This window comes from Kriegella aquimaris (genome assembly GCF_900103215.1).
GTDB classification, from domain to species: Bacteria; Bacteroidota; Bacteroidia; order Flavobacteriales; family Flavobacteriaceae; genus Kriegella; species Kriegella aquimaris.
Genome location: NZ_FNGV01000007.1, coordinates 1 through 57671, shown reverse-complemented (window position 1 = coordinate 57671; position 57671 = coordinate 1). Strand labels below are relative to the sequence as shown.

Genomic DNA, 57671 nt, shown 5'->3' with positions numbered 1-57671 from the left:
GCTCGTCGTCACCGATTAATCTTCGTTCGGGGTCGGCCGACAGCGTCGTCTTTCCTGTTCCCGATAGCCCAAAGAAAATAGCGGTATCTCCTTCTTCCCCCACATTGGCAGAACAATGCATCGGAAGCACATTGTTTTCTGTTGGCAAAATTAGGTTCAAGGCAGAAAAAATACCCTTTTTTATCTCACCGGTATAGGCCGATCCCGCTACCAATGCTATTTTCTTTGTAAAATTGATAATGGAAAAATTACCGCTTCCGATACCGAAAGATTTGGGTTCCTTAGCCTCATAGCCCGGTGCACAAAGCACTAGCCAATCCTCCTCGAAATTTTCAAGTTCATCATCTTTCAACCGAAGAAACATGTTTTTTACAAAATAATTTGACCATGGATATTCGGTAATCGTACGCACGTTCATACGGTATTTGGGATCGGCACATACATACGCATCACGTATATAAACTTCCTTTCCCGATAGATATTTTGCGACTTCATTGTAGAGCTTGTCGAAATTTTCGGGTGCTATCGGCTTATTTACACGGCCCCACCAAACTTTATCACTGGTGTAATCGTCTTTTACCAAAAAACGGTCTTTGGGTGACCTTCCTGTAAATTTACCTGTATTTACGCAGAGTGTACCATTCACTGTTTCTGTACCCATGCCTTTTGCAACGGTCAATTCCTGAAGTGTCTCTCCATCAAGGTTCCAATGGGCATTGACCTTTTCCAATCCGTATTTCTGAAGATTCTTGTTTGAGGTTTTCGATAGTGTTTCGTCCATAATTTTTAGTTTGAAAGGTTTATAAAATTTTAATCTATGGCCAGCAAGGGCACTTGTGAATGCACAGTCAACAATTGTGTAAGTTGACCTTCAGAAGGTTCGCTTCGCTTGCTGTGATTTCTTGGCAATATGGTTATAAGATCAAGTTCTTTTTTGGTGGCATAATCCAATATACCTTCGACAACATCTTTATTCTTTATAAAAACACGCTCGGCATAAAAACTTTCTAGATAATATTCTACCGCATTCTCGTTCTTTTCCTCTTCTTTTGAGTAGCCGTAGTTACCAGGTTTATTTTCAACAGTTACTACATGCACTTGGGCATTGAACCTTCGGGCCACCTGTAATAGTCTACCCAAAACGTGGGTGTCTTCTATCTCTTCATTACCCAAGACCAAGGCAATTCGCTTTAATTTAAATTCTTTATAGCCGTTCGGCACTACCAAAACGGGGCAATCGGCTTCTAACACAAACTTCGAAGTATTGGTCATTTCAGCGTCACCTTCTTTCTGGGTACCCGAAGTGCCCATAATGACCATATCGACCTGTCTTGTTTTTTGTATGGACAATAAGGCATCTGTCAAAGAGCCACTTTGTGTCACCCATTCCAATTTATTCTTAAGTTTTGAATTGTACTTTTCTTCGATTTTTTTTAAGTTTTCAGGAAGAATACTAAAGTTGCTATTCCCTGAAATATGTGCAAGCACAATTTTTATATCATCATTGCGTCCCACAAAGGCCGCGGTGTACTCCAATGCACTTTTAGCAATATTTGAAAAGTCAAAGGGTACGAGTATTGTAGAAATTCTGTCCATTGCACTATGGTTTTTTAAGTGATTCACTACAAAACTACCCATCGATTATCGGGCAAAAAATGACAATAGTCATGCGCCGACAAAAATTAAGTGGCTACTATTGAAATTCAGAAGTATACTTTATAAATTAGCACGATGGATTTAGTAGCTGGAATTGATATCGGTGGTACCAAAACAAAAATTGGATTGGTAGCCAAAAATGGTGACTGCCTTCAACAGTCATTTTTCAGAACACAGGAATTTGAAAATTTCGATGACTTTTTAATTCGGATAAAAACAGAAATCGAAGCACTCGAAGCTAAGCTGGATTTCCCTGTAAATCTTATCGGTTGTGGCATCGGTGCGCCCAATGCTTCTAGCCGAAATGGTACTATTGAAAATGCCGCAAATTTAAAATGGAAAGGTTCCGTACCTGTTCTCGAAAAATTTAAACAACACCTCGATGTACCCATGCGCATTATGAACGATGCCAGTGCCGCTGCATTGGGAGAGATGCTTTTTGGCAACGCAAAGAATATGAACGACTTTATTGTCATTACTTTGGGTACGGGCTTAGGTGCGGGCATCGTCGCCAACGGAAAATTGATAGAGGGCTACGACGGATTTGCAGGTGAACTCGGTCATATTGACATGACTTTGGGGGATGGGCGTTTGACCGGTCTTAACGTTCGCGGCGGACTGGAAGCCTACGTTTCGGCTACCGGGCTTAAACGTACCGTATTATATATGTTGTGCAAATATATGGATGAAAGTCGTTTTCGAGACGTAGCCTATAACGACCTGCATGGTGAAGACATTACCAAAGCAGCGGAAGAAGGTGACCCTATAGCCCTTAAAGCCTTTGATTATACCGCAAAAATTATGGGATTGGCACTCGCCAATTTTACGGCATTCACACAACCAAGAGCTTTCTTCTTGATGGGAGGCTTGGTAAATAGCGGCAAATGGATCTTAGACCCGCTACAAACGTATTTTGAAGATTATTTACTGGAAGTCTATAAAGGAAAAGTAAAAATACTTACTTCGGGAATGGAGGGTAAAACAGCTGCTATCTGTGGAGCTGCGGCACTAATTTGGGAAGAGCAAAACTAGAGCTCGCCAAATAATTTATTAATAGCCGACTTCAACCTTGGGTAGAAGCTGAAATAAAAATCGTGTCAAAAGTTCCGTTTCAAAACAGATAATTGTTGATTTATACCTCGCTTCTGTAAGGAAAATCTTTCCTGCCTGCACTCTTAAATAAAAATCTAGCTTTTCAGATATGACAATGGTCATTTTATGCCCCATTTTACCCTTGTAACTTTGGGATATAATATAAAATATCCTGAACGATGCAGATATTGATTCCGACCGACTTTTCAGAAAATTCATGGAACGCTCTTAAATATGGGCTTGAATTTTTCAAAAAAACGAAATGTACATTCCATATAATGCACATAAATCCCCTACCACCTTATTCTGGTGCAGGAAGTTCAATTCGCGTTTCTGGCGATAATTTCAAGGATATCATTTTAAAGGAAAGCAAGGCCGACCTTAAAAAGTTGTTCAAAAGAATTGAAACCGAACTCCCCCTTAATACGAAGCACACCTTTGTGCCTTTGGCTTTTTATGACTATTTGGTAGATGCTATAAAGCGAGAAGCCGAAGTCAAAAAAATCGAACTTATCATCATGGGTACCAAGGGAGCTTCTGGCCTAAAAAAAGCAACCATTGGCAGCAACACCGGTGACGTGATCACAAAGGTAAAATGTCCGTTATTGGCCGTACCTGAGAATGCGACCTATATAAACCTTAACGAAATTGCTTTTCCGACTGATTTTCATATTGGTTATGACATAAAAGTATTGGATACCTTGATTCAAATGACCACCATGAACAAGGCCATGTTGCGTATTCTACACATTTCTAAAAAGGGAGAAAAATTGAGCGAGGAACAGCAAAAAAACAAGGACTTTTTACATGACTATCTTATTGATGTAGATCATACCTTTCATTCCTTGACAGGTACAGAACTTGAGACCGCGGTACAATGTTTTACTGAAAGTAGGGATATAGACATGATTGCAATGGTAGCCAAAAACCTAAACTTCTTTCAACGCATATTGTTCCGTCCGAAAGTAGAGAAAATCAGTTACCATACAGACGTACCATTTTTGGTACTGCACGAATAGTATGCACAACAAATAAATATGCGGACCTTTATCTATAATAGACAAGGATTGCATATTTATTTTGTTAGAATGTCTTTAAGTGAAGGATTTAATTGTCGCTACAATATCATTTTTTTGAAGTACGCCAGACTGTCGCCAAACTTGTTTTCCGTTTTTAAACAATAACATTGTAGGTACTCCACGTACTTGATATTGATTCGCCAAAGGCTGATTTCTGTCTACATCGATTTTTACGATTTTTACGTTGTCCCCCAATTCGTCCTTGACCTGTTTTAATATGGGTGCCAACATTTTACACGGTCCGCACCAATCGGCGAAAAAGTCAACTAAAACTGGAGTTTTAGAATCTATAATGTTTTGAAAACTACTTTTCATCTTATCAAGATTTTTATTGGGCAAGATAGCTAAATAGATAAAAAAAGAAACTGACCAATATCATGGTTTTTAGCTTACATCCACATTATATTTAACTCAAACTTAATTACTATGGAAAAAATATTGGTACCTACCGATTTTTCGAGCAATGCTTACAATGCTCTTTTTCATGCCGTACAATTGGTAAAGAACAAACCTTGTACCTTTTTTATACTCAACGTACATGACGAATTTACCCCGTTACTGAGTAAGAGTACCGGTAAAGATTTGATACAACAACTCAAAGATGAATCGCAAGAAGGTCTAAAGGCGGTTAAACATCGTATCAAACGAGATGACCCCGATTCAAAACATGTTTTCAAGACCATTTCGGAATATGGCGAATTGACACATATTGTTGCCGACATTGTTGACAAAAAGGAAATCGATCTAGTAGTTATGGGGAATACAGGGTGCTCTGAAATTGAAGCCATTTTTTTGGGAAGCAATGTCTTAGGTACCATAAGCACTGTTAAAAAATGTCCGGTTTTAACCATTCCTAAAGAAATAGATTTTGTTCCACCTAAACAAATCGCTTTTGTAACCGACTACCATCGCCCTTATGATGCCGGGCTTCTTCATCCGCTACTTTTCTTGGCCAAACAATATGGATCTAAAATTTGTGTGATGCATATCAACGAAGAAGAGGTTTTGGATAAATACCAGACCATGAACAAAAGCATTTTGCTAGATTACTTGTTACCTTTTGAAAATTCATTTCATTGGATGCCACTTTTCAAGAACAAAGCGAACTCTATTACCACCTTTTTAAAGGAATTGGAAATCGACTTCCTTGCCATGGTGAATTACGAACATAGTATTTTAGAACGGGTGACACGTGAACCTGTTATTAAAAGAGTGGCCTTTAATCTAGATATCCCTTTTTTGGTAATTCCTGATTCAGACTGACATTTGTCATAGCGTACGGTAACTTTAAACCCTATTTTTATACTTTAACTTTTAAAAATGCACTATGGAAAAGCGAATATTGTTGCCGACCGATTTCTCAAAAAATGCGTTGAACGCCATTCGGTATGCGTTGGCCCTTTATGCAGATCAACAATGCGATTTCTATTTTTTAAATGTTTACCAGGTCGATGGTTATAATCTCGATAATGCGATGATGGTGCCCGAACCGGGTGAGAGCGCTTTTGAAGCTGCAAAATCAAAATCGGAACATCGTTTTAAAGAGTTGATGGAGATTTTAAACTTAAATCCTAAAAATCCAAAGCATACCTATCATACTATATCTACCTTTAGTTTTTTATTCGAAGCCGTTGAAAATACCATTGCAAGACATGACATCGACATCATCGTCATGGGCACCAAGGGCCGTACGGGTTCACATACCGTAATCTACGGCACGAACACGATCAACTTAATGGAAGAAGTGACCGAGTGTCCGGTTCTTGCCATACCTGAAGATGTTCGTTTTGCCCCGCCCAAAGAAATCGTTTTCCCTACCGATTATAAAACACCTTTCAAGCGTAGGGAACTCAATTACCTCATCGAAATCGGAAAAATGTACGGCACCGCTATACGCATTCTGCATGTTAAGGAAAAAGAAAAACTCTCGCAGGCCCAAGAAAACAATAAGGAGCTACTAGAAGATATTCTGAAAAATACCAGTCATAGTTTCCATAGCCTAGAGGGTGTAAAAGTACATACAGGGATCAATGCATTTATCGAAAGCCGTAACAGTGATATGGTGGCTTTTCTTAACAAAAAGCACCGCTTTTTTGGCAGCATGTGGTCTAATCCTTTGGTGAAGGAATTAGGATACCACTCCCGTGTTCCCGTATTCACATTGAACGACCACTCTTAAATCGATTATTGTGGCAGTGCCCCAAAAAATTGGATTTTTGGATAGGGCCACACGTTCATGCGCTGTGGGAGCTTGAGGGGAATTAACGTATTTTTTAACGCCTAAACGGACCCAAATCATTGCTTTTCATTAGTTTATGATTTAACTTCATGGAGAAATCACAATGCTACGGGGACTATGAACAGAAACTTTCTTACAAAATCGAACCAGGCAAAGAAAACAGAAACCTTCTACTATGACTGCCAAAATTGGAGGTCTAAACTGTGGTTCATGGAAGATGAGATTCTCTTTATAAATCGGCTGCTGACTTCCTATGTTTTTGAGCCTGACACACCTGACCTGTTTGAACGCCTGCAAGATTATTTAGGGCGATTAGAGAAGTCGAAAAAAGCAAAAAGCCGAGTTCTCGAACGTATCATTACTCATGAAAAAAACCTTGGTGGCATTTTTGAATGTAAAGATGAAAGCTGTGACCTGGGTTTTGATCGAAAACATAAAGCTATTGAGGCTCAAGTTGTCGATTGTATCCAAGATTTTCAAACCCTAAAGACTGAAATATTTAATTATGCCGGAGCTATATTAAAAAAAAGAAAACCGCATTAACGGTCTTCTAAAAAGGTCATTATCAATTAGCACGCGTAGTTAAGCATTTTTTCAAGTTCCTCGCTCTTGCCTCGACTTATGGGAATCTCCCTTCCTCCAATCTCAAGCATAGTTGTACAAAATTGGTCTATCTTGGTTACGTTTACACAATAAGATCTATGAATTCTTATGAATTTATCTTTAGGTAACTTTTTCAGAAATGATTTCAAGGTAGTAAGTACCAGAAGGTTTCCATCGTCGGTTACCAACCGAATATAATCTCCAATAGTTTCAATAAAATTGATGTGGTCAATTATTACTTTCTTTTTTTGCAAATTGCATTTGACATCAATGCAATCCTTTTCGGTAATCCGGTTACTCATTCTGTGCTTTGCAAGCGCTCGGCGTATGGCATTATCAAAACGACGTTTGTCCAAAGGTTTCTTCAGATAGTCCGTAATGGCATAATCAAAGGCTTTTAGGGCATAATCGGCTTTATCACAAACGAGAATCACCTGCGGCCGTTGTTCCAAGGCTTCTAAAAACTGGAATCCGTTCATACGCGGCATTTCAACATCGAGAAATATAAGGTCGATATTTTCATGCGCCTTATTATTTAAAGCCTCTATGGCATTTCGATATGTAGTCACCAAGACCAAATCAGAATGATTGTTTATCATTGTGGCAATGGCGTGTCTTGATACCGTAGAATCATCAATTACGATACATTTTAATACATCTTTATTCATCTCTTTTAGATTAGGTTTAATTTTTCAATCTATAGATCGAACTCATTATTTGGTTCATGAATACCAATCAAAGCTAACTTGAAAGCACTCCTTAAACAATGATAAAAGTCAGGTTAAGCCATTTTTTAAGTGCTTTCTGCCGGCACTATTTTTTTTAAAACAAAAACCAAAGAACTGATATTTGTCATTTCATTGCTGCTTCTTTCCGATTATCTTAGTGGGACTTATTAAGCAATTAGTAATCTTAAAACCCAATAATTATGTCATTAGTTAAATTTAACAGCAACCGATGGCCTTGGAATTATGGCCTTACTGATTTCATTGAAAACAATAATGCTTTCAATGACAATTTCTTTAATCTTGAAAAATCATTACCGGCGATGAATGTTAAGGAACACGATAATGATTTCGAAATTGAGCTGGCGTCACCAGGTTTCGAAAAAAAAGATTTTGAAATTACCCTAAAAGATGACATCTTGGAAGTTGCCGCTGAAAAAAAGGCGGACCTCGAAGAAAAAGATGGTGATTATACCCGAAAGGAGTTCAACTATCGCTCTTTCAGGCGCGCGTTACAGCTACCCAAAACAGTTGACGATTCAAAAGAAGTGAAAGCAACTTATGAGAATGGAATTCTAAAATTACATTTGTTGAAAAAAGAAGAGGCCAAAAAAATGGCAAAAAGAAAAATTGATATTTTATGATTTTATAAAATGGCATGCGACTCAATGGATCGCATGCCATTTTTTTTTAGAAACTTTATTTAAAATTCATTTCATCAAACCATTTTAAAACAAAGTGTAATGGAAGCAACTGGAAAAAATTACGGTTATATCGAGTGGCTAAGTGCCGAAGAAATGCATGAGGCGAGCTTGCAATGGATGTCAGAATTGAAATTCATTCGCGATGAACAGCGTTTTCTGAACGATTTGGTGGCCTCCTACACCCCACAATTGGCAGACCAAAAAGTTTTCAAGGAAAGCCAAGAAATAATCGGAGCGATTTCAAAATCAGAAAAAGAAGTCATAGAATTCATGAAAAGGGTGAAATCCCATCTAAATCTTCTGGAAATCATGGTCAATGACGTAGACGAGCTCAAGATGGAAAAGGCCTATATTGAAACCCATTGGGAGTTGTCATCTGAAATTAAAAAGTATAGCAATGAATATCGCGAACTGAAGACTGCATTATTCCATCTCGTGGCCAGGGTCAAAAAAATGAATAAGCGTCTTTTGAATTGAAGTAACAGGTATGTTGAGCGGTGAATTCTAAAAAACCTATTTTTGTAGGGGCATTCTATACTGGAATGTAAAACTCAGATTATGAAAAAACTACTTGTTTTTGCAATACTTATTTTAGGCGGGTGTTCTAATGCCTCGTTGGTCGAAAACTGGAAGAACCCAGATAACGTCATTTTTACAGCCTATAAAGTATTGATAGTAGGCATGACCTATAACGAAGATGCCCGCGCCGACTTCGAAACTAAATTAAAAAAAGAATTCGAGAAAAGAAACGTTGAAGCCATGCGCAGTATCGATTTATTCGATGTTTCGTTTACCGATTCGAGAAAATCGGAGGAAGAACTCGACGATGTAGAAAGACAGCTTCTGGATAAAGATTTTGATGCTATTCTTTTTACAAAAATTGTAGGCTCGGAAGACCGAAAAACTTTTTTAAAAAGTATTGCGGAATGGAGCAAATACAAAGGTGATTTTAGTGATGACTATATGTCTAATCAAGATATCTACTATAATTCGAACTACTATGAACCATTCACCGTATACCACGCCGAAACTTCTTTGTATTGCATCTGTGAAGGCAAAGAAAGGTCGTTGGTATGGCGGGGAAGTATAGACATTACCGACCCTGAAGATATTGAGAAAACAATCGATAAATATGTGAAATTGGTAGTCGTGGCCATGGAAGAACAAGATCTGATATTCCGAAAAAATAGTGATGGTAAAGGGTCGGACCTATAAACTACATTCCGAAATCTACCCCTTTTTATACTTTCAAGCAAAGGGGTTATTATTTTCTAAAGCCTCTTTTGTCGCTTTATAGCCCAATTCAAAAATGGCATCTATACCGTACATATTAAACGTAGCATACTTTGCCAGCCCCCTTGGTTCTATCAGCAAATCAAATTCCGGAAATTTTTGAACCGATTCAGATGCCGACTTGATTTTATAGGCACGTTCCATGACGTTATATGAATGTTTTAAATCTGAAATCTTCAAGGTTTCCAGAGGATTGACATAAACTCCAATAATTGAATCGCAAAGCGGTTTTAAAGGTTCAATGGGAAAATTGTTCAAAACCCCACCGTCTACATAATACGATTTACCGATTTGAACCGGGGTAAAAACACCAGGGAAGGAGGCCGACGCTAAAACGGGATGTATTAAGGGTCCGGAATGAAAAATTCGCAACGTTCCCTTTTCAACATTCGTCGCTGTGACGAATAAATGTTTTTTTAGAACGCTAAAATCATCCTCTGGAATTAACTTCTTAAAATCGATATAGAATTTTTCGGTATCAATGAATCCCGGCTTTCCTAAAGCGTATTTATTAGCTTGAAACAAGGGTATGTTTTTAAAGAAATCTAATATCACCGACCATTCGACACCTGCGGCGTACAAGGCCCCAACAATGGCACCTGCGCTCGTTCCCGAAATGTGGGTCGGGAAAATACCGTGTTCTTCCAATGCTTTGATAGCTCCAATATGGGCCACTCCCCGCACTCCCCCTCCAGAAAGTACTAATCCTATAGTCATGTTGTATTGATTTTAATTACTCGGAAATCAGAACTAATCATCCTTCTTACTTATTTGGCAATTAATTGAAAATTAGCCAGTCCTCCATCGATTGTGGCTTTTTCCAATGCGCCGTCTTTATAATAATAAATGTTCTCCTTTCCCTTCGAATTGATTTTTTTGTAACTATGATTTCCCAAAGGGATAATCGTATTAAATGTTCCTTCTTGCTCCGAAAAGCAACTACTAATATTTACCGGTTCTTCAAAATACAATAAAATTGTGGTGTAGTCGATGCTCCTTTTAAATACTTCTTTCTCTTTCCCATTCTTAACCATTTGGTATTCATTATTGCGCCATTCAGTAGAAGTTTCGGCATGTGGCCTGTCGTTTATGGTTATTTTGACATCAGACTTTTTCAATAAATCATTTGCAAAAGAGACTTCATAATTATAGTTTACCGTAATGTTTCTAATAATTTTAGTTTTCACCGTGGTGGAACTGTGGAAATATTGCCGGGAATTTTTGTTGGTTTCTGTAGCTTTTAGGTTTCCAATTGTTTTCTCGTTCATAACGATATCAAAATATAATGCCGTATTGTCAATTCGCTTGGCATCATAGGGGAAAACTATAAAATTGACAATCAATAACGGTAAGATTAAATTATACGGACTTATCAACAACTTTTAAGATTTTTGAAATGGTTAAATAGCATGGTACGAAACCTACTCGTTTGTTTGCAAAGTATTATATTTAACAGGTAAAAAACGATGACATAAGTCATATAAAGCTATTTCTTTCAAACTATTCTTTTGGACACTTAGAGCAAAATGAAATTTGAAAACTGACCAATGTCATGTATTTTAGATTCAACAAGCTTTAGTTTTGAAAACGATTTAAAAAGGGCATCATGAGAAGAAATTTAGAGGAAAAAGAGGGAATTGAACTATTAAAAAACAATTATGTCGGGTACTTGGCCTATGTCTTAGGCTCCACGCCGTATATTGTGCCCATCACCTACTATTACGATAGTGATACCCATACCATTACCAGTTATTCCTCGATTGGTCATAAGTTGGATGCCATGCGTAAAAACCCTTCGGTGGTCTTGGGCGTCAATAAAATTGACTCGGTATCCAATTGGCAATCTATTCAAGTACACGGTACCTTCGAAGAGCTTGAAGGCATTGATGCAAAGCACATGCTACATGAGTTTTCAGAAGGTGTAAAAAGCATCTTAAGCCGCACCAAAGGGAATGATGCCAAATTTATCAGTGAATTTTCCGCCAAAATTGAATCGGAAGCGCCACCCGTTGTATTTCGTATCAAAATAGGAGATATCGTGGGAAAATTACGCGAACATTAGAAAAACTACCAAGAGTTCCATTCTATCAAAATGTGTGCGATGGTCGAACCAACGCTTTTCTTGAAAATCGACAAAAGATTTGCTACCAATTATTTCTTACTGACAAACAGGAGGCCAATGCTTCCTGTTTCTGTTTTTCTAGGGTCTCGCTAAAACTGCACAAAAACCTATAAATTTATATCACGGAAACATTTTCTTATGAGCAAAGCCATATATATTGCCACCACTGAGCCCAACAGTGGTAAATCGATCATTTCATTGGGAATGATGCAACTCTTATTAGGAAAAACCGCAAAAGTGGGCTATTTCAGACCTATAGTCGACGATTTTGAAAACGGTACTATCGACAACCATATCAACACGGTATTGACCCATTTTGAGGTCGACCTTAGCTTTGAAGAGGCTTACGCCTATACCCGAAGCCAAGTGGTTCAACTAAAAAATATGGATAAGGATGATGAAATACTGAGCCATATTATTCATACCTACAAGGCCATCGAAGATCGGTTCGATTTTGTATTGGTGGAAGGAACCGATTTTTCTGGTGAAGGCGCCATCATTGAATGGGATATCAATGTGCTTATCGCAAAAAATTTGGGTATTCCGGCCGTGATAATAGCCAGCGGAACCGGCAAAACGTTGAACGAGTTGGTCGGAAATCTTTATATGGCCTATGATTCTTTTAAGGAAAAAGGGGTCGAAGTCTTGATGACCGTTGCCAATAAAGTGCAACCTGAAAATGTAGACCTTGTTATTTCTGGACTTCGAAAGAAACTACCTACCAAAATATTGATCGGTGCCATTCCCTTAAATCCTCTGTTGGGAAGCCCGACCGTCAAAGAGATTGCCAAAGAGCTCGATGCCGAAATATTGTTCGGTAGCGAATTCTTGAACAACCAAGTCGGGGCCTTTAGTGTGGGTGCCATGCAACTGCGTAATTATATTACCCATTTAAAAAAAGAATGTTTGGTCATCACCCCCGGGGACCGTGCCGATATTATTTTAGGTGCCCTACAAGCGAATACTTCCACCAACTACCCCAGCCTATCCGGCATCGTTCTTACCGGCGGGCTTATGCCCGAAGATTCGATTATAAAACTGATCGAAGGCCTTACCGATATCATTCCTATACTTTCGGTCAAGGGCGGTACTTTTTCCGTCACCAACCGCATGGGTACCATTCGCCCCAGAATGTATGCCGAAAACAGGGAGAAAATTAATATTTCGATCCAGGAGTTTGAAAGACATGTGCCTACCAACGAACTGGCCCAACGGCTCATAACGTTTAAAGCGGAAGGCATTACCCCAAGAATGTTCCAATACAACTTGCTAAAAAGGGCGAAAGCGGCCAAAAAACATATCGTATTGCCAGAAGGTACCGACGAACGCATTCTTATCGCTACCAAAAAACTAATGGATAGTGAAGCGGTCACCCTGACTTTATTAGGAGACCCTGAACAAATACGGGCAAAAATTGCAGAATTGGATTTGGGACTCGACCTTAATTCGATTACTATTATCGACCCGACCAAGTCTCCCGATTTCTTGGATTATGCCACTACGCTGTTCGAGCTACGGAAACACAAAAACGTGAATCTGGCCATGGCCAAAGATTTAATGGAAGATGTCTCCTATTTCGGAACCATGATGGTCTACAAAGGCCATGCCGATGGTATGGTCTCAGGAGCTGTACACACCACGCAACATACGATACGCCCCGCACTTCAATTTATCAAAACGAGGCCTGAGGTTTCTATTGTTTCCTCCGTATTTTTTATGTGCCTCCCCAACCGAGTCACGATCTTTGGTGATTGTGCCATCAATCCGAACCCAACGGCTGAACAACTTTCTGAAATTGCCATATCATCGGCCGCCACGAGCGCTGCTTTCGGCATCGAACCTAAAATCGCCATGCTTTCCTATTCGTCGGGAGCTTCGGGCGTAGGTGAAGATGTCGATCGTGTACGCCAGGCCACGGAAATCATCAAAACAAAACGCCCCGATCTTAAAGTAGAAGGTCCAATCCAGTACGATGCTGCCGTAGATAGTGGGGTGGGTAAAAGTAAATTGCCCGATTCAGAAGTCGCCGGACAGGCCAGTGTTTTTATTTTCCCTGACCTCAATACCGGTAACAACACCTATAAAGCCGTACAGCGGGAAACAGGGGCTCTCGCCATCGGACCCATGTTGCAAGGTTTGAACAAACCCGTTAACGATTTAAGTCGTGGTTGTACCGTAGAAGATATTTTCAATACCGTAATCATAACCGCCATTCAAGCCCAAGGTTTATAATTTCTTAGCACTAAAAAGAAGCATGAATATACTCATCATAAATGCCGGTAGTTCTTCCATAAAATATCAATTGATGGCCATGCCCTCGGAGCTGGTTATCTGTACCGGTATGGTCGAACGTATCGGTGAAACCGATACCATACTTCGGTATCAGACCGACACTGTAACGATTAATAAGGTAGCCGCCATACCTGACCATAAAGAGGGATTTAAAACAATAGCCGAACTGTTATTGGACCCTCGGCAAGGAGTCATCAAAAATACCGATGATATCGCCCTTATGGGCCACCGGGTCGTACATGGCGGAAACTCCTTTTCAAAAACAACGGCCGTTACCCAAGCGGTAAAAGATAAGATCCATGAACTTTCGGTGTTGGCACCTTTGCACAACCCCCATAATTTGGAAGGTATTACTATTGCTGAGGAAATTTTCGAAAGTGCCAAACAGTTCGCCGTTTTTGATACCGCCTTTCACCACACCATTCCCGTAATGGCCAAAAAATATGCGATACCCAACGAACTGTTTAAAAAACACCGCATTCAAGTCTATGGTTTTCATGGAACCAGCCATAAATATGTCGCCGAGCAGACTATCGCCCATCTACAATTGAAACAATCAAAATTGATTACCATACATTTGGGCAACGGCTGTAGTATGACTGCAATTAAAAATGGAAAAAGTATCGATCACAGCATGGGCTTTGCCCCGGCAAACGGACTTATAATGGGCTCTCGAAGTGGGGATATCGACCATTCGCTGATTTTTCATATGGTGCATACATTAGATTATTCGTTGGCCGAAGTCAACAAAATACTTACTAAACATAGCGGTATGCTTGCTTTGACCGGGTTTACCGACTTGCGCGATATTCAAAAAGATGCAGAAAACGGGAATACCGCATGTCAATTGGCCTTGGAAATGAATGCCTACCGTATTAAAAAATATATTGGCGCTTATACTGCCGTTCTCAATGGCCTAGATGCCATCGTTTTTACCGCAGGTATCGGGGAAAATTCAAGTGTCATTCGAAAATTAGTATGTACCGACATGAATTATCTCGGTATCACGCTGGATGACAAAAAAAATACCACGAAATCCAAAAAACTGCGAGAAATCAATACAGCTGATTCAAAAGTAAAAGTCTTGGTCGTACCGACTGATGAAGAGTTGGAAATCGCACGACAGGTATACAGTATCAGTTCTGACCAGTAAAACTGCCCACGTTTTGAACTTCAATAAATTGCTATTATTTGTGACTCTGAAATTTAAAAAAATACTATCGCTTTGTAAACATTTATCCTAATGAATATAACGCTAACGACTAATTCCAATTGTTGGCAAACCATAAAGTACATCATGACACCATGCTAGAAATCAGATCCCTTAATAAACTATCAATTCACTTAGATCACTTGGTAAAAGGTCGCCTATGGCTCAAAGTAATCATCGGACTGATTTTAGGAGCTGGCTTGGGAGTTCTTCTCAACCCGACTACAGGATTGGTTTCTGAAGTATTGAGTTTAGAACTAGCCAATTGGCTTGACCTGCCTGGCCAAATTTTTATGAGATTGGTTCAAATGATTATGATCCCATTGATATTTGCCTCAATAATATCGGGAATTGTAGGAAACACAACAGATAACTTGAAAACCTTTGGCTTGAGACTGCTATTGTATTTTGTTTTCACAACGGCTATTTCCATTATCATCGGTTTGCTAATCACCCTTGTTTTGAAACCGGGGGAATATATTTATAAATTGGGTGGTTTTCCTAATAGCAGTGCAGAACAATCGGTATCTACTGAGGCGCCAAATCTCATAGAAAACATCCCAGCTACTATTTCAAACCTCATCCCAAATAATCCGCTAGAATCAATTTTGACGGGAGAAATGTTGGGCGTTGTTATTTTTACCATCATAATTGGTGTCGCAATTACCCAGCTGGAGAATGAAAAGGCGAGACCTATTATTAATTTTACTGAAGCCATTCAGAAAATTTGCATGATTGTGGTATCATGGGCAATGCTTCTCGTGCCATATGCCGTATTTGGCCTAATGGCAGCTTTGCTATCCAGAACCGGTATTGACATATTCCTTGGTTTGGGGTACTATATGGTAGTGGTGATAACGGGCCTAATACTCTTAATGATATTCTACCTAGTGCTGGTCTTACTGGTCGTTAAGAAAAATCCTTTCAAATTTTTACGAGCGATACGCGAACCACAACTTTTGGCATTTTCTACCGCCAGTTCAGCTGCAGTTATGCCTATTTCGATGAAAACAGCCGATGAAAAGTTAGGTGTATCCTCCAATATCAGCGATTTTGTTATTCCGGTTGGAGCTACAATAAATATGGATGGTACTGCATTATTTCAATGCGTCACAACCATATTTATGGCACAGGCCTATGGTATTGAACTGTCTTTAATGAACCTCATATTAATCACCTTTACGGTGGTAGCTGCTTCAATAGGAACACCTGCCATTCCCGGCGGTGGAGTTATTATTCTGGCGTCCGTATTGCAGAGTTCAGGTATCCCAATTGACGGTCTAATCGTCATAATTGGAATAGACCGTATTTTGGGGATGTTTAGAACAGCAGTGAACGTAACTGGAGATTTAACGGCATGCATGATTTTCAACAAGTTTTATGGTACCCTATCAAATACTACAACCATTACAACTAAACCTAAAATTCAAAATGCAGTTTAGCCAAACCGTAATCTATCAAACAAATAATGAAAAAAGAATTTACACCTAAACTATTCTCTCTCTTAAAACAAGGGATATCTAAGGAAACCCTCACAAAAGACATTCTTTCAGGATTGATTGTAGGCATAGTGGCATTACCATTAGCAATCGCTTTTGCCATAGCATCCGGGGTTTCTCCAGAAAAAGGAATCATAACGGCCATAATCGCAGGGATTATCATCTCGACTTTCGGTGGTAGCAGAGTTCAAATTGGAGGTCCGACAGGCGCATTTATTGTAATAGTCTATGGCGTAATTCAATTGCATGGAATAGATGGGTTGATTATAGCTACATTCTTAGCGGGGTTTTTAATGATAGGAATGGGACTTTTGCGTCTTGGTAATTTGCTGAAATTTATTCCGTATTCCCTAATTGTCGGTTTTACCAGTGGCATCGCCTTAATTATCTTTTCATCACAGATCAATGATTTTTTCGGACTTCAAATCGCTAAGGTTCCTGCTGATTTTATAGATAAGTGGATTATGTATTTTGAGAATTTCAGTCACATAAATTGGTATGCCGTTTCAATTGCCATTGGTACTATTCTCATAACCATATATTTTCAGAAATTGGTGAAAAAAATTCCGGGATCGATCGTTGCTATTCTATTATCCACTATTGTCGTAAATGTATTTAATATTCCGGTCGACACCATAGAAAGTAATTTTGGGGAAATCCCCAACCATTTTGATTTACCGCATATACCGAATGTAAACTTTGACACCATTCAGGCATTGATACAACCCGCCTTTGCAATCGCTATATTGGGTAGTATTGAATCGCTGCTTTCGGCAGTAGTCTCAGATTCGATGATCGGGGGAAAACATCGTTCGAATATGGAGCTCATAGCTATGGGAGGCGCCAATATTGTATCCGCATTATTTGGAGGGATCCCAGCCACGGGAGCTATTGCAAGAACAGCTACCAACGTCAAAAATGGCGGACGCACTCCGATAGCCGGCATTGTACACAGTTTGGTTTTATTGGCGATAATGCTATTATTTGCTCCTTACGCCAAATTAATACCGCTTTCTTGTCTTGCGGGAATATTGGTGGTTATTGCCTATCATATGAGTGAAATTGGTCAATTCAAATCCATTTTAAAAGGAAATAGAATGGACATTATTATTTTACTGACCACTTTCTTTTTAACCGTAATTTTTGATTTGGTCATTGCAATAGAAATCGGAATGGTGCTAGCAAGCTTTATGTTTATGAAACGAATGAGTGAATCTGTTCATATTCAGAATATAACGGCTGAAACAAAAGACGAAGAAAATCTGTTTGATGAAGAATTAATAGATGTACCCAAAAATGTGCTTTTGTATGAAATAAACGGACCCCTATTTTTTGGAGCCGCAAGACAATTTCAAGAAACGGTCACCAATACACATTTACAACCTAAAGTCATTATTTTAAGAATGCGCTACGTTCCGCTAATTGATGCCACAGGTTATCAGAGTGTGAAAGAAATCGTTAAAACATTTAAAGCAAGAGGAATAAAAGTAATTATTTCGGGTATTAATGAAGATTTAAAAAAGGACTTTAAGAAGAATGATATGTTCTCCATTTTAGAAAAGGAATATGTGGTGAAAGACATTAAAAAAGCACTTAAAAAGGTAAGTGAAATGGAATAAACCTTGCCTGCCGAATGTATGCCATAAAAGAGATAGCTTAGTTTTACAAAGCTATTAGCCATATTTCAATTACCCCAAAATGATGTTTCGGGTTTCCCCATTTGAAATCTAACCTTATCATTTTAGGATAGACCACAATCTTCAAAACCCCACTGATCCAAACTTTGTAAAATTGGTCCCAACGATTTTCCTCGAGCACTTAATCGATATTCCACTTTGGGTGGTACGACAGGAAAAACTTTTCGAGAAATGAGTCCGTATGTCTCCAATTCCCGTACAGTTTGGGTAAACATCTTATTCGAAATTTCAGGCACTTTTTTCTGCAATACACCAGACCGCAACGGTCCTTCCAACAAATGAAATAAGACCAAGGGCTTCCATTTTGTTCCGATCAAACTCATGGTATAATTTAGAGGACACTTATTTTTGGTCATTTACCACCTATAACTAATTGATAATGTATATTTTACTCTTTTAGGCAACTATAGTACTTTTAAGTAAGTTATTGCCTAATGGGCAAATATAGGTTAATTTCGTCCTCTGAAATATACACTATGAAAAAGAGTAAAGCGTATCCGAAGTCATTTTCACATATTGGCATTACCGTACCGAATATTACAGCTGCCGTAAAATTCTATTCAGAGGTAATGGGATGGTACGTCATCATGGAGCCATCGAAAGTTAAAAAAGAAAAAGAGACGGCCATCGGGCAAATGTGTATCGACGTTTTTGGTGAAGATTGGGAGACGTTCGAAATTGCGCATTTGGCAACCTCCGACGGAATTGGCATAGAATTATTTTCATTTCCTCACGGCGTAAAAGAAGCCCCAGAATTTAACCCGTTCAACACCGGGCTTTTTCATTTCTGCATTCAGGACCCCAATATTGAGGATCTTATTGCCCAAATCGTGTCTTATGGCGGTAAACAACGCATGCCGATTCGAGAATACTACCCCAATGACAAGCCTTATAAAATGTGTTATGTAGAAGATCCTTTCGGTATTGTATTCGAAATCTATACGCATAGCTATGAATTGACGTATTCTTCGGGCGCCTATACGAAATAAAACATTGTACCATTTTGTACAACAAATTTAGCGATTGGTTTCTAATCTGAAACCAATCGCTTTTTTGATATGCCGCTATGTATTTTTAGCTTTTAAAACGTACATTTAAAATCATAAATTATAGGAATATTCAATAAAAATCAATGATTTCCAAGCACCTTTGCCGCCTTATTTTACTTGTATGCTTCACTGCTTTTAAAACCTCCTATTCCCAAGAAGTTATCGATATCGGTTTACAACGGGAATTGTTTGTCGACCACCATCTTGTCGACAGCATCAATGGTTTGGCCTTTAAATTGAATAAGCCCCAAGAAGTACAAAGTACGAACATACCCAACGGCTATTACCAAACCATCATCAAAACTGATAGTCTTTACAGAATCTATTTTCGGGATATCCTAGCTTTTTATAAAGGCGAAGGGTACGATGGCAACCTAGGGGAAATAACTAAAAGTGCCATCAGTAACGACGGATATAATTGGCAAGAAGAACCTACCGGCCTCAATGACAGTATTACAAACTACATATCTTACGACCCTCCTTTTAATCATAATTTCACGCCTTTTAAAGATACAAACCCGAATGCGACTCACCAATACAAAGCGCTTTCTGGCACCAGGGCATCGGGTGGACTCTATTATTTTTATTCAGACGATGGTATCACGTTTGAAAAATATCAAGAGGCGCCCATCATAAAAAATAATCCTGAATATTATGCATTCGATTCTCAGAACGTCGCATTTTGGTCTGAATTCGAAAACCAATATGTTTGTTATTTCAGAAGGTCGATTAACGGTCTGAGGTCTTTTGCCCGAACAACCTCCCCAGATTTTATCCATTGGAGTGAACCGGTAAACATCTTTCCCAACCTTCCCGGAGAGCATTTATATACTTCCGGTACGCAACCCTATTTTAGGGCACCTCACTTGTATATCGCTTTGGCCACGCGCTTTTTCCCCGACCGCAGCAATTCTACCGACATCGTTTTTATGAATTCGAGGAATGGCCTGACGTTTAACCGAACATTCAAAGAAGCTTTTATTCGGCCCGGACTTATGCCGGAAAGATGGGGCAACCGGTCCAACAATGTTACGTTGAACGTCGTACCTCTAGACACAATGTATATGGGCATTTTCGCCCGGAATAGTTTGTACAAAATTCGTATGGATGGGTTTGCATCCGTTAGTTCAAACTTCGAGGAAGGTTTTTTTATCACCAAGCCTTTGCGATTGAAAGGCAACAATCTCGAAATCAACTATTCTACCACTGCCGGTGGTTATGTTTTTATCGAAATACTAGATGCTGCCAACAATCCGATACCAAATGTGACGGATGCTATTTCCGAAAAACTAATCGGTGACGAGATTTCAAGAACGGTAACATGGAAGAACCTTGCCGACCTTTCTTCGCTCAAAGGCAGAACCATTAAACTAAAAATAACCTTGAAAGAAGCCGATTTGTATGCGCTGAAATTCAATGAGTGATGAAATAAATGCTGTTTAACCTGGCCGATATCACCACACATCATTTTTTTTTACACCTCCGATATCTTATCTTTAATCTCGGATTTCTTAAGGGGTCTTGTTTCTTAAAATAAGTAGCGATGAACATTATTTCATGGAATGTTAACGGCATACGTGCAGCCGTAAAAAAGGATTTTTTTGAAAAAATCGAGGAGATGTCCCCCGATATTCTCTGTCTACAGGAGACCAAGGCGCAAGACGATCAAGTCGCCACTACCCTTTCCCCTTTAAAAAAATATCAAATCGCCTATAATTCGGCCGATAGAAAAGGATATTCGGGAACGGCTTTGTTGAGCAAAATAAAACCCCTCGACCTTGTACATGACATAGGTATTGCCGATCATGATTTGGAAGGGCGTGTGCAATGCGCCGAATATGAAGATTTCTATCTTGTGAACGTTTATGTGCCCAATTCGGGACAAAAACTAGAACGTTTGGAATATCGAAAACAATGGGATGCCGATTTTTTGAACTACTTGAAGAACCTCGAAAAGACCAAGCCCGTTATTGCCTGTGGTGATTTTAATGTTGCGCACAGGGCAATCGATTTAAAGAACGATAAATCAAACTATAACAAAACCGCTGGGTATACCCAAATTGAAATCGACGGTATGGATAATTTTATCAATTCCGGCTTTGTTGATTCTTTTCGGCATTTGTATCCCGATACGGTAGCCTATACCTACTGGAGCTATCGTTTCAAAGCGCGGGAACGCAATACCGGCTGGCGTATCGATTATTTCCTGGTAAGTGAAATTTTGGTCGAAAAGATAAAAGATGTAACGATTTTGTCCGATGTTTACGGCTCCGACCATTGCCCTATCAGTCTTGAAATCGATATTTAAAAACAAAAAATCGCGCAGTATCCTAAAGGCATCCCTATCAATTTGAAAATCTAAATACAATCAATCGGAAGGAGCTAGCTACTTGAAAATGATAAAAATCAGTTCGTACCATTTTTTTTGAACCTACTTTTATCCTAAATAACACCAATATGTCCGTAGATAATTTTGGAATCAAGGGGTTGACCGATTCTGAGGTAACCCAATCAAGAGAAACCTACGGAACAAATACCCTTACCGGCAAAAAAGAGAACAAAATTTTAGAGGCTATCAAGGGCATTCTTAAAGAACCGATGGTCATTTTACTATTGGTGACTTCCGGTATTTATTTCATTAGCGGCAATTTTGGCGATGGTATTTTTATGGTTACTGCGATACTATTGGTTGGCTCCATATCGCTCTATCAAGATTCTAGAAGTCAAAAGGCGCTTGAAAAGCTTAAAAGCCTTACCCAACCAAACTGTACTGCTATCCGAAATGGCGAAGTTGTAGAGATACCCAACGAAGAACTCGTCATCGGCGACAGCCTAATGGTAGCTGAAGGCGAAACCATACCGGCCGATGGCCCCATTGTATATTCAAACGATTTTTCGGTCAATGAATCCATTCTAACCGGAGAAGCCCTTTCGGTATCCAAAGATGCAGGCAAGTCTGATAATCTTATCCATCGCGGCACTTCAGTAGCAAGCGGAATGGCGATTATTACCGTCACCGCTATCGGCGATAAAACACAACTGGGTAAAATTGGAAAAAGCCTCGAATCGATTCAAACGGAGAAAACGCCACTCGAGCGACAGATATCAGACTTTGTAAAGAAAATGGCCATTGCCGGAGTTCTTACCTTCCTCTTGGTCTGGGGCATTAATTATTTTAGGTCGTACGATTTTTTAGACAGCCTACTCAAGGCCCTTACCTTGGCGATGAGTATTCTCCCCGAAGAAATTCCTGTTGCCTTTACCACTTTTATGGCTTTGGGGTCTTGGCGACTCATGAAAATGGGTATCGTGGTCAAACAAATGAAGACTGTGGAAACATTGGGAAGTGCAACCGTTATTTGCACGGACAAGACGGGTACCCTTACCCAAAATAAGATGAGTTTAGTCAAGGTTTATACGCTGGACTTAAAAAAAATTAGCTCGACCAAAGAGGAATTGGCTTCCGAAGAAAAAGAGTTGATAACTTCTGCGATGTGGGCAAGCGAACCCATTCCCTTCGACCCAATGGAAATAGCCTTACATGAAGCCTATTCAAAATTGGCTCCCATTGATGAACGACCGAACTATACCATGGTTCATGAATACCCCTTAGGCGGTAAACCACCAATGATGACGCATCTTTTTGAAGATGCAAACGGTCATCGCATTATCGCGGCCAAGGGAGCACCGGAAGCTTTTCTAGCTATTTCGAACCTAACCGTAGAAGGCAAAGAACTGATTTTAGAAAACGTAAGAATTTTAGGCAAAGAAGGGTACCGTCTACTAGGTGTAGGAACGAGTCATTTTGAGGGCACGGATTTTCCCAAAAAGCAACAAGACTTTCATTTTGAATTTAAGGGGATCGTTGCATTTTATGACCCACCGAAAGAAAACATACGAACCGTACTCAAAGATTTTGACAAGGCCGGAATCGATGTCAAACTGGTAACCGGCGACAATGCGGCAACGGCAGCTGCTATAGCCAAGGAAATCGATTTTAAATATTATGAAAAGGGCATTTCAGGCGATGAACTGATGCAATTGACTGACGCTGAACTGCAACAAACGGTCAAAAATACCTACGTGTTCACGAGAATGTTTCCCGAGGCTAAATTGCGTATCATCAATGCTATAAAAGCAAATAACGAAATTGTGGCCATGACGGGTGATGGTGTAAACGACGGACCCGCACTTAAGGCTGCACATATTGGCATTGCGATGGGTAAAAAAGGAACGGAAATCGCGAAACAGGCCGCTTCATTGAACTTGGTAGACGATGACCTCTCTAAAATAGCGGATGCTATTGCCATGGGTCGAAAAATCTATGCCAACCTTAAAAAGGCAATTCAGTATATCATCTCGATTCACATACCCATCATTTTAACGGTGTTTATTCCCCTGGCTTTGGCATGGGTCTACCCCACCATATTTTCACCTTCCCATGTTATTTTATTGGAATTGATTATGGGGCCTACCTGTTCTATAGCTTATGAGAACGAACCGATGGAAAAAAACACCATGGTGCAAAAACCAAGGCCATTTACGAATACGTTTTTTAAGTTTAAGGAGCTGGTAACCAGCATAGTTCAGGGGCTAGCTATTACTATGGGAGCGCTATCGGTATATCAATATGCCGTGCTACAGAATTTTGATGAATCTATTACGAGAACCATGGTTTTTATGGTCTTGATCTGGGCAAATATCTTTTTGACCTTGGTCAATCGTTCCTTTTATTTTTCGATAATCACCACGCTTAAATATAAAAACAAACTGGTTCCTATAATCATCGGAATCACGATTGTCATGGCCGCCTTGTTACTTTTTGTGCCACCCTTGACCCAGTTCTTTGAGTTCACAACTTTAAATGCAAATCAATTGCTGGTCTCTTTATTTGCTGGGGGTGTTTCCGTACTTTGGTACGAATTCGTAAAAATGTACCGAAGATTAAAAAAGCGGTAAGCCATAATCAGATTATAGTTTTTCCCCGAACGCCAAATCTCCCGCGTCGCCTATTCCTGGTAGAATATACCCTCTACTGTCTAATTCTGGATCAATGGCGGCAATCCATAAGTGTGTGGTTTCAGGAAAAACGTTTATGAGGTGCTCAATTCCTTCAGTAGCACCAATTACCGAAATGATGTGTATTTGTTTTGGTTTGCCATGGTTTTTAAATGCACTCAGTACATTTTCCAAGGTGCGACCCGTTGCCAGCATCGGATCACAGAGTATTAATGTTTTATCGGCTAAAGAAGGGGAAGCTAAATATTTCACAATAACCTCAAAGGCATCTTCTCCATCATGATGATCACGATAGGCAGAAATAAATGCATTCTCGGCATCATCAAAATAATTTAGCACTCCCTGATGTAACGGCAGACCCGCTCGTAAAATGGAACAGAGTACCAGTTTATCATTGGGTAATAACATTGCTTTCCTTCCCAAGGGCGTTTCGACAATTTCATCGTCATAACTTAGCGTCTTGCTCAATTCGTAGCTCAATACCTCGCCAATGCGCTCAATATTCCTTCGAAACCGCATCTTGTCTTTTTGAATTTCCTTATCCCTTATTTCCTTTACAAATTGAGCTAATCGCGAATTTGCAGTTCCTAAATCATGAATAATCATTTGGTATCGAATTTATTTAAAGATACTGATTTCAATAAAGTTACAGGCTACCATTACAGATTTCATTATTGTAGCAGTGTCATTTCAATAACATGTAAAATATGGTCCATTAGGGTGAGGCAATATGATGATAATACGTTTAAAAACTTTAAATTTGAGATATGCAGGTTTTCGAAAAAAACAATAACATATTCAATCTCCTTTCCGAGGGTGTGTCTGAAGGCATCATCGTTGTCAACACCGAACAGTTTATAACAGCGACCAATTCTTCTGCAGAGCAAATGTTCGGCTACGATAAAAATGAACTTATCGGCAAGCATTTAGATACGCTTATTCCCAAAAGGTATCTGAAGAACCACGGCCACCATGTCGACAGTTTTGTCAAAAAGAGTGAAAAACGTCAAATGGGACATGGGCGTGATTTATACGGTATTCGTAAGAATGGTGAGGAGTTTGCACTAGAGGCCGGTTTAAACCCATTTGAACTTTTTGGTTCGACTTACATAATGGCCCTTATCATTGATATCACCGAGCGCAAGGCAAGGGAAAGGGAACTTAGCCATTGGGCCCGTATTTTTGATGAATCGCTGAACGAAATTTATGTTTTTGACGCCGAATCGTTACTTTTTACCAATGTCAACAAAGAAGCACAGCGCAACATAGGCTATAGTATAGAGGAGCTGATGACAATGGCTCCTTTTGACATCAAACCTGAGTTCGAAAGATCGGAATTCCTAAATCTCATCGCACCCCTTCAGGAAGGCAAGGAGGACAAATTAAAATTCGAGACGTTACATGGCAGAAAAGATGGCTCTACTTATCCTGTAGAAGTTCATCTTCAGCCCTCTGCAGTGGGCGATAGAAACGCTTTTGTGGCTATTATTCTCGATATTACCGAACGAACGAACTACACCCAAAAACTAGAGAAAACCGTCGAAGAGCGTACCAAACAATTAAGGGATGCCTTAATCAAAGAAAAAGAACTGAACGAATTAAAGACCCGGTTCCTATCTTTAGTATCCCATGAATTCAAAACACCGCTCAGTGCTATATTGACATCGGTTACGCTACTTGGCAAATATACCACGGCCGACCAACAAGAAAAGCGCGACAAGCACGTAGCTACCATTCAGAACAAGGTTAAATATTTAGATACCATCTTAAATGATTTTCTATCGGTAGAGCGCTTGGCGTCAGGTAAAATCAATTATAAAATCGAAACTTTTCCGTTGAGTAAAATTGTCAATGAAGTGATTTATAATGCCAATATGCTTCTCAAGAACGGACAACGAATACGATATCCTGAAGATATTGATGATATTCTCATAGCCTTCGATGAAAAGACTTTGGAGCTCGTACTTTCTAATTTAATTCACAACGCCATTAAGTACTCCCCCGAAGATTCCACAATAGATATTTTGGTGGAAAAAGATATTGACAAATTATCGTTAAAGATTGTCGATACGGGTATGGGTATACCAAAAAGTGACCAAAAACATATATTCAACCGCTATTTTAGAGCGGAAAATGCATTATTGACCCAAGGCACGGGTATAGGGCTGAACATTGCCAAGCAACATCTGGAGAATTTAGGGGCTACCCTTGATTTTTTTAGTGAAGAAAACAAAGGCTCGACCTTTATTGTTAATATCCCAAAAAAACTTAATACCAACTAGTGTATGAAAACAGTTTTATTGATTGAGGACGACAGGGCGTTACGGGAAAATACAGAAGAACTTTTGGAGCTTTCTGGCTATTCCGTTTTAACGGCCCCAAATGGAAAAATTGGGATAGAAACGGCGAAGCAGAAACTTCCTGATATTATTATTTGCGATATCATGATGCCCGAAGTAGATGGTTACGGCGTACTAGAAAACCTTTCGAATGCTCCAGAAACCCAACACATTCCCTTTATTTTTCTTTCCGCAAAAACGGAACATAAAGAAATTAGGAGAGGAATGGATCTTGGCGCAGACGATTACCTAACAAAACCTTTCGACGAAGAAGACCTTATCAGCGCTATTGAGAGTCGATTGGCAAAGACACAACTGTTAAATCGCATGTCTGGAGAAATGACGAAAACCCCTGAGTTTTCAGAAGATGAAATGCGCACATTGCACGAACTGAAGAACTTTTTTGATGATAATGGGGAAATTGTAAACTTCGAACAGGGAGAAATGGTGTATCAAGAAGGCATGCACTCACATAAAATATTTTTAATATTAAAAGGGGTCGTCAAATGCCATTGTATGGATGCTGATGGTAAGGAGCTTACCACATCACTATATAGAGCCGATGATTTCTTAGGGTTTACATCGGTAATGAAAAATATACCGCATCAAGAATCGGCTACGGCCCTTGAGACGGTAGAACTTGCCGCCATTGCCAAGGAAGACCTAAAGACCATCCTCGAAAAAAACCATAATATTTCTTTGGAACTCATGGAATTGCTAGCCAACGACCTAAGCGAAGCCAAAGCTCAACTGTTACAAATGGCGTATAGTTCGGTTCGAAAGAAGACTGCCAAGACCCTTTTACAATTTGCCGAAATCATGAATAACCAAAAAGAAGGTGATATCAAAATCTCTCGAAACGATTTGGCCAGTGTAGCAGGTATCGCCACCGAGAGTCTTATTCGTACCCTATCGGGATTCAAAAAAGAAGGGCTCATAGATATTGAAGGAAGAAATATACGTATCAAGAAACTTAAAGCTTTGGAACTTATGAGTTAGTGAAACCTTTATACTTTTCCTATGATTTGATCGATGGAATTATTGAACAAGCGTTTTGGTACTGCCGCTTGGACCTTTATAAAAGCGAATTTATAATCATGGAGATAACAATCTCTTCAAACTGACCAATATCATAGTTTCTAAGTTTCTCACACCTTAGTTTTAGGTCTATTTAAATCTAAAATCATGATACGAATTCTATGTCCTACCGATTTTTCCGATAATGCCTTCGAAGCCATTAAATATGCACTTCTTGCCTATAAAAATGAAGAATGCACTTTTTATTTGCTAAATACCTACTCTCCTGCGGTTTATCAATCGGAATACCTTATTGGGAGTCCCGGTCAGATTGGGTTGGGCGATGTGCTAAAAACTTCTTCCACCACCCAATTGGAAAATCTCAAAAATAGATTGATAGATGAATTCAAAAACCCCAACCACAGCTTCATCGTACATTCAGCCTTTAATACCCTTCTGGGGGAGATTTCGGAGACCGTAACGAATGAAAAAATCGATTTGGTTGTTATGGGAACCAAGGGAGCCACCGGAGCCCAGGAAATTTTATTTGGCACCAATACGGTACATGTCATCAAACGGGCTAAATGCCCTGTAATCGCCGTTCCACCAAATTTCGAATTTGAAGCTCCTAAAGAAATTTTGTTTCCCACCGATTATGAAATCGAGTACGCCAAAAAACTAATTGAGCCGGTTCTCGTAATTGCAAAAAACCACCAATCTAGAATAAACGTAATGCATGTTCATACAGGGCTAGATTTGGATACGGAACAGCAAAAACACAAAGTGTTACTTGAAAAATTATTGGGCACCACGGCGCTTTTCCATGAAGTTCCCAATAACGAAATCATCAGTGCAGTAAATGCCTTTCAAGCGAGTAGTAAAATAAATCTTTTGGTGATGGTACAAAACAAGCATACCTTTTTAGAACGACTTTTTATCGAACCCGTCATAAAAAAAATAGGATTTCATGTAACCGTACCTTTTATGGTTCTTCCTCAAGTCTAGACAAACTAGGAAAGGTATAACCCAAGGGACTAAAAACCGCGTTGAAACAAATGATAATACGCCTCGTTGGCGTTGATTTTGTCCTTGAACTCACGAACTGAAGTACGGGCGTCGATCACCAATAATTCGAGGCCAGCCATTTCGGCAAAATCTTCCATATATTCGGTTGTCAGCGCTTGGCTATATACCGTATGGTGGGCTCCTCCGGCAAGAATCCAAGAAGTGGCGGCAGTTTCTAAATCGGGTTTGGCATCCCATAACACCCTTGCTACGGGTAGTTTTGGAAGTGCACCCATGGGTTTTACCGCTTCTACCTCGTTGACAATAAGCCGGAACCTATTGCCCATATCTATCAAAGACACATTGATTGCGCTTCCTGCAGGCGAATTAAAAACCAATCGAACGGGGTCTTCCTTGCCACCGATACCCAGCGGATGTATCTCACAGGATACTTGTTCATCGGCAACTGATGGACAGATTTCCAGCATGTGAGATCCCATCACATAGGCTTTTTCAGGGGTAAAATGATAGGTATAGTCTTCCATAAAGGATGTTCCCCCTTCCAGACCGACGTTCATTACTTTCATGGCGCGCAGCAACGCTGCCGTTTTCCAATCGCCTTCAGCGCCAAAGCCATACCCGTCAGCCATTAAGCGCTGTACAGCTATACCCGGTAATTGTTTCAGTTGCCCTAAGTTCTCGAAGGTATCGGTAAAAGCCATAAAGCCGCCTTCCTCTAAAAAAGCCCTAAGGCCCAGTTCTATTTTTGCCGCATCGACCAGAGATTCTCTTTTTTCCCCTCCCACCTGTAGCGCCGGGGTCAGATCATAGCATTTTTCATATTCTTGCAACAATCCATTTAAGTCATTTTCGGAGATTTTTTCAATATATCGAACCACATCGGAGGCATCATAACCGTTTACCGAAAAACCAAATCGTATCTGCGCTTCTACCTTATCGCCATCGGTCACAGCGACTTCTCGCATACTGTCTCCTAATCTAGCCACTTTAAGGTGCTGAAATTCGTCCCACCCTAATGCAACCCTTGACCAAACACCCAATTTGCGTTGTATACGTTCATTTTTCCAGTGCCCTGCAATAACTTTCCTGTTTTTTCGCATTCTGGACATCATAAAACCGAATTCTCGATCCCCATGTGCCGATTGGTTCAAGTTCATAAAATCCATGTTAATTGAATTCCATGGTATTTCAGCATTGAATTGGGTGTGCAAATGGCAAAGTGGCTTGGTTAATACGCTTAACCCTTTAATCCACATTTTTGCCGGGGAAAAGGTATGCATCCAAGTAATAACACCAATACAATTTTTGGATGAACTAGCCCTAAGGCAGATATCCGTTATTTCTTCTGGCGTCTTGACAGTAGGATGAAAAACGATTTTTACTGGAATGTGGTTGGATGCATCCAACCCTTTTACAATTTCCTTAGAATTCGAAGTAACCTGCCTTAAGGTTTCGGCCCCGTACAAATGCTGGCTTCCCGTAACAAACCAAATTTCCTTTCCTGATATATCAATCCCCATACGTTCGAATTATTTGTACTAATTAAGTTATTGTCCGTAATACGCATCTTTACCATGTTTGCGATCATGGTGCTTTTTTATAAGCGAATCTTTTAATCGCAACGCTTGCGGATTTATTTGAAGTGTCAAATAGGCCATTTGGGCAACGGCTTCCAATATTGTACTGTTATAAACGGCCTTGGCCGCATTTTCTCCCCAAGTGAAAGGACCATGGTTTCCTAACAAAACCATTTCGACTTCGGTATGGGAGATCTCTTTTTTCTTAAAACACTCTAGTATTTGAATCCCCGTATTATGTTCATAATTACCCGCAATAAGCTCGTCGCTCATTGGTGGGGCACAAGGAATATCGGTTGTTAAATGGTCGGCATGGGTAGTTCCAAAAATGGGAATATCCTGCTGCGCCTGTGCCCAAGCCACGGAATAAGTCGCATGTGTATGGGCAATGCCTCCGATATCATCCCAATTCTTATATAAAAAAGCGTGGGTCTTGGTATCTGATGACGGCCTTAAATTTCCATCAACGGTATTGGCATCATAATCGACCACAACGATATCTTCGGCATTTAGTTCTTCATAAGGAACCCCACTGGGCTTTATTGCAAAAGCACCCGTTGCCCTATCGACGGCACTAACATTCCCAAAAGTATGGATAACCAGACCTAGGGCGTTGAGTTGCATATTCGCCTCGTAACATTCTCTTTTCAGTTCTTTATATTTAGAACCCATTTAACTGTATTTAGTACTATTTTCTTCTATAAAGTTCCCCAAATCTTCATAAGATTTTATGAGCGCTTCATAAATAACGACCGCTTCGGGTTGTGGTTGATATTCCGCCTCAAAATCACTTCCCATGTTTTTAGCGGCATCTATAACATTATCATATATACCGGCCGCTACTGCCGCATATATTGCTGCACCCAGAGCTGGTGCCTGGTCAGATTCGGCCACTTTTATGGGCATGTTCATCACATTGGCCAAAGTTTGCATAATAAAAGGCGATTTTCGGGCCACCCCCCCAATGCCAATAACACTGCTGATGGCAACACCTTCTTCTTGAAAACGTTCCGCAATTTTTTTAGATCCAAAACAAATGGCATTCACCAAAGCTTTAAAAATATGAGGGGCACTACTGCCCAAGGATAAATTGGAAATAGCACTTTTTAGGTTCTGATTGGCATCGGGAGTTCTTCTTCCGTTGACCCAATCAAGTGCAGTAGGAACACTTTCCGACAACGGAATTGCCTCTGCCTGTTCGGATAGTTTCTTTATAAATTCCGATTCTATCTCCTCCTTCAATTTTTGCTTTTGTTCATCTGTAAGCACTTTTGAGGTCAGTACTAGATTTTCAATCGGCCACGAAAGCACATCTTTAAACCAGGCCAAGACATCGCCAAAAGCAGATTGGCCAGCTTCCAAACCAATCAACCCTGGTATTACAGATCCATCTACCTGTCCGCATATGCCCCGTACCGTTTTAGTGCCTATGGCCTGCTCTGGCGCAACGATTATATCACAGGTCGAGGTACCCATTACCCGCACCAGTGCACCTTCCTCTATTTTTGCACCAACAGCACCTGAATGTGCATCAAAAGTTCCTACAGCAACCACGGTCTCCGTCGTCAGGCCCAATTTTTGTGCCCAGGCTTCGCTTAAATGGCCCGCCACCTCATCGGAGGTATAGGTTTCATTATATAATTTACTTCTGAGCTTCGCCAAGTAGGGATCAAGGCGCCCTAAAAAATCTTCGGAAGGTAAACCGTTCCAATCGGCATGCCACATCGCCTTATGCCCAGCGGCACATCTACTTCTTTTAAATGACTTTAAATCAGAGTGATCGCTTATCATAAAGGTCATCAGGTCGCAATGTTCCATCCAGGAGTTCGCAGCTTCCTTTACCGTTTTATCTTCTCTTGCTACATGTAAAATTTTTGCCCAGAACCATTCCGAAGAATAAATTCCGCCTTCATATCGTGTGTAATTGATACCTCCCCAATTGGCAGCCAATTCATTGATCTCTTCGGCTTCTTTGATAGCAGTATGGTCTTTCCAAAGTACCATCATCGCATTCGGATTCTCTTCAAAGCCCTTCACCAAGGCCAAGGCAGTGCCGTTTTCGGTTACGGGAACCGGTGAAGACCCCGTCGTATCGATGCAAATTCCCTTTATTGATTCCGGGGCGACTTCTGTATTTGAAACTACTGTTTTTATAGTATGTTCCAATCCTTTAATGTGATCTAGCGGATGTTGTCGAAACTGATTAATAGATGCATTGCAGTATGCTCCGCTCTTCCATCGTTCATACCAATATACTTCAGATGACAATTCATTACCATTCGCGGAATCAATCAAAACGGCGCGTACGGAATCTGTGCCATAATCTAGGCCAATTACATATTCTTTCATATTAGAAAACTAAGACTCTGCGCAAGATAGTGCAAATATTTTGTAAGTGTTTATTACACACTATTGTATTTAAAAGGTCTAAATAACATTTTATGCATTTGTTTAAAGCGACTAAGACGCCTGCCAACCCGCCTAAAACATCATAAAAAAAGTGTAGCTCTATGAACAATAACTATCTATCAAACAACAATATGGAGTTCCGACCCGAACGTGATCAACCGAAATAAAACTTGGTATAAAGTAATATTTTGAGTATTTTAATTGCCAATACTTTCGGTTTACACCTTCTGAAGCCTTTTTCAGCTATTACTGTATAATTAAACTTACGACATAGGTCAAAGCCTGTGGCGAATTAATGACAGATTTAATCAATTATAAATTGTTATTTCAACGATTACTATGGTACTTAACAAGTATGTGAGTGAAGACAAGGTTCTTTTAGCGGTAGATTGTATCATCTTCGGTTTTGATGAAGAAGACTTGAAAATCCTATTGGTCAAAAGAAATTTCGAACCCGAAATGGGCAAATGGTCGTTGATAGGAGGATTTCTTAGAGAGGAAGAAAATCTAGATCAAGCTGCCATTCGAATACTCCATCACCTTACTGGATTACACGGTATTTATATGGAGCAATTTTATGTCTTCAGCAAAGTTGATAGAGACCCTGCGGAACGTACCATTTCTGTCGCATATTATGCATTGATCGATATCGCGGCACATGACAAAAAGATTACACATATTGATAAAGCCCAATGGTTCAGTTTAAAGGATGTACCAAAATTAATTTTTGACCACGATACTATGGTGGAGCGGGCCATGGCAAGGTTGCAACAGAGGGCCAAAGACAAACCAATCGGTTTCGAGCTTCTTCCTGAAAAATTCACCATGCGCCAGTTACAGAAACTTTATGAATCTATTTTGGATAAAAACCTCGACAAGCGTAATTTCATTAGTAAAGTAAATTCACTGGATATTCTACAAAAACTCGATGAAAAAGATATGACGATGTCAAAAAAGGGAGCTTTCCTCTATCAGTTCGATCAAGAAAAATATAACAGGAAAGTGGATGAGGGTTTTAATTTCAAGCTTTAAGCCTCACTATAACGACGATTTTCGAATTTTTAGTTTTGGTGCGATCACTACATTCTTTTCAATGGGTACACTAGTATTCTTAACCTGTTCAAGAAATACTTTGGCTGCCATCATTCCCATTTCCATTGGTGATTGATCAACCGTTGTTATCGGCACCTCCATAAATTTGGTAAAGGGTTCATTACTAAAGCCGACTACTTTTACATCTTCAGGAACACGCATTCCCATCTCTTTTAGTTGCTGAATAGCACCTAACGCCGCAAAATCACTCGCCGAAAAAATGGCATCGGGCAAAGGGTCAAGTTTCATCAATTTTTTTACGGCTTTCTTGCCCGCACCTATATCGCTCTGCCCTTTTACAACATACCCCTCGGGGCAGTCAATATTATGGTCTACCAAAGCCTGTTTATAGCCAGCCATTCTTCTTTGATATATATCGAGCGCCCAATCTCCCGAAAGATGGGCAATTCGTTTGGCACCATTTACTATCAAATGCTTGGTAGCCTCATAGCCTGCCTTGTAATCATCTAAGGTAACAGTACTTACACCTTTCATATCGACTTTTCGGTCGAAAAAAATAACGGGTACCTTCTTTTTGAGCACATGGTCAAAATGGTCAAAATTTTTGGTGTTCTTTGAAACCGAGACCATTAGCCCATCTATCTGTGCATTTAAAAGGGCATTGAAATTTTTTAGTTCTTTTTGTTCGTCTTCTTGGGATTGGCAAATAATCACGTGATAACCCTTCGGATATAATTCTTCCTCGATTCCTCTAATGATGGAAGAGAAAAAGTTCCGGTCGATAAAAGGTACTACTACACCTACTGTATTACTTTTTCCACTTTTAAGTGCCAGAGCAAGTTTGTTTTGCTCATAATGCATCTCGTCTGCCATTGCCAACACCTTCTTTCGCGTACTTTCACTGATTTTCGGGTTGTTGTTCAAAGCACGCGACACCGTAGCTGCAGTGATGTTCAGTTTTTTGGCTATGTCGTAAATTGTAATCTTATCCTTCATAATATGTACTCAAAAGAAGCACCCCGACCTAATTCAAAAATCCTGTTCATTAATTATTCAGAATTTTGTGTTGCATAACACTAGGTAAAATATAGCGGTTTAACCCGAGGTCAAGCTTTGCGATATCTTGCAATGCCAAACTGGCCACCAATTTAGCGCCTTTTCTCGACAAGTGGGTATCATCATGTTTTCCTTTGATAAAATAGTCAATTTCATTAGGTTCAAAATGCAAGTGAAGTTCTTTTGATTTTTCAGCACCATAGGCAGTCTCCAAACGTTCGGTCAAATACTGCAGGTCGACAAAGGGGGCCTCCATAGCATCGGCGACCATCCTTACGACTAACGGATAAGCCCCATGGGTATCTTCCAACGTGCCACTTTCATTAAACCTGCGGCGAACTATGGAAGTTAGTAGAATCGGGGTGGCACCTTTAGCCCTACTCTCGGTAACAAAACGTTCAAGATTGTAACGGTATTGGGTATATGGATTCGTGTACCGTGAGGCATCTTTAATCTTTTGGTCGTTATGCCCGAACTGAATCAAGACATAATCTCCAGCTTTCAATTTATCCAAGACTACTTGCCATTTTCCCTCATCAATAAAACTACGACTGCTTCGACCATTTACTGCATGGTTTTCTATTCGAATTTCATTGGTCATTAATTCAGGTAACAATTGCCCCCAGCCATGCTCGGGGTTATTATCAGGATCCTGCTTATCCGCCATGGTCGAATCTCCGATGGTATATACTGTTTTTTCTTGTGCCGTGCCGATTGTTGCCAACATCATAAAAAATAGAAAGAAGCTGTAAAAAAAGTGAGTCCGCATTTATTTTGTTTATTTATCCAACTCTAAACTAGCAAATATAAAGGGTCCGGTACCTTTTGGATCGTTGGAACGTATTTTCTCATTCACATAATATTCATAAGACCCATCACGATAAGGGTCTCCGCCTAACCCCGCCACGGCACAAACTTGATTAAGGTTTACCATGCCGTTGTCTTCCACCGAAATAAGATTATCTAGAATACCTTGATATGCTATTTCGGCACTTGCCAAATATGTTTCGGGCAAATATCCTTTATGCGCTCCTTTAGCAAATACATAACTGAACATTGATGAACCAGAAGCTTCCAAATAATTCCCTTCTTTATCACCCATATCCAATACCTGATACCAAAGTCCGGTCTCATCTTGATATTTGGTAAGCGCCTCGGCATACTGATTAAGGTACCCAATTATTCTTTTTCTTCCTGGGTGATTCGCAGGAAGATAATCAAGTACATCGACCATGGCCATACCATACCACCCCATGGCCCTGGACCAAAAATGAGGAGATGTTCCGGTCTCCTTATTTGCCCAACGTTGTTCTTTACTAGAATCCCAGCCATGATATAACAAGCCCGTTTCAGCATCGAGACTATGTTCTTGAATCAAATCGAATTGATGTACAATATCGTCGTAAGCCTTTTGTGCAGACGACCCTTTATCATATTCTAGGGTATAATGCGCATAAAAAGGATGCGCCATGTACAATCCGTCAAGCCACATTTGATAGGGATATCTTTTCTTATGCCAAAATCCGCCATCGGGGGTGCGCGGCTGTGTATCTATTTGGCTACGTAAGGTTTGAGCAGCTCTTAAAAAACGTTCTTCCTTGGTTTTGGGATACAAATACAAAAGCACATCGCCTGATTTAACCATATCAAGATTTTGACTTTCAAGCGAATACGTCTTGATAGTACCATCTTCGCCCACCAATTCATCTGCATACGCATAAATATAATCGTAATATTTCTGCTCATTACTTCTTTGGTATACTTCTGCACAGGCCATCAATACCAAACCATTGGTATAACTCCATCTTGGTTTGTCAACAAAATCGAGTTTAGATGCCTTCGGAAAACGTTCAATTTCCGATAACATCATTCTTTCCGACCACTTTAAATTTTCTGGTACAATAGTTTTGGTGACGGCAGGTTCCGCTTCCTTCTTTTCTTTAGATTCTTCCTTACATCCCATGATGCTCAATGCCGAAAATACAATCAATAAGTGTTTCACCGTATTGTGTGATTTTTTCATAAAATTCGAGTTTAGCGAGTTCGTTCTTGTTCGATTTTTAAACCTATTTGCGTTCATCATTCTCATCGGTTTATTAATAGGCCTTCCCATTAATTGTCGAGTTTGTAAATAAGATAGGCTCTGAATTTTCAACGGATAAAGGAGTTTCAGCCCCCTTAATATGAACGTTCGTCAAGGTCACATTTTTTACGGGGCTCTCTTCCCGACCTTTGATAAGGATTCCATATTTACCACCATTGGCCACCTGAATATCCGATAAATGGATGTTTTTTATTGTGGGAATAAAATCCCCTTCTTGATTGGCATAGATACCATAATATGTATTGATGCGCAAAACGGCCTCTTTAACTTGACCCACCTGAATATTCTTTACAAAAATATTTTCCACGAAACCGCCCCTCAGCGTATTGGTCTTGATTCGAATAGCACGTTCCAATTCAGGACTGTCCATTTTACAATTCCGTACAAAGACGTTTCTAACGCCTGCCGATATTTCGCTGCCCATAACCACACCACCATGGCCATCTTTCATAATACAATTTTCGACCACTATATTCTCGCTTGGTATATTTTCTCTACGCCCGTCATCATTTCTACCCGATTTTATAGCAATACAATCATCACCCGTGTCGAAGGTACAGTTCGTAATATGAACGTTCTTGGCATATTCAGGATTGCATCCGTCATTGTTAGGACCATGACTGCTGACCGTAACACCGTCGACGGTAACATTATTCGATTTTATAGGATGAATGACCCAAAACGGAGCATTCGTAAAAGTAACGCCTTGGATCAATACGTTTTCACATTCAAAAGGCTCGAGAAAAGTAGGCCGTAACTCATGGCCTTCACCAAAAATACGTTCGGAAACCGGGGTACCCTTCTCATTCATAATACGTAAGCGAGGCAAGTTATGCGCGTCTTTCTGTTCCGGTGTATTCTCTTTATGCCCATACTTGCTATTGCCGCACCAGGGCCACCAGTTTTCATTGTCCGCCTGACCATTAAAAGTACCTTTGCCCGTGACCGCAATGTTCTTTTGCCTATAAGCATAAATAAGAGGTGAGTAATTCATAAGCTGTACACCCTCATAAGAAGTATGCACCAAGGGTAAATATGCACTTTTATCTGTGGTGAACACTACCGTTGCGCCTTCTTCCAAATGAAGATTGACATTACTTTTCAAGTGAATGGGGCCTGTTAAAAATTTTCCAGCAGGTACAAGAACCTTTCCGCCACCTGCATTGTGGCAGTTTTCGATCGCATCTTTGAACGCTTTTGAATTGTCGGTTTGACCATCCATTACCGCACCAAAATCCGTGATATTAAAAATTTGATCCGGAAATTCAGGTACCACGATACGCTTGATAATTTCATCTGCCGCATCAAAAGCGTCGACCTCGACATTGATTGCTTCTGTCGCCTTCTGCTTTCCTTGTTTACAGGAAGAGATAGCACTCAAAAAAATAAATAAGCAAAGTAAGCGTACAATTGGGTAAAACCGGTTAAGCAACATAGATTTCATGTAATCGATTACACTAATATAGAAAAGCTAATTTTATTTACATAAAATACTTTGATAAATTTTTATTTTGTATCTGATTTACGATAGTTGTCCGGCAACTTTATCATCATGGTTAGTACCACTTAAAAGCAAAATAAGAGCATGGTTCACCGGTCGGATTTCGAACCCCATGTGTAGAACCCGAATTTATAAAATAGAAATCTCCTGCACCACCACTATACTCCTTATCATCAATAGTCATTTCCGTTTGACCAGATAACATCAGAATAATCTCTGTTTCAATGTGCTTGTGTGGTGCATGGCTCGGTCCCTTTTTATTTAGTTGAGTCGTGTGCATTTCAATTCGTTCGCACATTGCGGAAGGCCTATCGAAATAAGGTCGGCCACCCCCACGCTCACTTGGCTTAAATACCAAATCATCAGGATTCAATCGCAGCGAACCTCCATTTGAAAGTCCTCTTTCAATTTGCATGGGTTTCTTTGACCGGTAACGCATGACATAATAGGTCAGGTTTCCATCTCCAACATTTTCGAGAGAATGCAGCTGCTGGGGCAATAGCAAAATCACGCCCCCTGCCTTTAATATTTTACTTTGGTCATCAAAAGTGACCTTGGCCTCGCCTTCTTTGATTATAATCAGTTCTTCGATATCTTCATTGGCATGTAGCGTGCTTGGTTTCGCACCTTTCAGCTGGGTAGAGGCATGAATTCCAAGATATTCAAAATGGGGGGAAGTTCCTGCAAGAATAATCCTCGACTCTCGATTCTCAGAAAATTTTACCGGGTGGTCGGCCCAGCGATATATACCTTCTTTTACTTTCTTCGTTTGGGAAAAAATGACCACCGTAAAGAGAAATAAGACTACTGTCGATATAGGTTTCATAATAGCACGTTTTGAATGATGATGAACGGAACCGTAAGGTACAAAATGGACTTCACTAAATTAAGCACTTATTATAGTATCAATGCCTTTTGGGATAAGGGCGCCCGTTTATTACTACAAAAACGCCATGTATCGTTTTATCGATTCCTGATTGTTTCATTACAAGATGCAACCAGTCCAACGAAATATACGGCATCCCTTTTAACCTAAACTTGCATAGTTCACCCTCTTTTTAGTAATTTCTAAGCATCGATGTTCCGCGCTTGCATAACTGAACGGAGAGCCCCCAAGGGTCTCGTAGCATGACAAGTTGGGTACCATCTTCGAACGTATCGTCAGAAACGAAACTGGCTCCGGCCGCTTCCAAACGCTTTCTATCGGAATCAGGAGCTTCAGATACAAATGCCAAGTGCACAATTAATGGACTCATATTTCTATAATCAGGTACTTGATCAATCGGGTTTTTATAAATTTCAATCATCGTATTTCCACTCTCATCGGCTAAAAAAGTCATAAAAGGATGTTCTTTGATTTGCTTGGCTATGGATAGACCCATGTGTTTCACATACCAATCTGCCATTTCTAGTGGGGCTTCTACGTTAATTGCAAAGTGTTCCAATTTCATAATTCTTCAGTCTAAAAGGTTCTATAATTTGTGCTTATAATTTCGCTAGTGCGCCCATTTCCGGTCCAATATCGTAATTGGTCTTATGGTGAGGCAATATATTCAAATAAACGATCATTTCATTTTTTGAATCGTGCGTATTCACTTTTACCCTTTCGCGGCATGCCGCTTTCGATATTTCATGGGGGACTGTTCGTGTAACCCGTTAAATTTTTTGTAGAAGAATGGCAGGGATTCATAACCGCAATCAAAGGCTATTTGCGATACCGAAGCATCAGTATCCAATAACATTCTTACTGCTATATTGATACGATATTCATTTAAAAAAGTAAAAAATGGGCGGCCCATCATTTTGGTAAAAAATCGGGAAAACGATTGTTCTGTCATGTTGACCAGTTCGGCGACCTCTTTTAAATAAACTTTCCGTTTAAAATTTTCTGCTACAAAATCATGTATTCTAGCCATGCGATTACCATATTCGGAAGGAATATCGTTTATAAAGCTTACTTCAGATAGCGTTTTATATGAGCATTTTGAAAGTTCGACAAGGGCAGTTAGTAACTGAATATATAAATCGTGCCCCTGCAGCTGTGAAAAGGACTTTAATAATGGTACTACATGTGCTGTTTCAGTTTTATCAAAAATAAGTCCTTTAGATGCCGTTCTAAGCATATTAAAAACATCGGACAATTCGGGAACTTTTGGAAATACCTCCATATTCCATTGCACCACCATCGACTTTGATTGTCCGCTTTGCTGCGTATTATTTTTCCAACAATGCGGGAGATTCGAGCGTAATAGCACTAACTCTCCCGGTTCATATGAGCCAACATAGTTACCGATGAATTTCGTACCGACGCTTTCTTCAATATAAGTCAGTTCATGTTGTGGGTGAAAATGCCATGGCGTTTCAAAGTTCTTTTTGTCATGATAGAAAGCCGTGATGGTCTTCTGCGCTCCTAAATGAATGGGTTCTAAAATCGGGTCCATGGCTCGTTCGAATAAAAATAATAGGATACCTTATCTAACATTCAAAAGATAGACTTGCTCCTTTTAATAATTTATTTTATCCTAAAATAGTAAAAATGTATCTAAAAACGACAGAATAGTTTATTTATTGGTCAAAAAAGGCTACTTCTAAATACAATTTTATACCCATTTTTGTAAACCACATCGAATCAACACATTAAGACAACAACCATGAAAAAAAGTGAACTTCCGGATCCGTTTGAAAAAGCCCGATCAGCTAAAGGCTATGGCGAGATGAACGATCAAAATGATCCGGTAACCATGCTTTTACGACATAAAGATGTCCGCAAAAGTGCCCATAACTGGAAAACATTTACCTCGGCGGCCATACCTGGCCGTATTGTTGTTCCATCGGAAGTCAATATTCGCGACACCCGTCAAATTCCTTTTGAGGTAGACCCCCCGGTTCATGGTGCCTATCGCGCCATTGTCGAACCGTGGTTCAAGCGTCCGTTGCAACCCGATTATCAAAAAAAATTAGCTTCGCAAATTTCCGCCATTATCGATGAAACATTGGAAAAAGGTGTTGTAGAAGTTGTCAACGATTTCGCTCTTCCTCTGCAATCAAGGGCGTTAACACTTTTATTAAATACACCTTTTCACGAATCTAAAACTTGGATTTCATGGGGTACGCATGTTTTCAGAAGTGAAGGGGAAGCATTGGATGGCGACAAAGCCAACATTCTTTATGATTATATAGATGCCCAGATCGATCGTGCCATTAAAAACCCTGGGGAAGACATGTATTCGGTGTTATTATCCTCTGAATTCGAAGGAAGAAAACTCACTAAAGAAGAAGTCAAGGGTGTAATGGTTCTGACCTTTGCCGGCGGTCGTGATACCGTAATCAATGCGGTCACAAACGCAATCGCCTATTTGGCCGAACATCCTGAATCACTTGAACGTTTGCGCAATGAACCTGAAATTACAGGTAAGACCGTAGAAGAGATGATCCGTTATTTTTCCCCTTTGACACATATGGGTCGTGTTGTAACCGAAGACACCCATGTTTGCGAACATGCGGTAAAGGTCGATAGTCGTATTTCTTTATGCTGGGCTTCTGCCAATAGGGATGCCTCCGTTTTCGAAAACCCTAATGAAATTGTTCTAGATCGTAAAATAAATCCGCATGTAGGTTTTGGTTTTAGTCATCATAATTGTTTGGGTGCATCGCATGCCCGGCAGTTAATGAAAATTCTGTTGAACACCTTAGCGGGAAAAGTAGCCTCTTTCGAGATTCAAGATTATCAGGAAAATATAGAAGACCTCAACGAGTTTCAACGAAAAGTTGGCTATAACCACATCAACGTAAAATTTAATCCATTAAACAAATAATCCATGGCGAAAATCACATTTATTACCAGCGCAAACGAAACAATAACTTTAGAAGGTACCGAAGGCTCGGTCATGGCACTTGCCGTTGAAAACGGAGTCAGAGGCATAGACGGAGATTGTGGAGGTGTTTGTTCTTGCGCTACCTGTCACGTTCATGTAGCACCCGATGATATGGATAAGACGGGCGTAGCCAGTGAAATTGAGAGCGATATGTTGGAGCTGGACGATAACGCAGATGAATACAGCCGTTTATGTTGCCAATTGGAAATTAGTGATGCTCTTGATGGAGTAGTATTAACGGTTGCCAAATAACCTAATAAATAGATGTCGGATAATCTAACGAACCCAAAAATCTGTGTCGTAATCGGTGCGAGTCACGCGGGCGTAAACTTTGCCTTTGCATTACGAAGGGAAGGCTGGCAAGGCGAGATTATCTTATTTGACTCCGATCTCGAACTTCCATACCATCGCCCTCCCCTATCGAAAACTTATTTGACCAGCGATGACGGTATAGAAAAAAATCTTTTGAAATCGGCCGAAAGCTACCAACGCGATAATATTTCACTGAGGCTCGGTATAACAGTAGCTGACATTGATCGTGAGAAAAAAAATATCGTCTTGGGCGACGGTAGTCTACAAGCCTATGACAAATTAGTAATTGCTACCGGTGCACGACCAATTATTCCGGCAATACTTGGGGTAGCTACAGCTAAAAATCTATTTCCATTACGCACCGCTTCAGATGTTTCAAGCATACGGGACTGCATGAAAAGCGGGGCCATTAAAAAAGTGGTCGTCATCGGCGGAGGGTATATCGGTCTTGAAACTGCAGCTTCTTTACGAAAATTAGGTGCTGATGTGACCGTATTAGAGCGTGAAGAACGTATTTTATCTAGAGTTACGGCCCCAGAAATGTCCGTTTTCTTTCAACAGCTTCACGCGCAACACCAAGTCGATGTACTTACCTCTAAAAATGTAATTTCTATTGAATCCCACAACGAATACAATGAAGTAATCTGTGCCGACGACACCCTTTATAGGGCCGACATGATCATCGTGGGCGTAGGTATTCATGTCAACAAAGAAATAGCCGAAAAAGCCGGATTAACCATACAAAACGGCATAAAAGTAGATGCTTCCGCCAGAACAAGTGATGAACACATTTATGCCATCGGCGATTGTACTTTTCATCACAATCTACACTATAATCGTTTTATCCGCCTTGAATCGGTACAAAATGCAGTAGATCAGGCTAAGGTTGCAGCGGCGGCCCTCTGCAATAAAAAACCAGTTTACGATGCAATACCTTGGTTCTGGTCAGATCAGTACGATGTTAAGTTACAAATGGTGGGCCTTTCCCAAGGTTATAATCAAGTTTTGGTGCGAAGAGATTCAGAAAACGATAAAAGTTTTTCGGTTTGGTATTTTAAAGACGCTATTCTTTTGGCCGTGGATGCTATTAACAATGCAAAGGCATATGTTTATGGCACTAAATTCATCAAAGGCCGACAAAAAGTAGATCAATCGAAACTGGTAGACCTTTCAGTGGAATTCAAGCCGGCAAATTTATTATCCGAATAAACTATTTTACAAAAAATAAGGGCAACCTTTATAAATAAATAATATATGTCAATTCAATCAAAGAGTGCGGTTGCCAAAGGTGATGGTACCTTTACCATTGCAAACGTAACCCTCTCCGACCCGCAGAAAGATGAAGTTTTGGTAAAGATTAAAGCCGCTGGTCTTTGCCATACCGATTATGATTCACTTTCTTGGGGCAAACCCATTGTGATGGGCCATGAAGGCGCGGGCATTGTTGAAAAAGTGGGCTCGGCAATCGATGACTTTAAAGAAGGAGATCAAGTAATCTTAAATTGGGCGACCCCCTGTTTGAAATGCTTTCAATGTCAAGAAGGCAACCAACATATCTGCGAAAATAATTCACCAGTCGTCGCAGGAGGTAATGGCCATACCCCTGGCCACGCTCGTTTACAAAGTACCCAATGGAACGGAAAACCCATCAAACGCTCCTTTAATCTGGGTACGCTAAGCGAATATGCGCTGGTCAAAGAAGCTGCATTGGTCAAAGTACACGAACAAAATCTTAATTTTTCAGCGGCCAGCATCATTAGCTGTGGTGTGATGACGGGTTACGGTTCCGTAGTAAATTCCGCTAAAATCGCGGCAGGAAGTTCAGTGGTGGTCTTAGGTTGCGGTGGTGTGGGACTAAATGTTATTAATGCCTGTGAAATTTCTGGTGCAGCCAGCATTATTGCTGTTGACATCAATCCAAAAAAACTGGAACTTGCCAAACAATTTGGTGCGACAACTGTAATTTTAGCCGATAAAGCGGATAAAGGCCTGAGCGAAGTGGCAAAAAAAGTAAAACAAATGTTTAAGGGCAGAGGAGCCGATTATGCCTTTGAATGCACGGCCATTCCGGCGTTAGGCGCAGCACCTTTGGCAATGATACGAAATGCGGGTACGGCTATACAGGTTAGTGGTATCGAGGAGGAAATCACCATTGACATGCGGTTGTTCGAATGGGACAAAATTTACATTAACCCCCTATATGGAAAATGTCGCCCACAAATCGATTTTCCAAAATTGATGCAACTTTATAAAAAGGGAGCCCTTAAATTAGACGAAATGATTACCCGAGAGTACAAACTTGAAGATTTACAGCTGGCATTCGATGATATGTTATCTGGAAAAAATGCCAAAGGCGTAGTGGTTTTTGAATAGATTCACTACGAATTAAAGTCTCGAATACTTACGTGAAATTTAAAAAAGAATCAATTTGTATCACACCAATTTCTTTTACCCGATTGATTCTAAATAGCAAAACCAAATGAGTAGTTTTAGAACTATAGAACTTTCGGATGCCCGTTATGAAAATGAGGGATTGCGGTTTCTGACGGTAAAAACAAACAATTTGAAAGGCAGGGGCGATATTTGTCTCTATGTACCCGAGGTAGACCAAAATATTACCAATCTACCTATTTATATTCTTTTACACGGTGTATATGGAAGTGCTTGGGTATGGGCCATGAAAGGAGGCGCACACCGAACGGCAAAAAAACTTATGGATGCTGGGACCATTCGACCTGCTATCATTGCCATGCCCTCGGATGGACTCTGGGGCGACGGTTCAGGATATCTGACACATCAAGAAAAGGACTTTGCAGCATGGATCGTATCCGACGTGCCCAAAGCCATTATCGAAAATATTCCCCAAGCAAGTAATACTTCGGAGCTTTGTATTGGTGGTCTCTCTATGGGTGGTTACGGCGCATTGCTTTTAGGAGTGCAAAATGCGAATAAATTCAAGGCCATTTCAGCCCACAGTGCCATCACAAAATTTGAAGATATGGGTGATTTTGTGGAAGAACCGCTTAGCTCTTATGCCATCAATGGCTCCGAAACAGCTGTTATCGAAGCCATTAAGAAACATCAGAACAACATACCAACCCTTCGTTTTGACTGTGGAACTTCCGATGACTTACTGGAGGCCAATCGCATTCTACATCAAGAATTACTCGATTTGAATGTAAATCATACGTATCAAGAATTTGAAGGCGGTCACGAATGGCCCTATTGGACAGAACATGTGAAAGACAGTTTTCTTTTTTTCAATGCGCAATTAACGTAACAAAAGAAAAATAGAACGGTTCACAGCCTAGTATGTGCCGACGGCTATATTCGACATATTTTTCAAGAATCAGTTCTTGACCTTACAGTTTTTCTTTTTTCGGTTCACAGTAAATCAAAGACCGAAGCCCGGTTGGGAGACCTTACCTAGTGCTTATTTTCAAAATTGCAGTAAATATTTATTGATAACTCTATCAATTCATAATTGAATACTACAGTTGATTTTGCAAAAATGCAATCCTTCGTAGTCCTTTTCTACTTCAATTACGTAAATCCTAAGACAAAGTTTAACCATTCATCGGTAAATAATCACTATCTTAAGAAAGTATTCTTACAAAATTTAAATAATTGAGTATAGCCAAAAACAATTCAGATTCACAGGAGCAATATCAGAAAATTTTTATTGAACAGGCATCTACTGCAATGGCCATGGTCGATAATAACATGTGTTATATCGCCGCATCTCAATCATGGATAAAGGATTATGGGCTTGAAGGAAAAGAAATTATAGGTCGTTCCCATTACGATATCTTCCCAGAAATTGGCGATGACTGGAAAGCTATGCACAAACGATGTCTCAATGGCGCTACTGATATTTGCGAAGAAACAATGTTTCAACGTGCGGATGGTTCTATACAATGGATTTATTGGGATGTTCGCCCTTGGTTCATAACGGAGAACAAAATTGGTGGCATTTTGATGCATACCGGCGACATTACCCGTCAAAAGGAAAAGGAGTTGGAAAGAACTCGAATCGAGAAAATACTTGATAAAACAAATACGATTGCCCGTATAGGAACATGGGAAGTGGACCTCATTACCAATACAGTCTTTTGGAGTAAGATAGTTCGTGAAATACACGAAGTGCCAAACGATTACCAACCAACTTTGAAGGCTTCTGAAAATTTCTATGAGGAAAGGGTAAGTCGTACTCGATTTATAAACACTGTCAAAGATGCACTGATACATGGTACGCCTTTTGATTTAGAGTTGGAAATCATTACTGCCAAGGGCAACCCCACTTGGGTACGCGTCGTGGGCCAGCCCGAGCTGGTCGATGGTCAATATAGCCGGCTTTTTGGTATAATTCAAGACATCAATAAGGTAACACAGTCAGAAAAAGCCTTAAATAAAGCACATTCTGAATTGCAAGCTATTTTCAATTCAGAAGCCTTGGCCATTATAACTACCGACAAAAATGGTATCATTAATCGTTTTAATCACGGTGCAGAGGTTTTATTGGGCTATTCTACCGCAGAAGTGGTTGGTCAAAAAAGACCCGGAATGTATCTTTTCAGAGAAGAAATCATTAAGTTTAAAAATGATATGGCGAAGATATATGGCAAAGACCCATCTACCTTTGATCATTATGTGGATATTCCTGAAGAGGATTTAAACGATACCCGAGAATGGACCTATCGCAGAAAAGATGGTTCAAAAGTCCCGGTTCTCTCTAATATCACAGCAATTAAAAATGGGAAAAATAAGAATCAAGGTTTTATAGCGGTTTCGAATGATATATCCGAAATTAAGAAGGTAGAGAATGAACTGCTTAAAAAAAATGAGCTGCTAAATTTCGCCGAGCAGATTAGTTTGATTGGAAATTGGCAATGGGACACCCTTATCGATAAGGTACAATGGTCACAAAATCTCTATAGGACTTTTGAACTTGACCAAGAAACAATTGAACTGAAGTTTGACACCTATTTTAGTTTCGTCCATCCAGAAGACAAAGAAATAGTTACCCAACATTTTGCCAAGGCCGCAAACGAAAAAAGGTTTGACAGCATTACGCACCGTATTGTAACTACTACCGGAAAATTAAAAACGATTCAACTTTTAGGAAAAGTCATTGCCAACGAGAAAGGTGAAATCATAGAAATGATCGGTACTTGCCAAGATGTGACCGAAATAAAAATGGCTGAAAAGAAGTTCAAGGGGCTTCTAGAGTCTGCCCCAGACGCGATGGTAATCGTAAATGAAAAAGGAAAAATACAGCTTATCAATAAACAATCCGAAAAATTATTCGGCTATACACCTGAAGAATTATTTGATCAATCGGTTGAAATCTTAATTCCTACGAGATTTACCCCTAAACATACAGCACACCGCGATGGTTTCTTCCATTCCCCAAAGACTAGAGAAATGGGTGAGGGCAAGGAATTGTACGGTCTGAAAAAAAATGGAGAAGAGATACCGATTCAAATAAGTTTAAGCCCACTTCACACAGAGGAAGGATTATTGGTTTCCGCGGCTATACGCGATATTACAAAACAAAAATTGGCCGAGCATAAACTCATTGAGGCAAAAGATAATTTAGAAGTCGTAGCGCAAAAATTATCGGATCAGAACAGACAACTCGCCGATTTCACCCATATAACTTCGCATAATTTGAGGGCACCCGTGGCCAATCTTAATTCGTTGTTAGAAATTTATAATTATACGGAAGGTGAAGCAGAACGTAAAGATTTGTTCAACAAGTTTGAAACGGTCATTCAGCACCTCACTTTAACACTGAACACTTTGGTCGAAGCATTAAAAACTAAAATTAGCGATTCTAGTGAAGATTTAGAAGATGTTGACCTAAATCAGGTTCTTAAGAATACGAAAGAAATTTTGAGCGGTGAAACCTTAAAGTCAGGAGCCATAATAACGAGTGACTTCTCCAAAATTTCCAACATTCGCTACAATAAGATTTATTTAGAAAGTATTTTTCTTAATTTGGTCGGAAATTCAATAAAGTATAAATCCGATGAACGGAAACCTGAAATACTTATTTCCTCTTTCATTGAAGACGGTAAGGTAGTTCTAAAGTTTAGCGATAATGGCCTTGGTATCGACTTAGAGAGGCATGGTCATAAGTTGTTCGGATTGAATAAGGTCTTTCATAGGCACCCAGATGCAAAGGGTGTCGGACTATTTTTGACAAAGACCCAAATTGAAGCAATGGGAGGCGCGATTTCAGCAGCCAGTGAAGTAAATGTGGGTACAACCTTTACCATAAATTTTAATTAACATTTTATGAAAAAACTTTTAAAAGCTTGTATAGTCGATGATGATTCAATCTATCGATTCACTATGGTCAAAACACTGGAATCTACCCAGTTGCCTATGGATATAACGGCATTTTCAGATGGAGAGGAAGTCCTCGATTTCATCGTTGCCAACCTTGATAAAGATTCTGAACTACCCGATGTTATTTTTCTAGATATTGATATGCCGGTCATGGACGGTTTTCAGTTTATGGATGCATACTTAAAAATTAAAGACGAAGTTGTTAAGAACATCACCATATATATGGTCTCTTCTTCACTCGATCCGGTAGATATTGCGAAAGCACATAAAATAAGTGCTATTTCCGATTATATAGTAAAACCAGTGGGATCGGTGCGATTGAAATCGATTATCGAGGCATTGTTATCTGAAAAGAAAGAGGCGTCATAAGACCGGCCAGATCGTTTCATATAAGTAACAAAAAGGCGGTTAATGCAGCACTAATTTTTTAGGTATCACCTCCATCTCCACTATTGCGTTTCCATTCCTCGAATTCTTCCCGTATTTTTTTATCTACCAACGGGTAAAGACCAATAATCGATGTTCCTCCTTGCACTTTTTGCATCACAAATGCTTCGAACAAATTCATCTGTAGGCATTCATCAGCAACATCTTCGGTAATAGCCGCAGGTATCACCATAACCCCGTCATCATCACCAACCAGCATATCACCCGGAAAAACGGCAACATCACCACAAGCAATAGGCTCATTGATTGCAATAGCTTGGTGCAGTGTTAGATTGGTAGGTGCAGATGGTCTTACGTGATAAGACGAAAAAGGTAAACCCGCAATTTCGGCCGAATCACGAAATCCACCATCGGTTACGATTCCTGCAGCTCCCCTCACCATCAATCGCGTGACCAAAATCGAACCTGCCGAAGCGGCCCTCGCATCTTTTCTACTATCGATCACCAAAACAGACCCTTGAGGGCAATCTTCTACTGCCACTCTTTGCAAGTGTTTGGGATCTCGGAAGACCTCGATCGGATTCAAATCTTCCCGTGCAGGAATATATCTCAAAGTATAGGCCTCCCCCACCATTGTTGGCCTATTCAATTTAAGCGGTTTGACACCTTGAATAAATTGATTTCTCAAACCCCTCTTGAAAAGACAAGTAGCAATCGTCGCTGTACCCACTTTTTTCAATTTCTCTTTGATATAATTCTGAATTTCATCCATATCAATTTTCTGTATATTTAAAATATTAAGCTTTACGCCAAGTTTCCCTTAAAAAGTCTAAATCTTTTTTCATTCGGCTAAAAACCGTCTCTTTATCAATCGTCAGCGTGGAGGCCCCATGCTCTGCACCACCTAGGTCATATTCTAAATGAAGCGATATAGGCACATTGATGCCATACTTTTTAAGTAATGAAAAGTAACGCTTAAAGTCTACCATACCCTCGCCGAGAGGTGTATTTATGGGTTGCCAATTCCCATCAACAGTGCCCCATTTGAAATCTTTGATGACTATCGATTTAATAAAGGGTCGTATCAGTCGCAAACCAAGTTCCCAACTGCCACCACCTTCAACAACCGCGTGTCTTATATCGTACTGACACCCCATATACGCAATATCGGTCTCTTTCAAAATGAGAGGCAAATCCCATATCGGTGCGCCCACATGGTTTCCTGCGTGATTTTGATAGCCCCCGATCAACCCCAACTCTTGGTTGAGCCTTGCGACATTCTTGAATTGTTGACCAAAAATGGTTTGGCTTTCGGCGATGGTCCTATCCATAGGGTAATCAAGCCAACCTGTTCGATAATGGGTAAAGCCCAAATTGCTAGCCGTCTCCAGCACTAATATTTGTTCTTTATTCGTAACATCTAAAACGTTCGTGGTCATTGTTCTGGGTTTTAGCCCGAATTTGCTCATCGCCAACGCGGCTTTTGGCAAATCGACTTTGACCTTCTCGGGCAATACATGACCTTTTGGCCTTACCGTCAAATCTATTCCGTCGAACCCTAGTTGGGCCGCCGCCTCCGCCATACCGTTATAGTCAAGAAATTGCAAATGCTTTGAAAAGATATGGACTTCGATATCATCCTTCAATGGAACAGGACCTTTATAAAACGGATTTTCAATGCTAATCAACGGAGTTGCAACCAACGCAGTTGCCGATAGCTTCACAAATTCTCTTCTTGAAAATTCTGAACTTTTATTTTTCATTTTTAAGAGGTATTTTTTCTTGTTAATCGGTTGTATTTGTGTTAAAAATTTGCCAGTCTTACAAATATACTTATTTTTGGTAAACCAATTTGGTTAACCAATTATTTAATTATAGTTATTTTACACTAATAACTGTCTTGAGAATTCACACTCATCGAAGTATTTATTTATAAAATGAAGAAATCATTACTTATTCTATCTCTGTTTTTTTTACTTCTATCCTGGAGTAAAAAAACTGATTTGACTACTATTAAAGTTAGCAATATCGATGAGCTAAATGAGGCTATTTCCCATGCTAAAGCTGGTCATCATATAGTTTTGGCCAATGGTATCTGGAAAGATGTTCAGATTAAATTTATAGGCGAAGGAACCGAAGACAAACCAATTACTATTGAGGCCGAAACACCCGGGAAAGTATTTATTGAAGGGGTTTCTAATTTAGAAATTGCCGGGAATTATTTAATCGTTAAAGGCCTGTATTTTAGAAATGGTTATACCCCAACCAAAAATGTAATTGCTTTTAGAACAAACGAAGAAAAAGTAGCCAACTACTCTAGAGTCACTAATTGTGTAATTCTAGATTACAATCAGCAACAACGTGATAAAGATGATCTCTGGGTACAGTTTTATGGAACGCACAATACATTAGACCATTGTTATATTGCAGGTAAAACCAATGGTGGCCCAACACTTAGGGTAGACCTAAAAGGAAACCAAAGTATTAGAAATTACCATCAAATTGTCAATAATCATTTTGGTCCGAGACCTCGAAAAGGTGGCGCTAGAGGTGAAACTATTCAATTAGGTAGCAGCTTCACGTCTATGTCGCCAAGTAATACAACTATCGCCAATAATTTTTTTGAGGAATGTAATGGGGAAGTTGAGATTATTTCTAGCAAAACAAATTTTAATGAGATTAGAAATAACGTATTCTATAAAAGTGAAGGTTCTGTTGTAACACGTCATGGCAACTACGCGATAATAGATGGTAATTATTTTATTGGTGATGGCGTAAATAAAAACTATGGTGGAATAAGACTCGTAAACACCGGGCATTGGGTTATTAATAATTATTTCTATAAGATTATTGGTGAAAACTTTAGAAGTCCGTTAGCGGTTATGAATGGAATTCCAAAATCGCCATTAAATAGATACAACCAAGTAACAGATGTTGTGGTTGCCTATAATACCTATGTAGATTGTAAATCGCCATGGCAATTTGGAGTGGGAACGAATATTGAACAAAAAGATGTGCTTCCCGAATCAGAAATACGTTCGGCCAGAGCACTTAGAACTGTAGTTGCAAATAATGTTATTTATAATAAAATAGGGGATAAAAATGTAATTATTGAGCACGACAAGGCTGATGGAGTTAAATTTAAAAGCAACATTATCAATAACCAAGGTGTGACTTTTGGTGATACAGATAGAATTAAGGCAACTGAATTTGAATTGACAAAAATTGGTGAGCATATTTATTTACCTAAATTAACAGGGGAATTTGATATTTATCAAGGTTTTGGGTTTGAAACAATTACAAAGGATCTTTTTGGGAATTCTAGAGCGAATAAAAATGCAATTGGGGCAACAGTTCAAGGTGAATTGAAAGACACAAACATTTTAGATAAAACTAAATACGGAGCTGATTGGTATTCTAATGTCGTAGAAACCATACCGCCTAATGTTATAGAAGTAACAACAACTAAAGGAGAATTAGAAACTAAAATAACTACCGCTAAATCGGGAGATATTATCTCTTTAAATCCTGGAAAATACTATTTGTCAAAATCTATTGCAATTGATAAAACAATTACAATTCAATCAAAAGAAAACGACAAAGCTGAAATCATTTTTACCGGAGCAGGCAATACGCCGTTATTTGAATTAAATCCTTACGGAATCTTACATATTAAAAATGTGTCGCTTACAGGAAACGGGAAACAAAAGGCTTTTTCGAACCTAAAAGAAAATATGTCAAATCACTTTGGATTAACGGTAACAAGTTGCGATATCAACAATTTCAATTATGTGTTGAAGGCATATAAACAAACATTTGCTCAAGAAATCACCTTTAAAGATACGGCTATCACCAATTGTGAAAACGGTATAGAATTATCCGAAGAAACAAACGATAAAGGGGATTACAACGTAGAGTTTTTAACTGTTGAAAACTGTAAGTTCTCAAATGTGAACCAAAATGTGATAGATTATTATAGAGGCGGATATGATGAATCAACAATTGGCGGAAATTTATTGGTGACAAACTCTAGCTTTTCAAATTGCGGATCTAAGGAAGAAAACGGAATCTTGTTAAACACCAGAGGCATCGTAAATGTTGATATTTCAAATAATACTTTTAAAAATAATCCCGTAAAATTAGTAGCATTACTTTGGGGAGCGAAAAATAATTCACATGCCAATAATCAAATTACAAACTCAGGTCAGATTAAGGTTGAACAAAACCTGAAGATGAAATTAATGTACTAACAAATAAGATTTAGAAATAATTTCTAAAAACGAAATATGAAATCAAACAACAAGTCGAGATCAATACCAATCATAGCATTCCTATTTATGTTTATGATTATCGGCTGTAAAGCACAAGCAACTACTGTGCACGTTGACAAAAAAACGGTAAGTGCGGGCGACCATCCAAAACTCATTCTAACTAAGGCTGGTGTAGAAAGTATCAGACAGGAATTAGGCAAAGTTCCATTATTTGATACATCACTGAAGAACGTTAAAGAAGATGTAGATAAAGAAATTGCACAAGGCATTGACACGCCGATACCAAAAGATTTCTCGGGTGGATATACCCATTTACGTCATAAACAAAACTTCCTTACACTTAAAATGGCAGGAATACTTTATCAACTATTGGAAGACGAGAAATATGCTGTTTATGTTCGTGATATGCTGTTTCAATATGAAGCCATGTATAAAGACCTACCCGTACACCCAAAAGAAAGGTCTTACGCCAGAGGAAAACTTTTTTGGCAATGTTTGAATGATTCAAATTGGCTGGTGTACGTAAGCCAAGCCTATGATTGTGTTTACGATTACCTTTCACAAAAAGAACGCGAACAATTGGAGAAAAATTTATTCAGACCTTTTGCTGATTTTATCTCCATAGAAAATCCACAATTTTATAACAGAGTGCACAATCACAGTACTTGGGGCAACGCTGCCGTAGGCATGATTGGTTTGGTTATGAACGATGATGAATTAATTCAACGTGCCCTATACGGTATAAAAGATGCGAAAATAGATATACAAGCAAAAGATAATGATGGCGGACTCATCTATACCGAAGGTAAAGCGGGTTTCTTGGCAAATGTAGACGACCCTTTCTCTCCTGAAGGATACTATACTGAAGGGCCTTATTATCAGCGGTACGCCATGTACCCATTTTTGATATTTGCCCAAGGCCTACATAATGTGCGCCCCGATATAAAGATCTTTGAATACAAAGACAGTGTTTTGTTGAAATCAGTGAATGCACTAATCAACCTTTCAGATGCCGATGGTGAGTTTTTTCCGCTCAACGATGGCCAAAAAGGAATGTCGTATTATTCAAGAGAAGTAATAACCGCTGTAGATATCTCTTATAAATTTGGAGGTAAAAATCCTCAGCTTTTAAGCATTGCGGAAAAACAAGGGCATGTTCTACTTGATGATTCCGGGTTGGCGGTTGCAATAGGCATCCGTGAGGGCAAAGCAAAACCCTTTGTGAAAAAATCGATAAATCTGACTGATGGCTCCGACGGAAAGCAAGGTGGGGTTGGCATACTTCGATACGGAAACGAAGATTTAACATTGGTTTTCAAATATGCCGCTCAAGGCCTAAGTCACGGCCATTATGATAAACTATCATTCTCAATGTTTGAAAAAGGCGATGAACTTTTGCAAGATTATGGCTTGGCTCGATTTGTTAATATCGGGCAAAAAGGGGGTGGAAATTATTTGAAGGAAAATCAAAGTTATGCCAAGCAGTCTATTGCCCACAACACACTGATACAGAATGAGGTTTCCCATTTTAAAGGAGAGTATGAGATTGGCAGTAAACACCATTCTGAACTTTATTTTTTCGATACGGCAAATAGCGAAGTACAAGTAGTGAGTACGATAGAAAAGAATGCCTATCCCGGTACGGAAATACATCGCACCATGGCGATGATAAAGTCCGCCAATTTCGAAAAACCCTTTGTTTTGGACATTATGAAAATAAAGTCGGACAGCGAAAATCAATATGACCTCCCTTTCCATTTCATGGGGCAAATGATTGAGGTAAATTTTGAAAATACTGCTCCAGCAACACTGAATGTACTTGGGAAAGATAATGGGTATCAACATTTATGGCTAGAAGGTCAAGGCAAACCAGTCTCGGACAATGCCAAATTATTATGGTTGAACGCAGGTAAATTCTACACCTTAACCTCTACCGTAAATAAGACCGATGAATTTTTGTTTACCCGAATAGGCGCAAACGATCCCGACTTCAACCTTAGAAGAGATGCAGCATTTATAATTCGAAGAAAAAAATCAAAAAATACCATTTTCGTTTCCGTTATCGAACCACATGGAAGCTATAGTACGGTTTCAGAACTGGCGCTTAATTCAAATAGTAATATAGCGGAAGTAAAAGTGCGATATGACGACGAAAATTATACGGCATTAACCATAGAAGATGTTGAGGGCAACCTACAACTGTTTATTCTTTCTAATGAAGATGCATCTCAAACAAAAGAACATAAATTAAAAATAGACGATAAGGAGTACCGATGGACGGGCCCTTATCATTATAGTAACTTAAATAAATAAAGTAGAACATGGCAACATTTGGAGCGAGTAAAGATTTTTTATTGGATGAAAATCAAGATTGGGAAGTAGTTGGAGAAGGGGTTAAAAGGAAAATAATGGGGTATGATGATAAAATCATGCTGGTTAAAGTTGATTTTGCCACAGGCGGAATTGGTTACGAGCATGAACATTATCACTCACAAGTGACCTATGTAGCAAGTGGTGAGTTTGAATTTACGATTGCAGGTGAAACTCAAACAGTAAAAGGTGGTGATTCAGTGTATATTCCACCACACGCACTCCATGGAGCTACCTGTACAAAAGCGGGTATTTTAATCGACGTTTTCAGTCCTATACGTGAAGATTTTATGACTAAATAAGAACAAGTCATAAGTTTAAAAGGAAAAATCGCTGTCGTTACTGGCGGCATAAGAGACATCGGTAGGGCGATAGCATTAAAACTGGCCAATGAAGGTGCCAAAGTTGCTATCAATCATTTGAACAATGAAACCAATGCGCAAGAAACTTTGAAAGAAATCAAGGCTATGGGCGGCGAGGGAATTATTGTAAAAGATGGTATGTCATTATTAGAAAAAAATTGGGAGACGTTGCCTTTGGTATGAACGAATTAGAATTAGAGGAATCAATAGAATCTGGAGTTGGATCAGGGACCAAGTCATTTGATTCAAGTTGCAATTACCTATTGTCAATACCTATACTTATAAATCCTAATTCTAGTTACTAATTGTATGGCCATAGCGATTATATTATCACATCGGCAATTTGCCGATCGTAGCGAGCGAAATTGAGTTGTTGAGTTGTTGTATTTACCGGTCTTGACCGGGCCGGTAAATTCTTTTGAATCGATCGGTATTTAACAAACGAAACTGAAATTCTTTGATAAGAGTTTATTTTTTCTCCAGGCCGTTTATTTTTCTAATTTTAACAGACCAATCCGGTCGACCAATTTAAAAAAAGACCCCCTTAGCGTATGAAATTAGAAGTTCTTACCAATAACGAAAATAAAGAGATCCAGAACGCCATTATCTCGAAAATCCGGGAACTGATAAACTATAAGAACCTTGAACCGGGCGACAAGTTGCCTTCCGAGCGCATGCTCGCCGAAAAGTTCGGGGTAAGCAGGAGCAATGTCCGCGAGGCCATCCAGAAACTGGAATTCTACGGATTGTTATTCTCCAAGCCCCAGAGCGGCACTTTCGTGGCCGAAATAGGGCAGATAGCCATGAACGGCATTATGGAGGATATCCTGCGCCTGGAGGAACCCGATTTCAAGTCCCTGGTGGAGACCCGTATTTTACTGGAGCTCAAAACGGTCCGGTTGGCGGCACAGCGCAGGACCGGCGAAGATCTAGAAAAGATGGGGAAGGCCCTGGACGCATACAGCAAAAAGGTGCTCAACGGGGAGGATGCCGTTCAGGAAGACCTGCTTTTCCACTTGGCAATTGCCAAGGCAAGCGGCAACAGCACGATAAATACATTGATGCTGATCATCACCCCCGAGATCATCACCAATTTCGAAAAGTATCACGTTTGCGATAAGGACCAGGCCTTGATCGGCATACAGGAGCATAAAGAAATTTTCGATGCCATCAAGGCACAGAACACGCAACTGGCCAAGGAAAAAATGAAGGTCCATTTTAAAATGTTATATCAATACTGTTACAACATAACCGAATAACGGGATCAAGGGAAAGATAAAATTGCACACTTTTATTTTTCTATGAACCAATGATCTGAAGGGAAACAATACTTGAAGGACTATAAAATTCCACTTTGTCCAAACGTTCGTTTGAACAGG

54 protein-coding genes (1 of these 54 running past the window's edge) are annotated in these 57671 nt (G+C 39.7%); 33 read left to right on the top strand and 21 right to left on the bottom strand.

The features are described 5' to 3' along the window. Nucleotides 1-781 carry the 5' end (the start) of a phosphoenolpyruvate carboxykinase (ATP) gene (gene pckA / locus BLS33_RS14425; RefSeq protein ID WP_089890700.1) on the bottom strand. 854 nt of this gene lie to the left of the window's left edge, so only the first 781 of its 1635 coding nucleotides appear in the window; the start codon lies at nucleotides 779-781; its stop codon lies beyond the left edge, outside the window. 29 nt (nucleotides 782-810) lie between these two features. Beyond that, nucleotides 811-1596 (bottom strand): universal stress protein, encoded by a 786-nt coding sequence (locus BLS33_RS14420; protein ID WP_176801394.1) that lies wholly within the window; start codon nucleotides 1594-1596, stop codon nucleotides 811-813. Nucleotides 1597-1731: 135 nt separating this feature from the next. Between BLS33_RS14420 and BLS33_RS14415 the strand changes: the two genes are divergently transcribed. Beyond that, the gene (locus BLS33_RS14415) at nucleotides 1732-2688 is read left to right on the top strand and encodes an ROK family protein (protein ID WP_089890695.1); all 957 of its coding nucleotides are present in this window, start codon (nucleotides 1732-1734) and stop codon (nucleotides 2686-2688) included. Nucleotides 2689-2706: 18 nt separating this feature from the next. Here the strand turns inward: BLS33_RS14415 and BLS33_RS24875 are convergent, their stop codons facing one another. After that, entirely contained in the window at nucleotides 2707-2871 is a 165-nt protein-coding gene (locus tag BLS33_RS24875) for a hypothetical protein (protein ID WP_176801393.1), read from the bottom strand. 56 nt (nucleotides 2872-2927) lie between these two features. Between BLS33_RS24875 and BLS33_RS14410 the strand changes: the two genes are divergently transcribed. Beyond that, on the top strand, nucleotides 2928-3767 hold the full coding sequence (locus BLS33_RS14410; RefSeq protein WP_089890688.1) for a universal stress protein: 840 nt from the start codon (nucleotides 2928-2930) through the stop codon (nucleotides 3765-3767). A 75-nt stretch (nucleotides 3768-3842) separates the two neighbouring features. Here BLS33_RS14410 and trxA read toward each other — a convergent pair whose 3' ends face one another. Continuing rightward, complete coding sequence (gene trxA / locus BLS33_RS14405; protein WP_089890687.1) at nucleotides 3843-4142, bottom strand: thioredoxin; 300 nt, start codon at nucleotides 4140-4142, stop codon at nucleotides 3843-3845. Between the two features lie 111 nt (nucleotides 4143-4253). On the opposite strand from trxA, the gene BLS33_RS14400 reads away from it, so the two are divergent. The 3 genes from BLS33_RS14400 to BLS33_RS14390 all read left to right on the top strand — a co-directional run bounded on the left by BLS33_RS14400 (nucleotide 4254) and on the right by BLS33_RS14390 (nucleotide 6609). Beyond that, nucleotides 4254-5090: a universal stress protein gene (locus tag BLS33_RS14400; protein WP_089890686.1), complete on the top strand. Its 837-nt coding sequence runs from the start codon at nucleotides 4254-4256 to the stop codon at nucleotides 5088-5090. A gap of 64 nt (nucleotides 5091-5154) precedes the next feature. Continuing rightward, nucleotides 5155-6006, top strand: coding sequence for a universal stress protein (locus tag BLS33_RS14395; protein WP_089890683.1), 852 nt, complete (start codon nucleotides 5155-5157; stop codon nucleotides 6004-6006). Between the two features lie 270 nt (nucleotides 6007-6276). After that, nucleotides 6277-6609 carry a hypothetical protein gene (locus tag BLS33_RS14390; RefSeq protein ID WP_245731466.1) on the top strand — a complete coding sequence of 111 codons (333 nt, stop codon included), beginning with the start codon at nucleotides 6277-6279 and terminating at the stop codon, nucleotides 6607-6609. Between the two features lie 26 nt (nucleotides 6610-6635). Here the strand turns inward: BLS33_RS14390 and BLS33_RS14385 are convergent, their stop codons facing one another. Continuing rightward, complete coding sequence (locus tag BLS33_RS14385; RefSeq protein ID WP_089890678.1) at nucleotides 6636-7337, bottom strand: LytR/AlgR family response regulator transcription factor; 702 nt, start codon at nucleotides 7335-7337, stop codon at nucleotides 6636-6638. A gap of 260 nt (nucleotides 7338-7597) precedes the next feature. Here BLS33_RS14385 and BLS33_RS14380 point away from each other — a divergent pair, with 260 nt between their 5' ends. The 3 genes from BLS33_RS14380 (at nucleotide 7598) to BLS33_RS14370 (ending at nucleotide 9313) form a co-directional block, all read left to right on the top strand. Beyond that, entirely contained in the window at nucleotides 7598-8038 is a 441-nt protein-coding gene (locus tag BLS33_RS14380; protein WP_089890667.1) for an Hsp20/alpha crystallin family protein, read from the top strand. 99 nt (nucleotides 8039-8137) lie between these two features. After that, nucleotides 8138-8575 carry a hypothetical protein gene (locus BLS33_RS14375; RefSeq protein ID WP_089890664.1) on the top strand — a complete coding sequence of 146 codons (438 nt, stop codon included), beginning with the start codon at nucleotides 8138-8140 and terminating at the stop codon, nucleotides 8573-8575. Between the two features lie 81 nt (nucleotides 8576-8656). Beyond that, nucleotides 8657-9313, top strand: a complete 657-nt coding sequence (locus BLS33_RS14370) for a hypothetical protein (protein WP_089890646.1) — start codon at nucleotides 8657-8659, stop codon at nucleotides 9311-9313. A gap of 33 nt (nucleotides 9314-9346) precedes the next feature. Here BLS33_RS14370 and BLS33_RS14365 read toward each other — a convergent pair whose 3' ends face one another. Then, the gene (locus BLS33_RS14365; RefSeq protein WP_089890642.1) at nucleotides 9347-10108 is read right to left on the bottom strand and encodes a patatin-like phospholipase family protein; all 762 of its coding nucleotides are present in this window, start codon (nucleotides 10106-10108) and stop codon (nucleotides 9347-9349) included. A gap of 50 nt (nucleotides 10109-10158) precedes the next feature. Further along, on the bottom strand, nucleotides 10159-10770 hold the full coding sequence (locus BLS33_RS14360) for a DUF6134 family protein (protein WP_143017620.1): 612 nt from the start codon (nucleotides 10768-10770) through the stop codon (nucleotides 10159-10161). 227 nt (nucleotides 10771-10997) lie between these two features. On the opposite strand from BLS33_RS14360, the gene BLS33_RS14355 reads away from it, so the two are divergent. From BLS33_RS14355 to BLS33_RS14335, 5 genes are all read left to right on the top strand, one after another. After that, the gene (locus tag BLS33_RS14355) at nucleotides 10998-11453 is read left to right on the top strand and encodes a pyridoxamine 5'-phosphate oxidase family protein (RefSeq protein ID WP_089890634.1); all 456 of its coding nucleotides are present in this window, start codon (nucleotides 10998-11000) and stop codon (nucleotides 11451-11453) included. Between the two features lie 198 nt (nucleotides 11454-11651). Beyond that, on the top strand, nucleotides 11652-13745 hold the full coding sequence (gene pta, locus BLS33_RS14350) for a phosphate acetyltransferase (protein ID WP_089890629.1): 2094 nt from the start codon (nucleotides 11652-11654) through the stop codon (nucleotides 13743-13745). 22 nt (nucleotides 13746-13767) lie between these two features. After that, the gene (locus BLS33_RS14345) at nucleotides 13768-14958 is read left to right on the top strand and encodes an acetate/propionate family kinase (RefSeq protein ID WP_089890625.1); all 1191 of its coding nucleotides are present in this window, start codon (nucleotides 13768-13770) and stop codon (nucleotides 14956-14958) included. Nucleotides 14959-15110: 152 nt separating this feature from the next. Beyond that, a complete protein-coding gene (locus BLS33_RS14340) occupies nucleotides 15111-16457 on the top strand; it encodes a dicarboxylate/amino acid:cation symporter (protein ID WP_089891155.1) in 1347 nt (448 codons plus the stop codon). A gap of 26 nt (nucleotides 16458-16483) precedes the next feature. Continuing rightward, the gene (locus BLS33_RS14335; RefSeq protein ID WP_089890622.1) at nucleotides 16484-18133 is read left to right on the top strand and encodes a SulP family inorganic anion transporter; all 1650 of its coding nucleotides are present in this window, start codon (nucleotides 16484-16486) and stop codon (nucleotides 18131-18133) included. 122 nt (nucleotides 18134-18255) lie between these two features. Here the strand turns inward: BLS33_RS14335 and BLS33_RS14330 are convergent, their stop codons facing one another. Continuing rightward, nucleotides 18256-18567: a winged helix-turn-helix transcriptional regulator gene (locus tag BLS33_RS14330; RefSeq protein ID WP_089890618.1), complete on the bottom strand. Its 312-nt coding sequence runs from the start codon at nucleotides 18565-18567 to the stop codon at nucleotides 18256-18258. Between the two features lie 120 nt (nucleotides 18568-18687). Between BLS33_RS14330 and BLS33_RS14325 the strand changes: the two genes are divergently transcribed. The 4 genes from BLS33_RS14325 to BLS33_RS14310 all read left to right on the top strand — a co-directional run bounded on the left by BLS33_RS14325 (nucleotide 18688) and on the right by BLS33_RS14310 (nucleotide 24219). Further along, nucleotides 18688-19200 (top strand): VOC family protein, encoded by a 513-nt coding sequence (locus BLS33_RS14325; RefSeq protein ID WP_089890615.1) that lies wholly within the window; start codon nucleotides 18688-18690, stop codon nucleotides 19198-19200. Nucleotides 19201-19343: 143 nt separating this feature from the next. Continuing rightward, the gene (locus BLS33_RS14320; RefSeq protein WP_089890612.1) at nucleotides 19344-20684 is read left to right on the top strand and encodes a hypothetical protein; all 1341 of its coding nucleotides are present in this window, start codon (nucleotides 19344-19346) and stop codon (nucleotides 20682-20684) included. A gap of 119 nt (nucleotides 20685-20803) precedes the next feature. Then, the gene (locus BLS33_RS14315; protein WP_089890608.1) at nucleotides 20804-21568 is read left to right on the top strand and encodes an exodeoxyribonuclease III; all 765 of its coding nucleotides are present in this window, start codon (nucleotides 20804-20806) and stop codon (nucleotides 21566-21568) included. A gap of 149 nt (nucleotides 21569-21717) precedes the next feature. Further along, nucleotides 21718-24219, top strand: a complete 2502-nt coding sequence (locus BLS33_RS14310; RefSeq protein ID WP_089890604.1) for a cation-translocating P-type ATPase — start codon at nucleotides 21718-21720, stop codon at nucleotides 24217-24219. Nucleotides 24220-24231: 12 nt separating this feature from the next. On the opposite strand, the gene upp is transcribed toward BLS33_RS14310, so the two are convergent. Then, nucleotides 24232-24885: a uracil phosphoribosyltransferase gene (gene upp / locus BLS33_RS14305; protein WP_089890600.1), complete on the bottom strand. Its 654-nt coding sequence runs from the start codon at nucleotides 24883-24885 to the stop codon at nucleotides 24232-24234. A gap of 161 nt (nucleotides 24886-25046) precedes the next feature. On the opposite strand from upp, the gene BLS33_RS14300 reads away from it, so the two are divergent. The 3 genes from BLS33_RS14300 (at nucleotide 25047) to BLS33_RS14290 (ending at nucleotide 28640) form a co-directional block, all read left to right on the top strand. Continuing rightward, nucleotides 25047-26561: a sensor histidine kinase gene (locus tag BLS33_RS14300; RefSeq protein ID WP_089890597.1), complete on the top strand. Its 1515-nt coding sequence runs from the start codon at nucleotides 25047-25049 to the stop codon at nucleotides 26559-26561. Between the two features lie 3 nt (nucleotides 26562-26564). Continuing rightward, nucleotides 26565-27617 (top strand): response regulator, encoded by a 1053-nt coding sequence (locus BLS33_RS14295; RefSeq protein ID WP_089890594.1) that lies wholly within the window; start codon nucleotides 26565-26567, stop codon nucleotides 27615-27617. 186 nt (nucleotides 27618-27803) lie between these two features. Then, nucleotides 27804-28640 carry a universal stress protein gene (locus tag BLS33_RS14290; RefSeq protein ID WP_089890591.1) on the top strand — a complete coding sequence of 279 codons (837 nt, stop codon included), beginning with the start codon at nucleotides 27804-27806 and terminating at the stop codon, nucleotides 28638-28640. A gap of 29 nt (nucleotides 28641-28669) precedes the next feature. Here the strand turns inward: BLS33_RS14290 and araA are convergent, their stop codons facing one another. The 3 genes from araA to BLS33_RS14275 are packed head-to-tail and all read right to left on the bottom strand — an operon-like array spanning nucleotide 28670 to nucleotide 32587. Beyond that, nucleotides 28670-30181, bottom strand: coding sequence for an L-arabinose isomerase (gene araA / locus BLS33_RS14285; protein ID WP_089890587.1), 1512 nt, complete (start codon nucleotides 30179-30181; stop codon nucleotides 28670-28672). A gap of 27 nt (nucleotides 30182-30208) precedes the next feature. Then, nucleotides 30209-30910: an L-ribulose-5-phosphate 4-epimerase gene (locus tag BLS33_RS14280; protein WP_089890584.1), complete on the bottom strand. Its 702-nt coding sequence runs from the start codon at nucleotides 30908-30910 to the stop codon at nucleotides 30209-30211. Continuing rightward, a complete protein-coding gene (locus tag BLS33_RS14275; protein WP_089890579.1) occupies nucleotides 30911-32587 on the bottom strand; it encodes a ribulokinase in 1677 nt (558 codons plus the stop codon). It abuts the gene before it with no gap. A 399-nt stretch (nucleotides 32588-32986) separates the two neighbouring features. Here BLS33_RS14275 and BLS33_RS14270 point away from each other — a divergent pair, with 399 nt between their 5' ends. Next, on the top strand, nucleotides 32987-33679 hold the full coding sequence (locus tag BLS33_RS14270; protein ID WP_089890575.1) for an NUDIX hydrolase: 693 nt from the start codon (nucleotides 32987-32989) through the stop codon (nucleotides 33677-33679). A gap of 6 nt (nucleotides 33680-33685) precedes the next feature. Here the strand turns inward: BLS33_RS14270 and BLS33_RS14265 are convergent, their stop codons facing one another. The 7 genes from BLS33_RS14265 to BLS33_RS14235 form a co-directional block, all read right to left on the bottom strand. Continuing rightward, nucleotides 33686-34696: a LacI family DNA-binding transcriptional regulator gene (locus BLS33_RS14265; RefSeq protein ID WP_089890572.1), complete on the bottom strand. Its 1011-nt coding sequence runs from the start codon at nucleotides 34694-34696 to the stop codon at nucleotides 33686-33688. A 49-nt stretch (nucleotides 34697-34745) separates the two neighbouring features. Further along, entirely contained in the window at nucleotides 34746-35525 is a 780-nt protein-coding gene (locus BLS33_RS14260) for a rhamnogalacturonan acetylesterase (protein WP_089890569.1), read from the bottom strand. Nucleotides 35526-35534: 9 nt separating this feature from the next. Further along, on the bottom strand, nucleotides 35535-36779 hold the full coding sequence (locus BLS33_RS14255; protein ID WP_089891152.1) for a glycoside hydrolase family 88/105 protein: 1245 nt from the start codon (nucleotides 36777-36779) through the stop codon (nucleotides 35535-35537). A gap of 73 nt (nucleotides 36780-36852) precedes the next feature. Further along, nucleotides 36853-38304 (bottom strand): glycoside hydrolase family 28 protein, encoded by a 1452-nt coding sequence (locus BLS33_RS14250; protein WP_394330904.1) that lies wholly within the window; start codon nucleotides 38302-38304, stop codon nucleotides 36853-36855. Between the two features lie 112 nt (nucleotides 38305-38416). Next, the gene (locus BLS33_RS14245; protein ID WP_089890566.1) at nucleotides 38417-39187 is read right to left on the bottom strand and encodes a cupin domain-containing protein; all 771 of its coding nucleotides are present in this window, start codon (nucleotides 39185-39187) and stop codon (nucleotides 38417-38419) included. 232 nt (nucleotides 39188-39419) lie between these two features. Next, a complete protein-coding gene (locus BLS33_RS14240; RefSeq protein ID WP_089890564.1) occupies nucleotides 39420-39812 on the bottom strand; it encodes a VOC family protein in 393 nt (130 codons plus the stop codon). Between the two features lie 147 nt (nucleotides 39813-39959). Continuing rightward, a complete protein-coding gene (locus tag BLS33_RS14235) occupies nucleotides 39960-40802 on the bottom strand; it encodes an AraC family transcriptional regulator (RefSeq protein WP_089890561.1) in 843 nt (280 codons plus the stop codon). A 210-nt stretch (nucleotides 40803-41012) separates the two neighbouring features. Here BLS33_RS14235 and BLS33_RS14230 point away from each other — a divergent pair, with 210 nt between their 5' ends. From BLS33_RS14230 to BLS33_RS14200, 7 genes are all read left to right on the top strand, one after another. Next, nucleotides 41013-42176, top strand: coding sequence for a cytochrome P450 (locus BLS33_RS14230; RefSeq protein ID WP_089890558.1), 1164 nt, complete (start codon nucleotides 41013-41015; stop codon nucleotides 42174-42176). A gap of 3 nt (nucleotides 42177-42179) precedes the next feature. After that, nucleotides 42180-42488 (top strand): 2Fe-2S iron-sulfur cluster-binding protein, encoded by a 309-nt coding sequence (locus BLS33_RS14225; protein ID WP_089890553.1) that lies wholly within the window; start codon nucleotides 42180-42182, stop codon nucleotides 42486-42488. A 12-nt stretch (nucleotides 42489-42500) separates the two neighbouring features. Next, entirely contained in the window at nucleotides 42501-43757 is a 1257-nt protein-coding gene (locus BLS33_RS14220) for an NAD(P)/FAD-dependent oxidoreductase (protein WP_089890550.1), read from the top strand. Nucleotides 43758-43802: 45 nt separating this feature from the next. Next, the gene (locus tag BLS33_RS14215) at nucleotides 43803-44921 is read left to right on the top strand and encodes an alcohol dehydrogenase catalytic domain-containing protein (RefSeq protein WP_089890547.1); all 1119 of its coding nucleotides are present in this window, start codon (nucleotides 43803-43805) and stop codon (nucleotides 44919-44921) included. 106 nt (nucleotides 44922-45027) lie between these two features. Next, a complete protein-coding gene (locus BLS33_RS14210; RefSeq protein WP_089890544.1) occupies nucleotides 45028-45828 on the top strand; it encodes an alpha/beta hydrolase in 801 nt (266 codons plus the stop codon). Nucleotides 45829-46175: 347 nt separating this feature from the next. Continuing rightward, a complete protein-coding gene (locus BLS33_RS14205; protein ID WP_089890541.1) occupies nucleotides 46176-48842 on the top strand; it encodes a PAS domain-containing sensor histidine kinase in 2667 nt (888 codons plus the stop codon). 6 nt (nucleotides 48843-48848) lie between these two features. Then, nucleotides 48849-49271: a response regulator gene (locus tag BLS33_RS14200; RefSeq protein WP_089890538.1), complete on the top strand. Its 423-nt coding sequence runs from the start codon at nucleotides 48849-48851 to the stop codon at nucleotides 49269-49271. Between the two features lie 58 nt (nucleotides 49272-49329). On the opposite strand, the gene BLS33_RS14195 is transcribed toward BLS33_RS14200, so the two are convergent. Then, the gene (locus tag BLS33_RS14195) at nucleotides 49330-50061 is read right to left on the bottom strand and encodes a ribonuclease activity regulator RraA (protein WP_089890535.1); all 732 of its coding nucleotides are present in this window, start codon (nucleotides 50059-50061) and stop codon (nucleotides 49330-49332) included. A gap of 25 nt (nucleotides 50062-50086) precedes the next feature. Next, nucleotides 50087-51052 carry a sugar phosphate isomerase/epimerase family protein gene (locus BLS33_RS14190; RefSeq protein WP_089890531.1) on the bottom strand — a complete coding sequence of 322 codons (966 nt, stop codon included), beginning with the start codon at nucleotides 51050-51052 and terminating at the stop codon, nucleotides 50087-50089. Between the two features lie 174 nt (nucleotides 51053-51226). Here BLS33_RS14190 and BLS33_RS14185 point away from each other — a divergent pair, with 174 nt between their 5' ends. From BLS33_RS14185 to BLS33_RS14165, 5 genes are all read left to right on the top strand, one after another. Next, nucleotides 51227-53539: a chondroitinase-B domain-containing protein gene (locus tag BLS33_RS14185; protein WP_089890525.1), complete on the top strand. Its 2313-nt coding sequence runs from the start codon at nucleotides 51227-51229 to the stop codon at nucleotides 53537-53539. A gap of 36 nt (nucleotides 53540-53575) precedes the next feature. Continuing rightward, nucleotides 53576-55873, top strand: coding sequence for an alginate lyase family protein (locus BLS33_RS14180; protein ID WP_245731462.1), 2298 nt, complete (start codon nucleotides 53576-53578; stop codon nucleotides 55871-55873). An 8-nt stretch (nucleotides 55874-55881) separates the two neighbouring features. Beyond that, nucleotides 55882-56232: a cupin domain-containing protein gene (locus BLS33_RS14175; RefSeq protein ID WP_089890518.1), complete on the top strand. Its 351-nt coding sequence runs from the start codon at nucleotides 55882-55884 to the stop codon at nucleotides 56230-56232. A 9-nt stretch (nucleotides 56233-56241) separates the two neighbouring features. Continuing rightward, entirely contained in the window at nucleotides 56242-56475 is a 234-nt protein-coding gene (locus BLS33_RS14170; RefSeq protein ID WP_089890514.1) for an SDR family NAD(P)-dependent oxidoreductase, read from the top strand. Between the two features lie 368 nt (nucleotides 56476-56843). Continuing rightward, a complete protein-coding gene (locus BLS33_RS14165) occupies nucleotides 56844-57551 on the top strand; it encodes a FadR/GntR family transcriptional regulator (protein ID WP_089890512.1) in 708 nt (235 codons plus the stop codon). The last annotated feature ends 120 nt before the right edge of the window (nucleotides 57552-57671 follow it).

Bases quoted from the DNA above. Each gene is read 5' to 3' on its own strand.
- BLS33_RS14420 (WP_176801394.1), bottom strand. From the start codon at position 1,596: ATGGACAGAATTTCTACAATACTCGTACCCTTTGACTTTTCAAATATT.
- BLS33_RS14415 (WP_089890695.1), top strand. From the start codon at position 1,732: ATGGATTTAGTAGCTGGAATTGATATCGGTGGTACCAAAACAAAAATT.
- BLS33_RS24875 (WP_176801393.1), bottom strand. From the start codon at position 2,871: ATGACCATTGTCATATCTGAAAAGCTAGATTTTTATTTAAGAGTGCAG.
- BLS33_RS14410 (WP_089890688.1), top strand. From the start codon at position 2,928: ATGCAGATATTGATTCCGACCGACTTTTCAGAAAATTCATGGAACGCT.
- trxA (WP_089890687.1), bottom strand. From the start codon at position 4,142: ATGAAAAGTAGTTTTCAAAACATTATAGATTCTAAAACTCCAGTTTTA.
- BLS33_RS14400 (WP_089890686.1), top strand. From the start codon at position 4,254: ATGGAAAAAATATTGGTACCTACCGATTTTTCGAGCAATGCTTACAAT.
- BLS33_RS14395 (WP_089890683.1), top strand. From the start codon at position 5,155: ATGGAAAAGCGAATATTGTTGCCGACCGATTTCTCAAAAAATGCGTTG.
- BLS33_RS14390 (WP_245731466.1), top strand. From the start codon at position 6,277: ATGGAAGATGAGATTCTCTTTATAAATCGGCTGCTGACTTCCTATGTT.
- BLS33_RS14385 (WP_089890678.1), bottom strand. From the start codon at position 7,337: ATGAATAAAGATGTATTAAAATGTATCGTAATTGATGATTCTACGGTA.
- BLS33_RS14380 (WP_089890667.1), top strand. From the start codon at position 7,598: ATGTCATTAGTTAAATTTAACAGCAACCGATGGCCTTGGAATTATGGC.
- BLS33_RS14375 (WP_089890664.1), top strand. From the start codon at position 8,138: ATGGAAGCAACTGGAAAAAATTACGGTTATATCGAGTGGCTAAGTGCC.
- BLS33_RS14370 (WP_089890646.1), top strand. From the start codon at position 8,657: ATGAAAAAACTACTTGTTTTTGCAATACTTATTTTAGGCGGGTGTTCT.
- BLS33_RS14365 (WP_089890642.1), bottom strand. From the start codon at position 10,108: ATGACTATAGGATTAGTACTTTCTGGAGGGGGAGTGCGGGGAGTGGCC.
- BLS33_RS14355 (WP_089890634.1), top strand. From the start codon at position 10,998: ATGAGAAGAAATTTAGAGGAAAAAGAGGGAATTGAACTATTAAAAAAC.
- pta (WP_089890629.1), top strand. From the start codon at position 11,652: ATGAGCAAAGCCATATATATTGCCACCACTGAGCCCAACAGTGGTAAA.
- BLS33_RS14345 (WP_089890625.1), top strand. From the start codon at position 13,768: ATGAATATACTCATCATAAATGCCGGTAGTTCTTCCATAAAATATCAA.
- BLS33_RS14340 (WP_089891155.1), top strand. From the start codon at position 15,111: ATGCTAGAAATCAGATCCCTTAATAAACTATCAATTCACTTAGATCAC.
- BLS33_RS14335 (WP_089890622.1), top strand. From the start codon at position 16,484: ATGAAAAAAGAATTTACACCTAAACTATTCTCTCTCTTAAAACAAGGG.
- BLS33_RS14330 (WP_089890618.1), bottom strand. From the start codon at position 18,567: ATGACCAAAAATAAGTGTCCTCTAAATTATACCATGAGTTTGATCGGA.
- BLS33_RS14325 (WP_089890615.1), top strand. From the start codon at position 18,688: ATGAAAAAGAGTAAAGCGTATCCGAAGTCATTTTCACATATTGGCATT.
- BLS33_RS14320 (WP_089890612.1), top strand. From the start codon at position 19,344: ATGATTTCCAAGCACCTTTGCCGCCTTATTTTACTTGTATGCTTCACT.
- BLS33_RS14315 (WP_089890608.1), top strand. From the start codon at position 20,804: ATGAACATTATTTCATGGAATGTTAACGGCATACGTGCAGCCGTAAAA.
- BLS33_RS14310 (WP_089890604.1), top strand. From the start codon at position 21,718: ATGTCCGTAGATAATTTTGGAATCAAGGGGTTGACCGATTCTGAGGTA.
- upp (WP_089890600.1), bottom strand. From the start codon at position 24,885: ATGATTATTCATGATTTAGGAACTGCAAATTCGCGATTAGCTCAATTT.
- BLS33_RS14300 (WP_089890597.1), top strand. From the start codon at position 25,047: ATGCAGGTTTTCGAAAAAAACAATAACATATTCAATCTCCTTTCCGAG.
- BLS33_RS14295 (WP_089890594.1), top strand. From the start codon at position 26,565: ATGAAAACAGTTTTATTGATTGAGGACGACAGGGCGTTACGGGAAAAT.
- BLS33_RS14290 (WP_089890591.1), top strand. From the start codon at position 27,804: ATGATACGAATTCTATGTCCTACCGATTTTTCCGATAATGCCTTCGAA.
- araA (WP_089890587.1), bottom strand. From the start codon at position 30,181: ATGGGGATTGATATATCAGGAAAGGAAATTTGGTTTGTTACGGGAAGC.
- BLS33_RS14280 (WP_089890584.1), bottom strand. From the start codon at position 30,910: ATGGGTTCTAAATATAAAGAACTGAAAAGAGAATGTTACGAGGCGAAT.
- BLS33_RS14275 (WP_089890579.1), bottom strand. From the start codon at position 32,587: ATGAAAGAATATGTAATTGGCCTAGATTATGGCACAGATTCCGTACGC.
- BLS33_RS14270 (WP_089890575.1), top strand. From the start codon at position 32,987: ATGGTACTTAACAAGTATGTGAGTGAAGACAAGGTTCTTTTAGCGGTA.
- BLS33_RS14265 (WP_089890572.1), bottom strand. From the start codon at position 34,696: ATGAAGGATAAGATTACAATTTACGACATAGCCAAAAAACTGAACATC.
- BLS33_RS14260 (WP_089890569.1), bottom strand. From the start codon at position 35,525: ATGCGGACTCACTTTTTTTACAGCTTCTTTCTATTTTTTATGATGTTG.
- BLS33_RS14255 (WP_089891152.1), bottom strand. From the start codon at position 36,779: ATGAAAAAATCACACAATACGGTGAAACACTTATTGATTGTATTTTCG.
- BLS33_RS14250 (WP_394330904.1), bottom strand. From the start codon at position 38,304: ATGAAATCTATGTTGCTTAACCGGTTTTACCCAATTGTACGCTTACTT.
- BLS33_RS14245 (WP_089890566.1), bottom strand. From the start codon at position 39,187: ATGAAACCTATATCGACAGTAGTCTTATTTCTCTTTACGGTGGTCATT.
- BLS33_RS14240 (WP_089890564.1), bottom strand. From the start codon at position 39,812: ATGAAATTGGAACACTTTGCAATTAACGTAGAAGCCCCACTAGAAATG.
- BLS33_RS14235 (WP_089890561.1), bottom strand. From the start codon at position 40,802: ATGGACCCGATTTTAGAACCCATTCATTTAGGAGCGCAGAAGACCATC.
- BLS33_RS14230 (WP_089890558.1), top strand. From the start codon at position 41,013: ATGAAAAAAAGTGAACTTCCGGATCCGTTTGAAAAAGCCCGATCAGCT.
- BLS33_RS14225 (WP_089890553.1), top strand. From the start codon at position 42,180: ATGGCGAAAATCACATTTATTACCAGCGCAAACGAAACAATAACTTTA.
- BLS33_RS14220 (WP_089890550.1), top strand. From the start codon at position 42,501: ATGTCGGATAATCTAACGAACCCAAAAATCTGTGTCGTAATCGGTGCG.
- BLS33_RS14215 (WP_089890547.1), top strand. From the start codon at position 43,803: ATGTCAATTCAATCAAAGAGTGCGGTTGCCAAAGGTGATGGTACCTTT.
- BLS33_RS14210 (WP_089890544.1), top strand. From the start codon at position 45,028: ATGAGTAGTTTTAGAACTATAGAACTTTCGGATGCCCGTTATGAAAAT.
- BLS33_RS14200 (WP_089890538.1), top strand. From the start codon at position 48,849: ATGAAAAAACTTTTAAAAGCTTGTATAGTCGATGATGATTCAATCTAT.
- BLS33_RS14195 (WP_089890535.1), bottom strand. From the start codon at position 50,061: ATGGATGAAATTCAGAATTATATCAAAGAGAAATTGAAAAAAGTGGGT.
- BLS33_RS14190 (WP_089890531.1), bottom strand. From the start codon at position 51,052: ATGAAAAATAAAAGTTCAGAATTTTCAAGAAGAGAATTTGTGAAGCTA.
- BLS33_RS14185 (WP_089890525.1), top strand. From the start codon at position 51,227: ATGAAGAAATCATTACTTATTCTATCTCTGTTTTTTTTACTTCTATCC.
- BLS33_RS14180 (WP_245731462.1), top strand. From the start codon at position 53,576: ATGAAATCAAACAACAAGTCGAGATCAATACCAATCATAGCATTCCTA.
- BLS33_RS14175 (WP_089890518.1), top strand. From the start codon at position 55,882: ATGGCAACATTTGGAGCGAGTAAAGATTTTTTATTGGATGAAAATCAA.
- BLS33_RS14165 (WP_089890512.1), top strand. From the start codon at position 56,844: ATGAAATTAGAAGTTCTTACCAATAACGAAAATAAAGAGATCCAGAAC.